At 60.6% G+C, this 46,113-nt stretch carries 40 protein-coding genes and 1 other RNA gene; 23 read left to right on the top strand and 18 right to left on the bottom strand.

The features are described from left to right. Nucleotides 1–268: 268 nt before the first annotated feature. Nucleotides 269–2,998 carry a LuxR C-terminal-related transcriptional regulator gene (locus ACQRBT_RS04550; RefSeq protein WP_060753927.1) on the top strand — a complete coding sequence of 910 codons (2,730 nt, stop codon included), beginning with the start codon at nt 269–271 and terminating at the stop codon, nt 2,996–2,998. Between the two features lie 33 nt (nt 2,999–3,031). Here ACQRBT_RS04550 and ACQRBT_RS04545 read toward each other — a convergent pair whose 3' ends face one another. From ACQRBT_RS04545 to ACQRBT_RS04530, 4 genes are all read right to left on the bottom strand, one after another. Next, a complete protein-coding gene (locus tag ACQRBT_RS04545) occupies nt 3,032–3,172 on the bottom strand; it encodes a DUF2256 domain-containing protein (protein WP_081086983.1) in 141 nt (46 codons plus the stop codon). Further along, entirely contained in the window at nt 3,169–4,707 is a 1,539-nt protein-coding gene (locus ACQRBT_RS04540; protein ID WP_060753926.1) for a cryptochrome/photolyase family protein, read from the bottom strand. Before ACQRBT_RS04540 ends, ACQRBT_RS04545 begins: the two co-directional genes overlap by 4 nt. Nucleotides 4,708–4,870: 163 nt before the next feature. Beyond that, nucleotides 4,871–5,998, bottom strand: coding sequence for a sensor histidine kinase (locus ACQRBT_RS04535; RefSeq protein ID WP_060753925.1), 1,128 nt, complete (start codon nt 5,996–5,998; stop codon nt 4,871–4,873). A gap of 202 nt (nt 5,999–6,200) precedes the next feature. Beyond that, entirely contained in the window at nt 6,201–6,440 is a 240-nt protein-coding gene (locus ACQRBT_RS04530) for a hypothetical protein (protein ID WP_060753924.1), read from the bottom strand. Nucleotides 6,441–6,776: 336 nt separating this feature from the next. On the opposite strand from ACQRBT_RS04530, the gene ACQRBT_RS04525 reads away from it, so the two are divergent. Both ACQRBT_RS04525 and ACQRBT_RS04520 read left to right on the top strand, forming a co-directional pair. Next, complete coding sequence (locus ACQRBT_RS04525; protein ID WP_060753923.1) at nt 6,777–7,253, top strand: hemerythrin domain-containing protein; 477 nt, start codon at nt 6,777–6,779, stop codon at nt 7,251–7,253. Between the two features lie 355 nt (nt 7,254–7,608). After that, the gene (locus ACQRBT_RS04520; RefSeq protein ID WP_060753922.1) at nt 7,609–8,382 is read left to right on the top strand and encodes an OmpA family protein; all 774 of its coding nucleotides are present in this window, start codon (nt 7,609–7,611) and stop codon (nt 8,380–8,382) included. A gap of 75 nt (nt 8,383–8,457) precedes the next feature. On the opposite strand, the gene ACQRBT_RS04515 is transcribed toward ACQRBT_RS04520, so the two are convergent. From ACQRBT_RS04515 to ACQRBT_RS04500, 4 genes are all read right to left on the bottom strand, one after another. Beyond that, nucleotides 8,458–9,039 carry a BON domain-containing protein gene (locus tag ACQRBT_RS04515; protein ID WP_060753921.1) on the bottom strand — a complete coding sequence of 194 codons (582 nt, stop codon included), beginning with the start codon at nt 9,037–9,039 and terminating at the stop codon, nt 8,458–8,460. Continuing rightward, entirely contained in the window at nt 9,036–9,629 is a 594-nt protein-coding gene (locus ACQRBT_RS04510; protein WP_007904374.1) for a phosphoheptose isomerase, read from the bottom strand. Before ACQRBT_RS04510 ends, ACQRBT_RS04515 begins: the two co-directional genes overlap by 4 nt. A 92-nt stretch (nt 9,630–9,721) precedes the next feature. Further along, nucleotides 9,722–10,093 carry a YraN family protein gene (locus tag ACQRBT_RS04505; RefSeq protein WP_060753920.1) on the bottom strand — a complete coding sequence of 124 codons (372 nt, stop codon included), beginning with the start codon at nt 10,091–10,093 and terminating at the stop codon, nt 9,722–9,724. After that, complete coding sequence (locus ACQRBT_RS04500; protein ID WP_060753919.1) at nt 10,093–11,904, bottom strand: penicillin-binding protein activator; 1,812 nt, start codon at nt 11,902–11,904, stop codon at nt 10,093–10,095. The genes ACQRBT_RS04505 and ACQRBT_RS04500 overlap by 1 nt, the downstream gene beginning before the upstream one ends. Nucleotides 11,905–12,113: 209 nt before the next feature. Here ACQRBT_RS04500 and rsmI point away from each other — a divergent pair, with 209 nt between their 5' ends. The 18 genes from rsmI (at nt 12,114) to lpxC (ending at nt 31,605) form a co-directional block, all read left to right on the top strand. Continuing rightward, the gene (gene rsmI, locus ACQRBT_RS04495) at nt 12,114–12,986 is read left to right on the top strand and encodes a 16S rRNA (cytidine(1402)-2'-O)-methyltransferase (RefSeq protein ID WP_412047582.1); all 873 of its coding nucleotides are present in this window, start codon (nt 12,114–12,116) and stop codon (nt 12,984–12,986) included. Between the two features lie 96 nt (nt 12,987–13,082). Then, nucleotides 13,083–13,436: RNase P RNA component class A (gene rnpB, locus ACQRBT_RS04490), an RNA gene on the top strand. Between the two features lie 355 nt (nt 13,437–13,791). Beyond that, the gene (gene mraZ, locus ACQRBT_RS04485) at nt 13,792–14,247 is read left to right on the top strand and encodes a division/cell wall cluster transcriptional repressor MraZ (protein WP_003171868.1); all 456 of its coding nucleotides are present in this window, start codon (nt 13,792–13,794) and stop codon (nt 14,245–14,247) included. Then, nucleotides 14,244–15,191 carry a 16S rRNA (cytosine(1402)-N(4))-methyltransferase RsmH gene (gene rsmH / locus ACQRBT_RS04480; RefSeq protein ID WP_060753917.1) on the top strand — a complete coding sequence of 316 codons (948 nt, stop codon included), beginning with the start codon at nt 14,244–14,246 and terminating at the stop codon, nt 15,189–15,191. Before mraZ ends, rsmH begins: the two co-directional genes overlap by 4 nt. Further along, nucleotides 15,188–15,481: a cell division protein FtsL gene (gene ftsL, locus ACQRBT_RS04475; protein WP_003171871.1), complete on the top strand. Its 294-nt coding sequence runs from the start codon at nt 15,188–15,190 to the stop codon at nt 15,479–15,481. The genes rsmH and ftsL overlap by 4 nt, the downstream gene beginning before the upstream one ends. Then, complete coding sequence (locus ACQRBT_RS04470; protein WP_162843543.1) at nt 15,481–17,223, top strand: peptidoglycan D,D-transpeptidase FtsI family protein; 1,743 nt, start codon at nt 15,481–15,483, stop codon at nt 17,221–17,223. The genes ftsL and ACQRBT_RS04470 overlap by 1 nt, the downstream gene beginning before the upstream one ends. Then, on the top strand, nt 17,223–18,686 hold the full coding sequence (locus ACQRBT_RS04465) for a UDP-N-acetylmuramoyl-L-alanyl-D-glutamate--2,6-diaminopimelate ligase (RefSeq protein ID WP_060753915.1): 1,464 nt from the start codon (nt 17,223–17,225) through the stop codon (nt 18,684–18,686). The genes ACQRBT_RS04470 and ACQRBT_RS04465 overlap by 1 nt, the downstream gene beginning before the upstream one ends. Next, the gene (locus ACQRBT_RS04460; RefSeq protein ID WP_060753914.1) at nt 18,679–20,049 is read left to right on the top strand and encodes a UDP-N-acetylmuramoyl-tripeptide--D-alanyl-D-alanine ligase; all 1,371 of its coding nucleotides are present in this window, start codon (nt 18,679–18,681) and stop codon (nt 20,047–20,049) included. Before ACQRBT_RS04465 ends, ACQRBT_RS04460 begins: the two co-directional genes overlap by 8 nt. Further along, entirely contained in the window at nt 20,049–21,131 is a 1,083-nt protein-coding gene (gene mraY / locus ACQRBT_RS04455; protein WP_060753913.1) for a phospho-N-acetylmuramoyl-pentapeptide-transferase, read from the top strand. The genes ACQRBT_RS04460 and mraY overlap by 1 nt, the downstream gene beginning before the upstream one ends. A gap of 6 nt (nt 21,132–21,137) precedes the next feature. Then, nucleotides 21,138–22,484 carry a UDP-N-acetylmuramoyl-L-alanine--D-glutamate ligase gene (murD, locus tag ACQRBT_RS04450; RefSeq protein ID WP_104995544.1) on the top strand — a complete coding sequence of 449 codons (1,347 nt, stop codon included), beginning with the start codon at nt 21,138–21,140 and terminating at the stop codon, nt 22,482–22,484. Continuing rightward, the gene (gene ftsW, locus ACQRBT_RS04445) at nt 22,481–23,704 is read left to right on the top strand and encodes a putative lipid II flippase FtsW (protein WP_060753911.1); all 1,224 of its coding nucleotides are present in this window, start codon (nt 22,481–22,483) and stop codon (nt 23,702–23,704) included. Before murD ends, ftsW begins: the two co-directional genes overlap by 4 nt. Beyond that, nucleotides 23,694–24,764 carry an undecaprenyldiphospho-muramoylpentapeptide beta-N-acetylglucosaminyltransferase gene (murG, locus tag ACQRBT_RS04440; protein ID WP_104995545.1) on the top strand — a complete coding sequence of 357 codons (1,071 nt, stop codon included), beginning with the start codon at nt 23,694–23,696 and terminating at the stop codon, nt 24,762–24,764. Before ftsW ends, murG begins: the two co-directional genes overlap by 11 nt. After that, nucleotides 24,757–26,205, top strand: a complete 1,449-nt coding sequence (gene murC / locus ACQRBT_RS04435; protein WP_060753909.1) for a UDP-N-acetylmuramate--L-alanine ligase — start codon at nt 24,757–24,759, stop codon at nt 26,203–26,205. Before murG ends, murC begins: the two co-directional genes overlap by 8 nt. After that, nucleotides 26,202–27,158: a D-alanine--D-alanine ligase gene (locus ACQRBT_RS04430; protein ID WP_060753908.1), complete on the top strand. Its 957-nt coding sequence runs from the start codon at nt 26,202–26,204 to the stop codon at nt 27,156–27,158. Before murC ends, ACQRBT_RS04430 begins: the two co-directional genes overlap by 4 nt. Before the next feature lie 4 nt (nt 27,159–27,162). Further along, nucleotides 27,163–28,032 (top strand): cell division protein FtsQ/DivIB, encoded by an 870-nt coding sequence (locus tag ACQRBT_RS04425; protein WP_060753907.1) that lies wholly within the window; start codon nt 27,163–27,165, stop codon nt 28,030–28,032. Nucleotides 28,033–28,047: 15 nt separating this feature from the next. Next, the gene (gene ftsA, locus ACQRBT_RS04420; RefSeq protein WP_060753906.1) at nt 28,048–29,310 is read left to right on the top strand and encodes a cell division protein FtsA; all 1,263 of its coding nucleotides are present in this window, start codon (nt 28,048–28,050) and stop codon (nt 29,308–29,310) included. 74 nt (nt 29,311–29,384) lie between these two features. Beyond that, nucleotides 29,385–30,581 (top strand): cell division protein FtsZ, encoded by a 1,197-nt coding sequence (gene ftsZ, locus ACQRBT_RS04415; RefSeq protein WP_161548245.1) that lies wholly within the window; start codon nt 29,385–29,387, stop codon nt 30,579–30,581. Between the two features lie 112 nt (nt 30,582–30,693). Next, nucleotides 30,694–31,605, top strand: coding sequence for a UDP-3-O-acyl-N-acetylglucosamine deacetylase (gene lpxC / locus ACQRBT_RS04410; RefSeq protein ID WP_003171886.1), 912 nt, complete (start codon nt 30,694–30,696; stop codon nt 31,603–31,605). Nucleotides 31,606–31,658: 53 nt separating this feature from the next. Here lpxC and ACQRBT_RS04405 read toward each other — a convergent pair whose 3' ends face one another. The 6 genes from ACQRBT_RS04405 to ACQRBT_RS04380 form a co-directional block, all read right to left on the bottom strand. Then, nucleotides 31,659–33,146 (bottom strand): GGDEF domain-containing protein, encoded by a 1,488-nt coding sequence (locus tag ACQRBT_RS04405; protein ID WP_060753904.1) that lies wholly within the window; start codon nt 33,144–33,146, stop codon nt 31,659–31,661. An 85-nt stretch (nt 33,147–33,231) separates the two neighbouring features. Further along, nucleotides 33,232–34,554, bottom strand: a complete 1,323-nt coding sequence (locus ACQRBT_RS04400) for an OprD family porin (protein ID WP_412047581.1) — start codon at nt 34,552–34,554, stop codon at nt 33,232–33,234. A gap of 303 nt (nt 34,555–34,857) precedes the next feature. Then, nucleotides 34,858–36,222: a heavy metal sensor histidine kinase gene (locus tag ACQRBT_RS04395; protein WP_060753902.1), complete on the bottom strand. Its 1,365-nt coding sequence runs from the start codon at nt 36,220–36,222 to the stop codon at nt 34,858–34,860. Then, nucleotides 36,212–36,904 (bottom strand): heavy metal response regulator transcription factor, encoded by a 693-nt coding sequence (locus ACQRBT_RS04390; protein WP_060753901.1) that lies wholly within the window; start codon nt 36,902–36,904, stop codon nt 36,212–36,214. Before ACQRBT_RS04390 ends, ACQRBT_RS04395 begins: the two co-directional genes overlap by 11 nt. A gap of 30 nt (nt 36,905–36,934) precedes the next feature. Further along, nucleotides 36,935–40,030 (bottom strand): multidrug efflux RND transporter permease subunit, encoded by a 3,096-nt coding sequence (locus ACQRBT_RS04385; protein WP_104995550.1) that lies wholly within the window; start codon nt 40,028–40,030, stop codon nt 36,935–36,937. Next, a complete protein-coding gene (locus ACQRBT_RS04380; protein ID WP_412047580.1) occupies nt 40,027–41,193 on the bottom strand; it encodes an efflux RND transporter periplasmic adaptor subunit in 1,167 nt (388 codons plus the stop codon). Before ACQRBT_RS04380 ends, ACQRBT_RS04385 begins: the two co-directional genes overlap by 4 nt. 214 nt (nt 41,194–41,407) lie before the next feature. Between ACQRBT_RS04380 and ACQRBT_RS04375 the strand changes: the two genes are divergently transcribed. Then, nucleotides 41,408–41,641, top strand: a complete 234-nt coding sequence (locus ACQRBT_RS04375; RefSeq protein WP_060753898.1) for a hypothetical protein — start codon at nt 41,408–41,410, stop codon at nt 41,639–41,641. Nucleotides 41,642–41,813: 172 nt separating this feature from the next. After that, nucleotides 41,814–42,602, top strand: coding sequence for a transporter substrate-binding domain-containing protein (locus ACQRBT_RS04370; protein WP_060753897.1), 789 nt, complete (start codon nt 41,814–41,816; stop codon nt 42,600–42,602). An 18-nt stretch (nt 42,603–42,620) separates the two neighbouring features. Here ACQRBT_RS04370 and ACQRBT_RS04365 read toward each other — a convergent pair whose 3' ends face one another. The 4 genes from ACQRBT_RS04365 to ACQRBT_RS04350 all read right to left on the bottom strand — a co-directional run bounded on the left by ACQRBT_RS04365 (nt 42,621) and on the right by ACQRBT_RS04350 (nt 45,949). Then, a complete protein-coding gene (locus tag ACQRBT_RS04365) occupies nt 42,621–43,364 on the bottom strand; it encodes a YkgJ family cysteine cluster protein (RefSeq protein WP_060753896.1) in 744 nt (247 codons plus the stop codon). 110 nt (nt 43,365–43,474) lie between these two features. Beyond that, the gene (locus tag ACQRBT_RS04360) at nt 43,475–43,957 is read right to left on the bottom strand and encodes a GNAT family N-acetyltransferase (protein ID WP_060753895.1); all 483 of its coding nucleotides are present in this window, start codon (nt 43,955–43,957) and stop codon (nt 43,475–43,477) included. 3 nt (nt 43,958–43,960) lie between these two features. Beyond that, nucleotides 43,961–44,863: a chemotaxis protein gene (locus ACQRBT_RS04355; RefSeq protein WP_060753894.1), complete on the bottom strand. Its 903-nt coding sequence runs from the start codon at nt 44,861–44,863 to the stop codon at nt 43,961–43,963. Nucleotides 44,864–44,974: 111 nt separating this feature from the next. Then, nucleotides 44,975–45,949 (bottom strand): 2-hydroxyacid dehydrogenase, encoded by a 975-nt coding sequence (locus ACQRBT_RS04350; RefSeq protein WP_244384292.1) that lies wholly within the window; start codon nt 45,947–45,949, stop codon nt 44,975–44,977. Nucleotides 45,950–46,113: the final 164 nt, after the last annotated feature.

Here is a 46,113-nt window from a genome sequence, read left to right as displayed (position 1 = left end):
CGCCCCAAACCCAGGCACCTCGGTCCTCCTGAAATACCGCGGCGTCTTTGTTGGGGCGGCTGCGCCACCCAGCGCGGGGCAAGCCCGCTCACTACAGATGATGTGTTCTACATCCCACCATTTAACTGACTGGCATCAGGCCCCTCCCACATTTTTTGTCGCAGTTCTTTTTCATGTAAATGTTGCAAAGATCTACAAACCCGCCGCTTTTACCGCTAGTCTGCGGTCATCTGCAATGCCGACAACAGCCTTCTACAAGAGCCCGGCGATGACTGATCTGTCCCGAATCCAAGGGCCTGCGAGCGCAGCGATTCCGACGCTGGAAGCGCGCTTCTACAGGCCGCCGCTGCCTGACGGCTACGTGCTGCGACCGCGCTTGTGCGAACGTTTGAGCGCCGGGTTGGAGGGGCGATTGCTGCTGGTCAGCGCGCCGGCCGGGTTCGGCAAAAGCTCGTTGGCGGTCGAGTTCTGCCAGGCCCTGCCGACGCAATGGCAAAGCCTGTGGCTGGGGTTGAGCCCACGGGACAGCGACCCTGGTCGATTTCTTGAGCGCCTGCTCGACGGTTTGCAGCAATACTTCCCGCAGCTCGGTGCCCAGTCCCTCGGCCTGCTGAAAATGCGCCAACGCCATCAGCCCTTTGCTTTCGAGGAGTGGCTGGATGGTTTGCTGGATGAGCTGACGGGCTACCTGTCCACGCAGATGCCTTTATTGCTGGTACTGGATGACTACCATTTGGCCCGGGGGCCGGTGCTGGATCGTTGCCTGCAATTCTTCCTCAATCATTTGCCTGACGGCCTGGTGGTATTGGTCACCAGTCGCCAGCGTCCGGATTGGCACCTGGCGCGATTGCGCTTGTCACGGCACCTGCTGGAATTGCATGAACAGGACCTGCGCCTGACTCATGACGAGTCCCTGGCGGTGCTTGACCGCCATAGCAGCTCATTGCGCGGTGAGGCCCTGGATAACCTGATTCGCCGCAGCGAAGGTTGGGTCGCCGGCCTGCGTTTCTGGCTGCTGGCGGCGTCCGAAGCCGGCAACGAAGGTGCGCTGCCGCAAAGCCTGCACGGCGGGGAAGGGCTGATCCGGGATTACCTGCTGGAGGAGGTCATCGACTGCCTGCCGGTGGAGGTGCAAGCATTTTTGTATGACACGGCGCCTCAGGATCGTTTTTGCAGCGAGCTATGCGATGCCGTACGCGAAGCCCATGACAGTGGTGAAATCCTGCGCTACCTGCTGGCTCATCAAGTCTTCCTGGTGCCTTTGGACGAGCAGGGGCATTGGTATCGCTACCACCATCTGTTTTCCGACCTGCTGCGTACGCGTCGCTCCAAGAGCGCCACGTTGCCCCTGCCTAGCCTTCACCTGCGCGCCTGCCGGTGGTTCAACGCCCAGGGCCTGATCGATGAGGCGGTCGAGCAGGCACTGAGGGCCGGCCATCTCGATGTGGCGGCGAACCTGGTGCAAAACCTGTCTGAAGAGCAACTGCTGGCCGAGCAGAACGTGGGCATGTTGCTGCGCTGGAAGATGGACTTGCCCGACAGCCTGTTGATCAGCACGCCACGCTTGATCGTGTTGTATAGCTGGGCCTTGGGCCTGGCCTGCCAACTGGACGCGGCCGAGGAATTGTCCAGCTACCTCAGCCGCTTCCTGCCGGCGCCGTCAGCGACCGCACAGAAATCCATGCTCGCCCAATGGTTGGCGCTGAGCGGCATCATTGCCCGTGGCCGCGGGGATCGCGAATCGACTCAGCGTTATTGCAGCGAGGCGTTGGAAAGCCTGCCGCACAAGCGCTACGGCCAGCGCCTTATGTGCCTGTCGACCCTCTCCAACCTGGCCATCGTCGATGCCGACCTATGGCGTGCCCGGGGCTTGAATCGAGAGTCCCTGGAGCTGGCGCAGCGCGTCGGCAACCCCCTGTTTGAAGCACTGGCCCATTACGACCGGGCGCGGGTACTGCAGGCGCGTGGCGAGATCCTGCGCTCGCTCGACGAAGTGCGCCAGGGCTTGCAGCGCCTGCATGACCTGGCGCCACAACGGTTGTATGCCGTGCGCGCGCGGCTGTCGTTGTATGAAGGTTACCTGCTGCTGGTGCGTTTCCAGCCCGAAGCCGGCCTCGCGCGGTTGCGTGCCGGGCTGGCGGAAGCCCGTGCCTGCCGGGATATCAGCGTATTGATTGGGCATTGCGTAATCGCCAACTTCGAAGGGCGGCGTGGGGATTTCCCCAAGGCGTTTGCCGAGCTGGCCGAGGCCGAGCGCCTGATGCATATCTGGGATGTTCCACCCATCTACTATCTGGCGATGATCACGCTGATCAAATGTGAGCTGTGGCTGATCCAGGGGCGCACTGACCTGGCCGATGCCTGGCTGACCCGCCTGGGGCAGACCTACAACGGCGAGCACGCGGCCGCAGCGCCGGAGTTTCATCCACACTTGCCGCAACATATCGAGCTGCAGCAGGCCGCGCTGGACGCAACGCGCCATCAATCCGAGGCTTCACTGCGACGGCTTGAAGCGTTGGCGCAGCAAGCTCATAACGATGGGCGCCAGATGATCGCGCTGATGGCGCTGACCCAGCAGGCGCACTTGTTACTGGAGTGCGGCCAGGAAGCCAAGGCCCGGTCCATCCTCGTCCAAGCCTTGGAAGCCGGAGCGGGCGGTGCGCTGCAACCGTTCCAGCGCTTGCTGGAAAACTACCCGGACTGGATGCGCGAACAACTTGGCAGGGACCCCCATGGCCTGTTGAACCAGAGTTTGCTGGCGCTGCTTCCCGTGGTGGTGCCGGCCGGAACTTCGCCTGCTCACGAAACCCTGAGCGCCCGAGAGCGGGCGGTCCTGCAATTGATCGCGCAGGGGTGTTCGAATCAGGAAATCAGCAATCAGCTGTTTATTTCACTGCACACCGTCAAGACCCACGCCAGCCACATCAACAGCAAACTGGGGGTCGAGCGGCGTACTCAGGCGGTGGCACGGGCGCAGGAGTTGGGGTTGATTGGTTAGCGCTTCGCCCCGTGTATGCAAGGATGCGCCGGTTCAGTTTTTCACCGGTTTGTTGCGCCGGCAGCGCTGCGAGCAGTAAAGCACTTCATTCCAGCAACGGGCCCACTTTTTTCGCCAGGTAAAGGAGAGGCCGCAAGACACGCAGGTTTTCACCGGCAGCTCGCTCTTTTTCAAAATGACTCACCTTCATCCAGCCGGGCCAGCAGACTCTGCCCCCGTTGCCAGAGCGCCTGCTGCTTGGCCTCCGTCAGGCGGTCGAGGTTTTTATACACCATGCCCATGCGGTGATTGCCGCGCAGAAGGTCAGCGTGACGCATGAGAAAGTGCCAATAGAGCGCATTGAAAGGGCAGGCGTCTTCTGTGGTGCTTTCACTGACCTTGTAGGCACAGGTACGACAGTAGTCAGACATGCGTTTGATGTACTGACCGCTCGCACAGTAAGGTTTGGAGCCCAGATACCCACCGTCGGCGTGCATCACCATGCCCAGGGTGTTTGGCAGCTCGACCCATTCGAATGCATCCATGTAGATCGCCAGGTACCACTCGCATATCTGGGGCGGAGCGATACCGGCCAAGAGGGCAAAATTGCCTGTCACCATCAACCGTTGAATGTGATGAGCGTAGGCGTGCTCCAGGCTTTGGTTGATGGCTTGGCGCATGCAGTTCATCCGGGTAGCGCCTGTCCAGTAGAACTCCGGCAGTGATCTTGTATTGCCGAACGCATTACCGTCGGCGTAGTCAGGCATCCTCAGCCAGTAGACGCCCCTGACATACTCCCGCCACCCGATCAGTTGGCGAATAAAGCCTTCTGCGGCATTCAGCGCGATGTTGCCCGACCAATAGGCGGCCTCGACATCGCTGCACAGTTGGCGAACATCCAGCAGGCCGATATTGAGCGCGGCACTGATACGGGCATGGAACAAAAAGGGCTCATCACTGGCCATTGCGTCCTGATAGTGACCGAAGGCCGCCAGCCCCCAATCGAGGAAGTAATCCCAGAGAGCCTGCGCATCTGCATGAGTGACCGGGTAGTCGAAGTTGGCCAGGGTGCCGTAGTGGCTGGAAAAGTGTTCAGCCACCAGCGCAAGGACTTCCTGGGTGAGGGTGTCTGGCGGGAAGCGGGCCGGCGCAGGCGGTCGTACTCCTTTGGGCAGGGGCTTGCGGTTGTCCGCATCAAAATTCCACGCACCGCCTACCGGGCTGCCGTCACCGTTGAGCAGTATCCTGTTTTTACGGCGCATTTCTCGATAGAAAAACTCCATGCGCAGCTGCTTTTTGTCTGCGGCCCAATCGGCGAATTCGGCACGGCTGCAGAGAAATCGACTATCGCGATGCCACTCAATCGCCAAGCCACACGTACGGATTGACTGTTCCAGGCGCCAATCGCCACATTCGGTGATGTGCAGTTCATCGGGCTGCAACAGTGACTGCCAGCGCCGTAGCTCACTCGGCACCGAGCCAGTGTTCTGTGGGGCATCGAGGGTAACGTAGTGGACCTGCGTTCCAGCTTGCCTCAATGCCTCGGCGAAGTGGCGCATGGCGCTGAAGACCAGGGCGATCTTCTGCGGGTGATGAGGGACGTGGCGGGCCTCTTCCATCACTTCGAAGAGCAGTACGCTATCGCGCTCTTTATCCAGGCCCTGCAGCGAGGCCAGGTCGAAAGACAATTGATCGCCCAGAACCAGGCATAGTCGGCGATGTGCAGTCATCGAGCAGTTTCCAGTGATGGAGAAACGTATAGGGTGCAGGCATGCCGGAGCCGTGGTGAGAGGGTGCGCGGATGCCTGGCTGCTCACTTATACTTGTACAATAAAAATAATTTGTACAATTTTTTCGACGGGACGTGCAGTGATTTTTCGCAGGGCGAACCGCTCACTCGCTGAGCGGAAGTTTTACGAGGAAAGTAGTGCCTTGCGTTGCGTCAGAAGTGACGTCGATTGAGCCCTTATGGGCGGTCACGATTTCTGACGCGATAAACAGGCCCAGGCCCAAGCCTTCGGTAGGTCCGTTTTCAGTGGTAGAGCGCTGAGAAAAACGCCCCATGGGGTTGAAGATAAACGGTAGGGCATCCTCAGGTATCGGTTGGCCGCTGTTATGGACGCTGAATACCGCGACGTCCTCCGTGACCGACAACTGCACGGTTATGGGATGCTGGATATTGCCGTGACTCACAGCGTTGCTGATGATGTTTGAAAAGACCTGCTCCAATCGCGGGCCGTCAAACCTGCCGGGAACCGCAGTGCGTGCGACAAACAGCACGTTGGCTTCAGGATGAAATGCCTGGATTTCTTCCACCACTCTGCGGCACAGCGGTAAAAGGTCCAGGTCTGTCTTGGTGACGGGAATACCGGGCCCCATGTGGCAGCGTGTCAGATCCAGCAAATCGCCAACAATACGGCTCGCCCGGGTAACGCTGGTATGTATCTGGGTCGCGACTTTGGCATCCCGCGCCCCGAGACCCTCGGAATGCTTGAGAATGTCGCTGCCCAGTAAAATCGCCCCGAGCGGGGTGCGCAAATCGTGGCCGAGAACGCCCAGGAAAATATTGCGCGACACATCAACGGCTCGGGAGTAACTGGCGATAGACTCCGCGAGAGCCTGGTCAATCGCTTCGTGGAAGCGGGTCATATCATCAATATTCAGTGACGTGCCATTTTTTACCTGGCTCATCCACTGTCTGAGCACGCTCGCCCTGAGGGCGCGATATTCAGAAACCATTTGATCGATGGTGAAGCCCGCCAGTAAGCGAGCCACTGCATGGGTTTCAGCGGCGGTTTCGTGCTCTTCCACCGGCCCCAGGCCATGCGACTTATCAATTTGCTCTTGTGCGGTCTGTGCGGTTCGCAGGTCGGCGACGATCGCCCGCAGCATTTGCTCTGCATGGTCGCGCAATGCACTGCGGTCGAGATCCGCGCCGGGTGTCTCGATCGTTCTCGCGAAATCTTCCCAGGCCTGCAAGATGGGCTCGAGGTTTTCTAGAATGAAATCCGGCAGGCGCATGTCGGTGTCCTGATCAGGTCCGTTATAGACGGACTGAAGCAAAATAGCGTAGGTGGGAGCAAGGTGGTGAGCCAGTTTAGGAGGTTCTCCAGTGGATTTCAAAGCGCGACCAAGCCGGCTTTACCCGATATAGGGCCCGATATAGGGAGCGAGCATCACGCGTTTTGACGCTTGCCCTGAGCCGTCGTGCTGAGAGGCTGTTCTATAGGCCCGCTGTCAACAATCTCAGCCTTTTCTCGACGGCGCTGTCGAAATGGTTGGACAGCAACTCACAACGCTCCGCCGGGAGGCCGGCACAGCAGGTTATTCCCAGGACGAACCCTTCGGCCTTCGCGCCGGTTTTTACTGCGAAAATCATCGAGCCTGCCCGCTCTATATCGTAAAAAAGCCTATCGGCCTGACGCTTGATGGCATCAGGCAAGTCATCTGTGTATGGGTTCATGACCTACTCCACATGCTTACTTCTGCAATCTGGTCCGACGCATGAGCGCTGCACCTCATGCAATAAATGACCGTGGGTCGATTGAGATGTTCGTAATTTCTGGCCTTGACGAGCGCTTGGGATCAAACGGCGTTTGAGCGTGTTGCTATCTGCAATAGACGGCAGGCCCATTCGGGCAAGGTGCATGAATTCAAATTGCCACTAATCTAAATAACCTATTGAAATATAATGGGTTTAAATTTTTTGTAAGGTGGCACGGCAAATGCGATAGCCCTAGGGAGATAGCCGCCAAAGAACGGCTGAACCCTTCCGTGATAGCCATAGTGAGATAGAAAAATGAATGCCATCGACCTTCTCAAAGCCGACCACGAAAAAGTCAAAGCCATCCTGACCCAACTGAGTGAATCGACTGAGCGTGGGGTGAAGAAACGCACTGAGCTGCTGGAAAAATTAGAGATGGAAGTGTCCATCCACACCCAGTTGGAAGAGCAGATTCTCTATCCCGCCTTCAAGGCCGCCGGTGGGAAAGACGAGGCCGAGATGTACTATGAGGCAAAAGAGGAGCACCGCACGGTTGACTCTCTGGTTCTTCCCGACCTGAAAGCAACTGATCCTACCTCCCCGGAATTCGCAGGGCGGGTGAAGGTGGTCAAGGAACTGCTCGAACATCACATCGAAGAAGAGGAAACAGAGATGTTTCCCAAGGCCAAGAAGCTTCTGGGCAAAGCCGAGCTTGACAAGCTGGGTGAACAGATGCTGGCCATGAAGTCATCGTTGAAAAAGAGTTACGTGTCTCAAAAAGTTGCAGCCTGACCCAATAGGCTTTAACTGCGCCTGTAGAGAGGTGAGCCCGACTCCATGTCGGGCTCATTTTTTTTGCCCCTCGGAATCGGCCTTTGAACGGTTGCGCTTGGGTTGACTCAGCCTCGCTTTCTAATTGCGGTGTGACTGTTCCTGGATACCCAGTGGCTACTTTCCGGCGACATTTGCAGAGAAATCGACAATCGCCGTTCAGCAATCGTCTGCTAGGGTTTGAGTGTGCTCGGCCGTTGTAGAGCACGGCGCCCGCCGGGCATGGAATTTTTACCGTTTGTCGTGTTCCAAGCTCGGCACAGGTCCATTGCCAATGTCCTCTGCATCACAGAATGCAAAAGTAGGAGCTTCCTTCATGTTTACTCCGCGTCGTCTGCTTGTTGTCGCTACCGCCGTAGCCTTGTTGTCCGGCTGCGCTTCACCTAATCCTTATGACGGCAGCAGCCAGGGACAGGCAGGTAATGAGTCCGGCGGTATGAGCAAGACCGCCAAGTACGGTGGCCTGGGTGCCCTGGCCGGCGCATTGGCAGGTGCGGCCATCGACCATAACAACCGTGGCAAGGGCGCACTGATCGGTGCGGCTGTTGCCGGTATTGGTGCTGCGGGTTATGGCTACTACGCCGATCAGCAGGAAAAGAAACTGCGTGAAAGCATGGCGAACACTGGGGTTGAAGTTCAGCGCCAGGGTGATCAGATCAAGCTGATCATGCCGGGTAACATCACTTTCGCCACCAACTCTGATGCCATCGCCAGCAGCTTCTACCAGCCGCTGAACAATCTGGCCAACTCCCTCAAGCAGTTCAACCAGAACACAATCCAGATTGTCGGCTACACCGACAGTACCGGCAGCCGCCAGTTGAACATGGACCTGTCCCAGCGTCGTGCGCAGAGCGTAGCGAACTACCTCACTTCCCAAGGCGTCAGCCCTGCCAACCTGAGCGCCCGCGGTGCCGGCCCGGATAATCCGATTGCCAGCAACGCCGACGTGAATGGCCGCGCCCAGAATCGTCGTGTAGAGGTCAACCTCGGTCCGATTCCTGGCCAGCAATACGGCCAGCCTGGTCAGCAGCAACAGGCACCACAACAGAACAACCAGTTCCAGGGTAACCCGTACCAGCAGTACCAATAAACACGGGCGACAAGCGACAAAAAAGGGCGCCGTGCAGTCAATGCACGGCGCCCTTTTTCATGGCTGTGGGTTACATCAATCGATGTATTCGAACACCTTCACGATCTTTTGCACACCCGACACGCCTTGCACGAGGTTGGCTGCACGCGCGGCTTCCGTCTGGGTCAGCAGGCCCATCAGGTAGACGATGCCGTTATCGGTGACGACCTTGATGCGCGAGCCGGGAATCGCGCTGTCGGTCAGCATCTGCGTCTTGATCTTGGTGGTCAGCAGGGCATCGTTGCTGATGGCCAGCAGGGTGATCGGGTCCATCACTTGCAGTTCGTTGTTAACCTTCTTGACGCGCTGGACACTCGAAGCGGCTTGTTCAGCCAGGGCCTTGAGGTCGGCACGCGGGGTTTGCCCGGCCAGCAATACCACGCCGTTGAAGCTGGTCACGACGATGCGCGAAGCACCGTTGCCCAGGTCCGGTGCGGCCTTGGCAATGTTGACCTCGACCTTGGTTTCGATCAGCGAGTCGTCGATCTTGCTGCCGAAGGTACGAGTGCCCTTATCGTCCTGAATGGGGGTGTCACGTGTTGCGGTGATTGCCGTGCTGCAGCCGCTGATGGCAAGGCACAGCGTAATGCCCAAAAGGCTGAGGCGTTTAACGGTCATTCTTCACTCCCGAACAGTTGGCTGTCGATCAGATCGCACAGGCAGTGGATCGCCAGCAGGTGGACTTCCTGAATGCGTGCAGTGACATTGGCCGGGACGCGGATCTCCACGTCCTCGGGCAGCAACAGCGAGGCCATGCCGCCGCCGTCGCGGCCGGTCAATGCTACGACAATCATTTCGCGATCATGTGCGGCCTGGATCGCTTGAATAATATTCGCCGAGTTGCCGCTGGTGGAAATCGCCAGCAGCACATCGCCCGGTTGGCCCAGGGCGCGGATCTGCTTGGAGAAGATCTCGTTGTAGCTGTAATCGTTGGCAATCGAGGTGATCGTCGACGAGTCGGTGGTCAGGGCGATAGCCGGCAAGCTCGGGCGCTCACGTTCGAAGCGGTTGAGCAGCTCGGAGGAGAAGTGTTGGGCGTCACCGGCCGAACCGCCGTTACCGCACGAAAGCATTTTGCCTTCGTTGAGCAAGGCGTTGACCATGACCTGACTGGCTTGCTCGATGTGCGGTGCAAGTACGTCCATCGCCTGTTGCTTGGTGTCGATGCTGGCCTGGAAAAGCTGGCGAATTCGGGATTGCATGTCCATCTGTGTGACCTTAAGTGGCGCGGCTGATCGGCACGAAAATGTGCAGCCCGCAATGCAAAGAGCAAAAGTGTGTGATGAAGGTGTCCGGTGAATCAGCTGTCGAAGGCATCTTTGAGCCAATTCAGATCAGCTGGGCCTAACGGTGTGCTTTCTATGGCAACCACATCGAAACGGCAGGGAGAGTCAGCCCAGCGATCCTCTGTTTGCAGGAAAAACTGCGCGGCGAGTATCAGCTTCTGACGCTTGCGCCCGTCGATACTGGCGAGCGCACCACCCCATTGTGCGTGTTTTCTGTAGCGGACTTCGACGAATACTACTGTATCGCCGTCAAGCATGACCAGATCAAGCTCGCCGCGTTTACACAACCAGTTTTGCGCCAGCAGGCGCAAACCTTGTCGTTGCAGATACTGGAGAGCTTGCAGTTCGGCATCCTTGCCGCTTTGCGCGCTGGACCGCTCGGGCATCAGCGCGGGGTGTCCGGCAGGCGCTGGATGTCGCCACCGACAAACTTCGCCCAAGGCATCTGACGGTCGACACGCTGGTTGGCGCTGACGCCCAGGCTGCCCGAAAGCCCGTCAACCCGAGTGTCGGGCAGCGCCTTGAGCTGGCCCAGGCGCGGTGCCAGACGGTAGGCATCGACACCCATTGCGTACAGGCGACCGAGGCTGCCATTGGCCTGTGGCCATTGTGCGGCGACCTGATTGCGCAGTGGGTCGGTGCTGTTGAGCAACCATGGGGTCTCGCAGAACATGACGTTGGTCATGTCCTGGTACTGGTTCTTGTCGCCGCTGGCACTGAACACGTGGGAGGTTGCGTAAACCGGCACATCACCGGCGTATTGGAAGTTCAGGGTGGGTTTGATCTGCTGGGCCAGCTGCGGGGTAACGGCCAGGAAGATGAACTCGATATCCTGGCGACGCGATGGCTGAGCGGCAACGTCGGTACCGACGGTGCTTTGCAGGCTCTTGGCGCGGCCTTCGCTTTTACGCAGCTGGAACAGGTCTGCGATCTGTTGGGCGAGGGCGACGGGCTGATCGACGTACTCAACACCGACGACGGTGCCGCCATTGGCTTCCCAATCCTGGCGGAAGGCCTTGTAGACGCGCTCGCCCCATTCGCCACGAGGGACCATGGCGGCGGCACGGTGCAGGCCATCGGCACGAGCACGGCGCGACACTTCGCGGGCTTCATCTTCAGCCGCCAGGCCAAACTGGAACAGTTGGGCCGGGTTGTGTTCAGCCTCGCTGTAGTTCAGCGCCAGGGTAGTGATCGGCAATTGCGGACGTGCGCTGAGTTGTTTGACCAGCGGCTTCTCCAGTGGGCCAACCACCAATTGCACGCCGGCGGCCTGGGCCTTGGCGTAGAAGTCGTCAAGCGAGGTCAGGCGCGAGCTGTCATAGAACTCGATCACCGGCGGCTTCTGCCCGGCCTGTTCGGCCTGGTAGTGCGCGGCCATGAAACCTTCACGCAGCGCTTTGCCGACTGAGGCCAGTTGGCCTTCCTGCGGCAACAGCAGGGCGATCTTGTTCAGGGGCTGGCTGGCCAGTTCCTTGAGCTTGGTCAGCGGCAACGGCAGTTGCACCGCCGCCGGATGCCCCGGGTTCTGCGCACGCCAGGTATCGATAGCGGCTTGCTGCTGCTCCAGTGTGCCGGCGCCCTTGACCGCCTGGGCCAGTGTGATCCAGCCGTCCAATACCGGGTTGCCGCTGGCTTGCAACTGATCGGCTGGCAGCGCGGCAATCAACGCCCAGATCGCTTCGTGGTTGCTCTTGGCGGCGTCGCCGCTGAGCAGCGGGGCCATGGCGACGCGTTCGCGAGCGGCAGCCAGGGTCTGGCCATCGGCTTCATAAGCGCGGGCATGTACGGTGCCGGTACGGATCTGCTGGTCTGTCGGCAGATCCTTCAGGCTTTGCAGACTCGGGTGGTTGAGCGCTGCCAATGCAGCCTTGGGCTGATTGCGGGCCATGGCCAACTCAGCGGCCAGGGTGCTGGCAAATACTTGTGCGGCCGGTTTCAGGACATCCAGCGGCACCTGCGCAAGAATCTGCGACGAGCGGCCAGGGTTGTTCTGGTGGAACGCCAGGTCAGCCGCACTCAGGCGCAGCAGCGCGGCCTTTTCTGGCGTCTTGGCGGTAGTTGCCTGTTCGAGCAGTTGCTCGATACTGGCATCCGGGGTCCGGGGCAGGTCGCCAAGGCTGGACGAGGGCGAGCTGGCACAAGCGGCCAGGAGGGCAGCGAGGCAGAGGGCGGAGAGCAGCCGCAGGCAAGCGATCATGTAAGTGTTCCTGATACCGATCAAATTAGCGTGGAATTGTACCCAAGCACTGGCTCAGGCGCGATGTTACTGGCGTGAAAGCGTCGATTTAGGTCGTGCAAATGTTGCAATCGCTCGTCGATGGCTGAAAAAGCATCCATCGTGATGGCGTATTTTCGAAGCGCCTACGCGCTACACTATGGCTTTTGCCAACCATCGAGGTGTGCGTTTTGACTGCTCCAGGTCCTTTGAATTCCACTGCTGGCTCGCTTTTTGTGGTGGCGACGCCGATTGGCAACCTGGACGACATCAGTGCCCGGGCGCTGAAGGTGTTGCGCGAAGTCAAGCTGATCGCGGCGGAAGACACGCGTCACTCCCAGCGGTTGATGCAGCATTTTGGTATCAGCACGCCATTAGCGGCGTGCCATGAACACAACGAGCGCGAAGAGGGCAGCCGCTTCATCACCCGTCTGCTGGCGGGGGACGACGTGGCACTGATCTCCGACGCGGGTACACCGCTGATTTCCGACCCGGGCTACCATCTGGTACGTCAGGCGCGTGCCGCAGGTATCAATGTAGTGCCTGTTCCGGGTGCGTGCGCGCTGATCGCCGCATTATCTGCCGCCGGCTTGCCGTCGGACCGTTTTATCTTTGAAGGCTTTTTGCCGGCCAAGGCGGTTGGGCGGCGTGCGCGCCTTCAAGCCTTGAAGGAAGAACCGCGTACCTTGATCTTCTATGAGGCTCCGCATCGCATCCTGGAATGCCTGGAAGATATGGAGTTGGTGTTTGGCGGTGAGCGCCTGGCGCTGCTGGCCCGTGAGCTGACCAAGACCTTCGAGACCCTCAAGGGGCTGCCGCTGGAGGCATTGCGTGCCTTTGTCGAGGGTGACAGCAACCAGCAGCGTGGCGAGTGCGTGGTGTTGGTGGCCGGCTGGACCGCGCCGGAAAACGAAGACGCGGTCGGCAGTGAGGCGATGCGCATCCTGGACTTACTGCTCAAGGAAATGCCCCTCAAGCGCGCCGCGGCCCTGGCGGCGGAAATTACCGGCTTGCGTAAGAATGTGTTGTATCAAGTCGCGCTGGAAAAACAGAAAGCCGAATAGTTCCGGGGTTTAACCTGTATTTCGTCTGAACGTGATGGCCATTCTGAACTTTTATTACTTGTCCTGAGGCCGTCGTGCCGTTAACCTGCGCGGCGGAGAGTCGATTGGACAGTCGCTGCCCTCTATGAAAATTAGGGGGGGGAGGAAAGTCCGGGCTCCATAGGGCGAAGTGCCAGGTAATGCCTGGGAGGCGTGAGCCTACGGAAAGTGCCACAGAAAATAACCGCCTAAGCACTTCGGTGCCGGTAAGGGTGAAAAGGTGCGGTAAGAGCGCACCGCACGACTGGCAACAGTTCGTGGCTAGGTAAACCCCACTTGGAGCAAGACCAAATAGGGTCCCAAGGCGTGGCCCGCGCTGGGACCGGGTAGGTTGCTAAAGATGTCCAGTGATGGCCATCGTAGACGAATGACTGTTCAAGACAGAACCCGGCTTATAGATCGACTCTCCACCTTTTTTCCTTCTGTCCGGATCTCGGGCAGAAAACCGGTAGTAACGCAAGACTCCCTCCCTGCCGAATCATTGGCAGATGCATCTTCGTAATACCAAAAAAATCTTACTCTTAATAAATCACTTTAACTTTAAGCCATAGCTCCATGAGCTATTTGCGGTTGTTGAGTCAAAAACATCGCCAAACTCTCGTTTCTCCTCCTTTTGCGCTCCTAAATCTCCGTTCTGTAAGGCTTTTCCTTGAATCCGCGCCTTGACGGTGTGGTGGGCGCATTCCTATAGTGTGCGCAAGTGGCGGAAAGTGGCACAAAGTGGGTTTTTTGAACGTAAAACGCTAAAATTTGGAGAAACGCAACTGTGTTTCGCGGAGCCAACGCTATCAGTCTCGATGCAAAAGGCCGTCTCGCCATGCCGAGCCGGTATCGTGACGAGCTCATTTCGCGAAGTTCAGGCCAGTTAATCATCACGATTGATGCTGTTGACCCTTGTTTATGTGTTTACCCCCTCGATGAGTGGGAGTTGATTGAAACCAAGTTGCGCGCTCTGCCTTCATTGCGTGAAGAAAACCGTCGCCTGCAGCGTTTGCTGATTGGTAATGCCGTCGACCTCGAACTGGATGGCAGCGGTCGTTTCCTGGTGCCTCCGCGTCTGCGCGAATACGCCAAGCTCGACAAGCGCGCAATGCTGGTGGGCCAACTGAACAAGTTCCAATTGTGGGACGAAGATGCCTGGGATGCTGTTTCTGCAGCTGACCTGGCGGCTATTCAACAACCGGGCGCCATGCCTGATGAACTGCGTGATTTGATCCTGTGACTATTGATAGCGGCTTTAACCACATCACCGTACTGCTTGACGAAGCCGTTGAGGCTCTCGCCGTACGCGCGGATGGCTGCTATGTGGATGGCACCTTCGGCAGGGGCGGGCATAGCCGTTTGATACTCAGCCAGCTCGGATCTGACGGCAAACTCCTCGGATTCGACAAAGACCCTCAAGCGATTGCCACCGGGCAAGCGCTAGCGGCCGAAGACGGCCGCTTTGTCGTTGTGCAGCGTAGCTTTGCCGAGCTGGGTGCCGAAGTGACCGAACGCGGCATGGCAGGCAAGGTGGCCGGGGTTTTGCTCGATCTGGGCGTGTCCTCGCCACAACTCGACGACCCGGAGCGCGGCTTCAGCTTCATGAACGACGGCCCCCTCGATATGCGCATGGATCCTACCCGGGGCGTCAGTGCTGCGCAGTTCATCGCCACGGCGCCGGTGGAAGAAATCGCCCGCGTGTTCAAGGAATATGGTGAAGAACGTTTCGCCGGCCGCATGGCTCGCGCCGTGGTCGAGCGCCGCGAGATCCAGCCGTTCGAACGTACCGCCGACCTGGCCGAAGTGCTGAAGGTTGCCAACCCTGCTTGGGAAAAAGGTAAAAATCCGGCCACCCGTGCGTTCCAGGGCCTGCGTATTCACGTCAATAACGAACTGGGTGACTTGGAAGCCGGCCTTGAAGCCGCGCTGGATGCCCTCGAAGTGGGGGGGCGCCTGGTGGTGATCAGCTTCCACTCCCTGGAAGACCGCATCGTCAAACTGTTCATGCGTCGCCTGGTCAAGGGCGAGACGGATAACCTGCCGCGCAACCTGCCGGTGCGTTTCGAAGCCTTTGTGCCGAAAATCAAGATCCATGGCAAAGCGCAGTTCGCTTCCGAAGCTGAACTCAAGGCCAACCCGCGTGCCCGTAGTGCCGTCATGCGTGTTGCGGAGAAGTTACGGTGAGCAAGCTTTTCGCCAAGCCCCTCCCGGGCGGTAGCTTCTTTATGTTGCTGCTGTTTATCGGCGTGCTGGTGTCCGCGATCGCGGTGTCCTACAGCGCCCACTGGAACCGCCAGTTGCTCAATACCCTGTACGGGGAATTGAGCGTGCGCGACAAGGCTCAGGCGGAGTGGGGTCGGTTGATTCTCGAGCAAAGCACCTGGACCGCCCACAGCCGTATCGAGGTGCTGGCCACCGAGCAGCTGAAAATGCACATTCCGGGCGCGGCCGAAGTCCGCATGGTGGCGCCATGATGAAGCTCGAAGGCGCACTCTACCCATGGCGCTTCCGCGTGGTGCTCGGCTTGCTGGCGCTGATGGTGGGCGCAATCGCCTGGCGCATCATCGACCTGCAGGTCGTCGACCGTGACTTCCTGATTGGTCAGGGCGATGCCCGTAGCCTGCGTCATATCCCGATCCCGGCGCACCGTGGCCTGATCACCGACCGCAACGGCGAGCCTCTGGCCGTCAGTACCCCGGTGACGACCCTGTGGGCCAACGCCAAGGAACTGCAGACCGCCAAGGAAAAATGGCCGGAACTCGCAGCCGCCCTGGGCCAGGATCCGAAAGCCCTGGCTGAGCGTCTGGAAGCCCAGGCCAATAAAGAATTCATCTACCTGGTTCGCGGGCTCACCCCTGAGCAGGGCCAGCAAGTGCTCGACCTTAAAGTCCCCGGTGTCTACGGCATCGAGGAGTTTCGTCGTTTCTACCCAGCCGGTGAAACCACCGCGCATATGGTCGGCTTCACCGATATCGACGACCACGGTCGCGAAGGTGTCGAGCTGGCCTACGATGAATGGCTGGCCGGGGTTCCCGGCAAGCGACAGGTCATCAAGGACCGGCGCGGCAGGCTGATCAAGGATGTCCAGGTCACCAAGAACGCCAAGGCTGGCAAGCCCTTGGCGTTGTCGATTGACCTGCGTCTGCAATACCTGGCCAACCGTGAACTGCGTAACGCGATCATAGAGAACGGCGCCAAGGCCGGTAGCCTGGTTATCATGGACGTGAAGACCGGCGAAATCCTCGCAATGGTCAACCAGCCGACCTACAACCCGAACAACCGTCGCAACCTGCAACCGGCGATGATGCGTAACCGCGCCATGATCGACGTGTTCGAGCCGGGTTCGACCATGAAAGCCATCTCCATGAGTGCCGCCCTCGAAACCGGGCGCTGGAAGCCGAGCGACAAAGTCGAGGTTTACCCAGGCACCTTGCAGTTGGGCAAATACACCATTCGTGACGTGTCCCGTACCGAAGGTCCGGTGCTGGATTTGACCGGTATTCTGATCAACTCCAGTAACGTGGGTATGAGTAAGGTCGCCTTCGATATCGGCGGCGAAACCATCTACCACCTGGCCCAGAAGATCGGCTTGGGCCAACCCACCGGCCTGGATTTCCCGGGCGAGCGCGTGGGCAACCTGCCGAACTACCGCGACTGGAAAAAAGCCGAGACCGCCACACTGTCCTATGGCTACGGCCTGTCGGTAACGGCGATCCAGCTGGCGCACGCTTTCTCGGTATTGGCCAATAACGGTCGCATGGTTCCTTTGAGCCTGATCCATGTCGACGAAGCGCCGAAAGCTACCCAGGTCATCCCGGAAAAAGTCGCCAAGACCATGCAAGGCATGCTGCAACAAGTGATCGAAGCCCCGCGTGGCGTATTCCGCGCCCAGGTGCCGGCCTATCACGTGGCAGGCAAGTCCGGTACGGCGCGTAAAACGTCGGTGGGTACCAAGGGCTATGCCGAAAACTCCTACCGCTCACTGTTCGCCGGCTTCGGCCCGATGAGTGATCCGCGCTACGCCATCGTCGTAGTGATTGATGAACCGAGTAAAGCCGGCTACTTCGGTGGCCTGGTATCGGCGCCGGTGTTCAGCAAAGTCATGTCCGGCACCCTGCGTCTGATGAACATCACGCCGGACAATCTGCCGCCGACCCAACAAGCGAATGCCGGAGCACCGGCCGCCGCTGCAAAAGCCAATGGAGGGCGCGGCTGATGTCTCTTAGCCTGAACAAGATTTTCGCCCACGCCGGTCACGACCTGTTGATTCGCGAGCTGAGCCTGGACAGCCGTAGCGTACGCGCCGGGGACCTGTTCCTGGCGGTGCCTGGTGGCAAATTCGATGGTCGCGAGCATATCGCCGATGCGCTGCAGCGCGGCGCTGCGGCCGTGGCTTATGAAGTGGAAGGCGCCACCGTGTTGCCGATCACCGATGTCCCGTTGATTCCGGTCAAGGGCTTGGCGGCGCAATTGTCCGATATCGCCGGGCGTTTCTATGGCGACCCGAGTCGCCAGCTGAACCTGGTGGGCGTGACCGGTACCAACGGCAAGACCAGCGTGACCCAGCTGGTCGCACAAGCGCTTGACCTGCTGGGCCAGCACTGCGGCATTGTCGGCACGCTGGGCACCGGTTTTTATGGCGCGCTGCAAAGCGGCCTGCACACAACGCCGAACCCGATCGCCGTGCAAGCCACCCTGGCCGACCTGAAAAAGGCCGGTGCCAAGGCGGTGGCCATGGAAGTGTCTTCCCATGGCCTGCACCAGGGCCGCGTTGCGGCGCTGGCCTTTGATGTGGCGGTGATGACCAACCTGTCCCGCGATCACCTGGACTACCACGGCACCATGGAGGCCTACGCTGCCGAAAAGGCCAAGCTGTTTGCCTGGAATGACTTGAAGTGCCGCGTGGTGAACCTGGATGACGCGTTCGGTCGTCAGTTGGCGGCCCAGGAGGGTGAGTCGCGCCTGATCAGCTACAGCCTGGAAGACGCCAGCGCGTACCTGTATTGCCGAGAAGCCCAGTTCAATGACGAAGGCGTGCTCGCCACACTGGTGACTCCACAAGGCGAGCACCACTTGCGCAGCAGCCTGTTGGGGCGTTTCAACCTGAGTAACGTCCTCGCCGCCATCGGCGCGTTGCTCGGCCTGGATTACGCCCTCGACGAAATCCTGAAAGTCCTGCCGAAGCTGGAAGGTCCGGTCGGCCGTATGCAGCGCCTGGGTGGCGGTTCGCAGCCGTTGGTGGTGGTCGATTATGCCCACACGCCGGACGCCCTCGAAAAAGTCCTGGTGGCCCTGCGCCCACACGCCAAGGGCAAATTGCTCTGCCTGTTCGGCTGCGGTGGTGACCGTGATCGGGGCAAGCGTCCGTTGATGGCCGAGATTGTCGAGCGCCTGGCCGACGGCATGCTCGTGACCGACGACAACCCGCGCAGCGAAAACCCGAGCCAGATTTTCGACGACATCCGTGCTGGTTTCAAAGACGCTTCCAAGGCCACGTTCGTTGCCGGTCGTGGTGCAGCCATTGCCCAGTTGATCGCCAGCGCCGGCGCTGACGACGTGGTGGTGCTGGCCGGTAAAGGCCATGAGGACTACCAGGAAATCAACGGCGAACGCCATGCCTTCTCCGATCTGGTCGAGGCCGATCATGCCTTGACCGCCTGGGAGGTTGCCCATGCTTAAGGCGATGAAGTTCAGCGAACTGGCCCAGACCCTTTCGGCCCGCGTGTTGTCGAGCGACTGCAGCTTCGACGGCGTCAGTATCGACAGCCGTAATATCAAGCCGGGCCAGCTGTTTGTGGCTTTGGCCGGCCCGCGCTTTGACGGGCACGATTACCTGAACGACGTTGCCGCCAAAGGTGCAGTCGGGGCTCTGGTGCAACGTGAAGTTGCGGACTGCGCCTTGCCGCAGTTGCTGGTCGCCGATACCCGCCTGGCCCTCGGTCAGCTGGGTGCGCTGAACCGCGTCGCCTTTGACAAGCCTGTCGCGGCCATCACCGGCTCCAGCGGCAAGACCACGGTCAAGGAGCTGCTTGCCGGTGTGTTGCGCACGCGTGGGCCGGTGCTCGCTACCCGTGGCAACCTGAACAATGATTTCGGCGCTCCGCTGACCCTGCTCGAACTGGCCCCGGAACACACGGCGGCAGTGATCGAACTGGGCGCTTCGCGCATCGGCGAAATCGCCTACACCGTGGCGCTGACCAAGCCTCACGTAGCGATCATCAGCAACGCCGGTACCGCCCACGTCGGTGAGTTCGGCGGCCCGCAGAAAATCGTCGAGGCCAAGGGTGAAATCCTTGAGGGTCTCGACGCATCCGGCACTGCGGTTTTGAATCTCGACGACAAGGCTTTCGAGACCTGGCGTGTACGCGCTGCCGGTCGCAAGGTGCTGACTTTTGCCGTACTGAATGCCGCCGCTGATTTCCACGCCTCCGATATCTCTGTCGACGCCCGTGGCTGCCCGTCGTTCACCCTGCATACCCCGCAGGGCAGTGCGCGGGTGCAACTGAATCTGCTCGGCAACCATAACGTCGCCAATGCCCTGGCCGCCGCCGCCGCTGCGTACGCCCTGGGTGTGTCGTTGTTCGGTATCGCGACCGGCCTGGGCGCCGTGCAGCCGGTCAAGGGGCGTACCGTGGCGCAGTTGGCAAGCAACGGTATGCGCGTCATTGATGACACTTACAACGCCAACCCATCCTCCATCAATGCCGCCGTGGATCTGCTCAAGGGCTTCGACGGGCGCAAGGTGCTGGTCTTGGGCGATATCGGCGAATTGGGCGACTGGGCTGAACAAGGCCACCGTGAAGTTGGCGCGTATGCCGCCGGCAAAGTCGATGCGCTTTACGCCGTCGGCTCGAACATGGCGCACGCCGTCAACGCCTTTGGCGCAGGCGCGCGGCACTTCGCGACCCAGGCCGAATTGATCCAGGCGCTGACAGCGGCTGAACAAGACAAACACACCACTATTTTGATCAAGGGATCGCGCAGCGCGGTGATGGAAAACGTCGTCGCGGCCTTGTGTGGCTCAAGTACGGAGAAACATTAATGCTGCTGCTGCTGGCTGAGTATCTGCAACAGTTCTACAAAGGCTTCGCGGTCTTTCAGTACCTGACCCTGCGCGGGATTCTGGGTGTGCTGACCGCGCTGTCTCTGTCGCTGTTCCTGGGGCCATGGATGATCCGTACCCTGCAGAACCTGCAAATTGGTCAATCGGTTCGCAATGACGGCCCGCAGTCGCACCTGTCCAAGTCCGGCACCCCGACCATGGGCGGTGCGTTGATCCTGTCGTCCATCGGTATCAGCACCTTGTTGTGGGCCGACCTGCACAACCGCTATGTGTGGGTGGTATTGCTGGTGACCCTGTTGTTCGGCGCCATCGGCTGGGTGGACGACTACCGCAAAGTGATCGAGAAAAACTCCAAGGGGCTGCCAAGCCGCTGGAAGTATTTCTGGCAATCGGTGTTCGGGCTCGCCGCTGCGATTTTCCTCTACACCACTGCGCCAAGCGCGGTCGAAACCACCCTGATCATCCCGATGCTCAAGGACGCCAGCATTCCCCTCGGCGTTGGTTTCGTGGTGCTGACCTACTTCGTGATCGTCGGCTCCAGCAACGCGGTGAACCTGACCGACGGCCTTGATGGCCTCGCGATCATGCCGACGGTGATGGTGGGCGGTGCGCTCGGCATCTTCTGCTACCTGTCGGGTAACGTGAAATTCGCTGAATACCTGCTGATTCCCTACGTACCGGGCGCTGGCGAGTTGATCGTGTTCTGCGGCGCACTGATCGGTGCCGGCCTGGGGTTCCTGTGGTTCAACACCTACCCGGCCCAAGTCTTCATGGGCGACGTCGGCGCACTCGCGCTGGGCGCGGCCCTGGGTACCATCGCGGTGATCGTTCGCCAGGAAATCGTGCTGTTCATCATGGGCGGTGTGTTCGTGATGGAAACCCTGTCGGTGGTCATCCAGGTGGCTTCCTTCAAATTGACCGGGCGTCGTGTGTTCCGCATGGCGCCGATTCACCACCACTTTGAACTCAAGGGCTGGCCCGAGCCACGCGTGATTGTCCGTTTCTGGATCATCACCGTGATTCTCGTGCTGATCGGCCTTGCCACCCTGAAACTGAGGTAGAAACGAGTGTCCCTGATCGCTTCAGACCACTTCCGCATCGTTGTCGGCCTCGGCAAGAGCGGCATGTCCCTGGTTCGCTTCCTGGCGAGCCGGGGCGTGGCGTTCGCCGTGGCCGACACGCGGGAAAATCCACCGGAGCTGGTCACGCTGCGCCGTGACTATCCGCACGTGGAAGTGCGTTGTGGCGAGCTGGATGTCGAGTTTCTGTGCCGCGCCGACGAGCTCTACGTGAGCCCCGGCCTGGCGCTGGCGACACCGGCCCTGCAAGCAGCAGCGGCGCGTGGCGTGAAGCTGTCGGGCGATATCGACCTGTTTGCGCGGCACGCGAAGGCGCCGATCGTGGCCATCAGCGGCTCCAATGCAAAAAGCACCGTGACTACCCTGGTCGGGGAGATGGCCGTAGCGGCCGGCAAGCGTGTGGCCGTGGGCGGCAACCTCGGCGTGCCGGCCCTGGATTTGCTCAGCGACGACGTCGAGCTGTACGTCATGGAGCTATCGAGCTTCCAGCTGGAAACCACCCACGACCTGGGCGCCGAAGTCGCCACCGTGCTGAACGTCAGCGAAGACCACATGGACCGCTACAGCGGCCTGCCGGCGTATCACCTGGCCAAACACCGGATCTTCCGCGGTGCCAGGCAGGTGGTGGTCAACCGTCAGGATGCCTTGAGCCGTCCGCTGATGGGCGAGGGCCTGCCGTGCTGGACCTTCGGTCTGGGCAAACCCGACTTCAAGGCCTTCGGTATCCGTGAAGAAAACGGCGAGAAATACCTGGCCTTCGAATTCCAGAACCTGATGCCGGTGCGCGAGCTGAAAATCCGCGGTGCGCATAACCAGTCCAACGCCCTGGCGGCACTGGCGCTCGGTCATGCCGTTGGCCTGCCGTTCGATGCCATGTTGTCGAGCCTGCGCACATTCGGTGGTCTTGAGCATCGCTGCCAGTGGGTTCGCGACCTGGATGGCGTCAGCTACTACAACGATTCCAAAGCGACCAACGTCGGTGCGGCGCTGGCGGCCATCGAAGGCCTCGGCGCCGATATCGAAGGCAAGTTGGTGTTGATTGCCGGCGGTGATGGCAAAGGCGCCGACTTCAAAGACCTCAAAGAGCCGGTCGCCGCACATTGCCGCGCCGTGGTGTTGATGGGCCGTGATTCGGACCTGATCGGTGCCGCCATTGGTGACGCCGTGCCGCAGGTTCGCGTGACGTCCCTGGACGACGCCATTGCGCAATGCAGGGCCCTGGCCCAGCCGGGCGATGCGGTGTTGCTGTCGCCGGCCTGTGCCAGTTTCGACATGTTCAAGAACTACGAAGAGCGCGGCCAGTTGTTTGCCCGCGGCGTGGAGGCCTTGGCATGAGCATCAATTTCAGAAACATCATCAAGCCGTACCCGTCGCCGATCATCACCGGGCGTGGTATCGACCTCGACTTCCCAATGCTCGCCGGCTGCCTCGCGCTGCTGGGCCTGGGCCTGGTGATGATCACTTCGGCATCCTCCGAAGTTGCCGCCGTGCAGTCGGGCAACACCCTCTACATGATGATCCGTCACCTGGTGTACCTGGTGATCGGCCTCGGGGCCGGCGTTGTCACCATGATGATCCCCATCGCCACCTGGCAGCGCCTGGGTTGGATGATGCTGATCGGTGCGTTCGGCTTGCTGGTCATGGTGATCCTGCCCGGCATCGGTCGCGAGGTGAACGGTTCGATGCGCTGGATCGGCTTCGGTGCGTTCAACGTGCAGCCGTCGGAAATCGCCAAGGTGTTCGTGGTGATCTACCTCGCCGGCTACCTGGTACGTCGACAGAAAGAAGTGCGCGAAAGCTGGATGGGCTTCTTCAAGCCGTTCATCGTGCTGCTGCCGATGGCCGGCCTGTTGCTGATGGAACCCGACTTCGGCGCAACCGTGGTGATGATGGGTGCGGCGGCGGCGATGTTGTTCCTGGGCGGCGTGGGCCTGTTCCGTTTCACCTTGATGGTGGTGCTGGCGGTTGCGGCGGTGACGATTCTGGTCCAGGCGCAACCCTATCGTATGGCGCGTCTGATTACCTTTACCGACCCCTGGTCCGACCAGTTCGGTTCCGGCTACCAGTTGACCCAGGCGCTGATCGCCTTCGGTCGCGGCGAGTGGCTGGGCGTGGGCCTGGGCAACAGTGTGCAGAAGCAGTTCTACCTGCCGGAAGCGCATACCGACTTCGTATTCTCGGTGCTCGCCGAAGAGCTGGGCGTGGTGGGTTCGCTGTGCACCGTCGCGTTGTTCCTGTTTGTGTGCGTACGCGGTATGTACATCGGCTTGTGGGCCGAGAAGGCCAAACAGTTTTTCGCCGCCTATGTGGCGTACGGCTTGTCGTTCCTGTGGATCGGCCAGTTCCTGATCAACATCGGGGTGAACGTCGGCCTGCTGCCGACCAAGGGCCTGACCTTGCCGTTCCTCAGTTATGGCGGCAGTTCGTTGGTGATCTGCTGCGTGTGCCTGGGCTTGTTGCTGCGCATCGAGTGGGAGAGTCGAACCCACCTGGGCAGCGAAGAGATGGAGTTCAGCGAAAGCGACTTCGCCGAGGAGCCGTCTCATGGGCGCTAACGTGCTGATCATGGCGGGCGGCACCGGGGGCCATGTGTTCCCGGCCCTGGCTTGCGCCCGTGAATTCCAGAGCCGTGGCTACACCGTGCACTGGCTGGGGACGCCACGTGGCATCGAGAACGACCTGGTACCGAATGCCGGCCTGCCGTTGCATTTGATCAACGTCACTGGCCTGCGTGGCAAAAGCAAACTGTCCCTGCTCAAGGCGCCGTTTGTGCTGCTCAAGGCGGTGTTCCAGGCACGCAGGATCATCCGCGAACTGAAGCCGGTCTGTGTGCTCGGTTTTGGTGGTTACGTCACCGGCCCTGGCGGTGTTGCCGCCAGGCTCGCGGGTGTGCCGGTGATCGTGCACGAGCAGAACGCCGTCGCCGGCACCGCCAACCGCCTGCTGGCGCCGTTGGCTGCGCGGGTGTGCGAGGCTTTCCCGAAGACCTTTGGTGTCTCGGACAAACTGCGTACCACCGGCAACCCGGTACGCACCGAACTGTTTATGGATATCGCGCGCCAGGCCCTGGTCGGGCGCAAGGCTCACCTGCTGATCCTGGGCGGAAGCCTGGGCTCCGAGCCGCTGAACAAGCTGCTGCCGGAAGCCGTGGCGCAACTCCCGGTGGAGCTGCGCCCGGAGATCTTCCATCAGGCCGGCAAGGATCATGGTGAAGTCACCGCCACGCGCTATCGCGAGGCAGGTGTAGAGGCGAACGTACAGCCCTTCATCAAAGACATGGCCCACGCCTATGGCTGGGCCGACCTGGTGGTCTGTCGCGCTGGTGCGCTGACCGTCAGTGAACTGGCCGCCGCCGGTCTGCCATCGTTGCTGGTGCCTTTGCCCCATGCCATCGACGATCACCAGACCCGCAACGCCGAATATTTGGCCGGGGAGGGCGCCGCCTTCCTGCTGCCGCAAAGAACGACTGGCGCCGCCGATTTGGCCGCACGCCTGACCGAGGTTTTGATGCAACCGGAACGACTCAGCAACATGGCGAGCACCGCAAGCCGCCTGGCCAAACCCGACGCTACCCGCACCGTGGTGGATATCTGCCTGGAGGTGGCCCATGGTTGAGAATCAGAAAGCCATGCCACAACCGGAGATGCGCCGCATCCGTCGTATCCACTTCGTCGGGATCGGCGGCGTGGGCATGTGCGGTATTGCCGAGGTCTTGCTGAACCTGGGTTACCAGGTGTCCGGTTCGGACTTGAAAGAGTCGCCGGTGACCGATCGCCTGAAGTCCTTCGGTGCACAGATCTTTATCGGCCATCGTGCCGAGAACGCCGCCGAGGCGGACGTGCTGGTGGTTTCCAGTGCCGTGAACACCTCCAACCCGGAAGTGGCCACCGCCCTTGAACGGCGTATTCCGGTGGTGCCACGCGCCGAGATGCTGGCCGAGCTGATGCGCTATCGCCATGGCATCGCCGTCGCCGGTACTCACGGCAAAACCACCACCACCAGCCTGATCGCCTCGGTATTCGCCGCCGGTGGCCTGGACCCGACGTTCGTGATTGGTGGCCGCCTGAATGCAGCCGGCACCAATGCACAGCTCGGCACCAGCCGCTACCTGATCGCCGAAGCCGACGAAAGTGATGCCAGCTTCCTGCACCTGCAACCGTTGGTGGCGGTGGTGACCAACATCGACGCGGACCACATGGCGACCTACGACGGCGACTTCAACAAGTTGAAGAAAACCTTCGTCGAGTTCCTGCACAACCTGCCGTTCTACGGGTTGGCCGTGGTGTGCCTGGACGATCCGGTCGTGCGTGAAATCCTGCCGCTGGTCAAGCGCCCGACCGTGACCTACGGCTTCAGCGAAGACGCGGACGTGCGCGCAATCAATGTGCGCCAGGAAGGCATGCAAACTTTCTTCACCGTGCTGCGTCCTGATCGTGAGCCGCTGGATGTCTCGGTCAACATGCCGGGCAACCACAACGTGCTCAACTCCCTGGCGACCATCTGCATCGCCACCGACGAGGGCGTCAGCGATGAAGCCATTGTCGAAGGCTTGTCGCGCTTTGCCGGTGTGGGCCGCCGCTTCCAGGTCTACGGCCAGTTGCCGGTAGACGGTGGCGACGTGATGCTGGTGGACGACTACGGCCACCACCCGACTGAAGTCGCGGCGGTGATCAAGGCCGTGCGCGGTGGTTGGCCGGAGCGCCGCCTGGTGATGGTCTACCAGCCGCACCGCTACAGCCGCACCCGCGACCTGTATGACGATTTCGTCAATGTATTGGCCGATGCCAACGTGCTGCTGTTGATGGAAGTCTACCCGGCCGGTGAAGAACCGATTCCGGGCGCCGACAGCCGCAAGTTGTGCAACAGCATCCGCCAGCGTGGCCAGTTGGACCCTATCTATATCGAGCGCGGCGTGGATCTGGCGCCGCTCGTCAAGCCGCTGTTGCGTGCCGGCGATATCCTGCTGTGCCAGGGCGCCGGCGACATCGGTGGCCTTGCCCCTAAATTGCTGGCGAGCCCGCTTTTCGCCGCTGCCGAAAAGGGGAAGTCGAAATGACCACTGACTACGGCTCCCTGTTTTCCAGAATCACCCCGGCCGACTTCGGCCGTGTAGCGGTGCTGTTCGGCGGTAAAAGCGCCGAGCGCGAAGTGTCGCTCAAATCCGGCAACGCCGTGCTCGAAGCCTTGCAAAGCGCCGGTGTGAATGCCTTCGGTATCGACGTGGGCGATGATTTCCTCGCCCGCCTGCAGGCCGAGAAGATCGACCGCGCCTTCATCATTCTCCACGGCCGTGGCGGTGAAGACGGCAGCATGCAGGGGCTGTTGGAGTGCGCGGGCATCCCTTACACCGGCAGCGGCATCCTCGCTTCTGCCTTGGCCATGGACAAGTTGCGCACCAAGCAGGTGTGGCACAGCCTGGGGATTCCAACCCCGCGTCACAGCGTTCTGTGCAGCGAAGACGATTGTATTTCTGCGGCCAAGGAACTGGGTCTGCCTTTGATCGTCAAACCTGCCCATGAAGGCTCCAGTATCGGCATGGCCAAAGTGAACTCGGCCGCCGAATTGATCGACGCATGGAAAGCGGCAAGTACCTACGATTCGCAAGTGTTGGTGGAACAGTGGATCCAAGGTCCCGAGTACACCATCGCCACCCTGCGTGGCCAGGTATTGCCGCCTATCGCATTGGGTACGCCCCACACCTTTTATGACTACGACGCCAAGTACCTGGCCTCCGATACCCAGTACCGGATTCCATGTGGCCTCGATTCAACCAAGGAACAGCAATTGATGGACCTCACGGCGAAAGCCTGTGAGGCACTGGGTATCGCCGGTTGGGCGCGGGCAGACGTGATGCAGGATGAGCAAGGGAATTTCTGGTTCCTGGAAGTCAACACCGCTCCCGGCATGACCGATCACAGCCTGGTACCTATGGCCGCCCGTGCCGCCGGTCTGGATTTCCAGCAGCTGGTGCTGGCGATCCTGGCCGCAAGCGTTGAGTCAAGAGGCTAAGAACATGAACGGCGCATCGCTTCGTCATCAGCCCCCACCCGTACCGAGCCGCAAGCCGGTGCCGCGGGGTGCCAGCCGAATGGTGGCTAAAGAGCCGATGTCGGTGCGCTTGCCCAAGGCCAACTTTGGCTTCCTCAAGGCGCTGTTCTGGCCGGTGTTGCTGGTGGCGTTGGGTTTCGGCACCTACGAGGGCGCCCAGCGTCTGCTGCCGTATGCCGACCGACCGATTACCAAGGTCAGTGTGCAGGGCGACTTGAGCTACATCAGCCAGCAGGCGGTGCAGCAGCGCATCGGCCCGTACCTGGCGGCGAGCTTCTTCACCATCGACCTGGCCGGTATGCGCTCGGAGCTGGAACAGATGCCGTGGATCGCCCACGCCGAAGTCCGCCGTGTATGGCCGGACCAGGTGACGATCCGCCTGGAAGAGCAACTGCCCGTGGCCCGTTGGGGCGATGGCGCGTTGCTGAACAACCAGGGGCAGGCGTTTGCGCCTCGTGAAGTGGCCAACTATGAGCACCTGCCGCAGCTGTTCGGGCCGCAGCGGGCGCAACAGCAAGTGATGCAGCAGTACCAGGCGTTGAGCCAGATGCTGCGGCCGCTGGGCTTCTCCATTGCACGCCTGGAATTGCGTGAGCGGGGCAGCTGGTTTTTGACGACCGGGGCAGGCAGTTCCGGCCCGGGCATCGAGTTGTTGCTGGGACGCGACCGCTTGGTGGAGAAGATGCGCCGCTTTATTGCCATCTATGACAAAACCTTGAAAGAACAGATTACGAACATTGCGAGCGTCGACCTGCGTTACGCCAACGGCCTGGCCGTCGGCTGGCGTACACCGGCTGCGCCCACGGCAGCACAACCCGCTGTCGCGAAGAATTAAGAAGAGGCAGGACCCATGGCAAACGTGCAAAGCGGCAAAATGATCGTCGGTCTCGATATCGGCACCTCCAAGGTGGTGGCGCTGGTGGGCGAGGTCGGGGAAGACGGCACGATCGAAATCGTCGGTATTGGCACGCATCCGTCCCGGGGCCTCAAGAAGGGCGTGGTGGTCAACATCGAGTCCACCGTGCAATCGATCCAGCGCGCCATCGAAGAAGCGCAGCTGATGGCCGGTTGCCGGATTCACTCGGCGTTCGTCGGCGTTGCCGGTAACCACATCCGCAGCTTGAACTCCCACGGCATCGTGGCGATCCGCGACCGCGAAGTCAGTTCGGCCGACCTCGAGCGCGTCCTCGACGCCGCCCAGGCCGTGGCCATCCCGGCTGACCAGCGCGTCCTGCACACCCTGCCGCAGGACTATGTGATCGACAACCAGGAAGGTGTTCGCGAGCCCCTGGGCATGTCGGGCGTACGTCTGGAGGCCAAGGTCCACGTGGTGACCTGCGCCGTCAACGCCGCGCAGAACATTGAAAAATGCGTGCGCCGCTGCGGCCTGGAAATCGACGACATCATTCTCGAGCAACTGGCTTCGGCCTACTCGGTACTGACCGACGACGAAAAAGAACTGGGCGTGTGCCTGGTGGACATCGGTGGCGGCACCACCGACATCGCGATCTTCACCGAAGGCGCGATCCGTCACACCGCCGTGATCCCGATTGCGGGCGACCAGGTGACCAACGACATCGCCATGGCGTTGCGGACACCGACCCAGTACGCCGAAGAAATCAAGATTCGCTACGCCTGTGCCCTGGCCAAGCTGGCCGGTGCCGGTGAAACCATCAAGGTTCCAAGCGTAGGCGACCGCCCACCGCGCGAACTGTCGCGCCAGGCCCTGGCCGAAGTGGTCGAGCCACGCTACGACGAACTGTTCACCCTGATCCAGGCGGAACTGCGCCGCAGTGGCTACGAAGATCTGATCCCGGCCGGCATCGTGCTGACCGGTGGTACCTCGAAAATGGAAGGCGCGGTCGAACTGGCCGAGGAAATCTTCCACATGCCGGTGCGCCTGGGCGTGCCCCATGGCGTGAAGGGCCTGGGCGACGTGGTGCGCAACCCGATTTATTCCACTGGCGTGGGCTTGCTGTTGTACGGGCTGCAAAAGCAGACCGACGGCATTTCCCTGTCGGGCCCGAGCATTCGTGACAGCTACCGCAGCGACGACGATGAGAAAGCGCCGTTGCTGGACCGGATCAAAAGCTGGGTGCAAGGCAACTTCTAACGATTTACCGCAACACCGCAACACCGTTCCAAGCAGTAGGCGAAAAAACTAGAGAAAATGAGAGGAGAGGGAACATGTTCGAACTCGTAGACAACATCCCCGCTAGCCCGGTCATCAAAGTGATCGGTGTCGGCGGTGGCGGCGGCAACGCTGTCAACCATATGGTCAAGAGCAACATTGAAGGCGTTGAGTTCATTTGCGCCAACACTGATGCCCAAGCGCTGAAAAGTATCGGTGCGCGGACCATCCTGCAATTGGGCACAGCCGTGACCAAGGGCCTCGGCGCTGGCGCCAACCCGGAAGTCGGCCGTCAAGCCGCTCTGGAAGACCGCGAGCGTATTGCCGAAGTACTGCAAGGCACCAACATGGTGTTCATCACCACTGGCATGGGCGGCGGTACCGGTACCGGTGCTGCGCCGATCATTGCCGAAGTGGCCAAGGAAATGGGCATTCTGACCGTCGCTGTGGTGACCCGTCCGTTCCCGTTCGAAGGCCGCAAGCGCATGCAGATCGCCGACGAAGGTATCCGTCTGCTGTCTGAAAGCGTCGACTCGTTGATCACCATTCCCAACGAGAAGCTGCTGACTATCCTGGGTAAAGACGCCAGCCTGCTGTCGGCTTTCGCCAAGGCTGACGATGTACTGGCCGGTGCCGTCCGCGGTATCTCCGACATCATCAAGCGCCCAGGCATGATCAACGTCGACTTTGCCGACGTGCGTACCGTGATGAGCGAAATGGGCATGGCGATGATGGGCACTGGCTGCGCCAGCGGTCCGAACCGTGCACGTGAAGCCACTGAAGCGGCCATCCGCAACCCGTTGCTGGAAGACGTGAACCTGCAAGGCGCGCGCGGCATTCTGGTGAACATCACCGCAGGTCCTGACCTGTCCCTGGGCGAATACTCCGACGTGGGTAGCATCATCGAAGCCTTCGCTTCCGAGCACGCCATGGTCAAGGTCGGCACCGTTATCGATCCGGACATGCGTGATGAGCTGCACGTGACCGTGGTTGCTACCGGCCTGGGTGCAAAAATCGAGAAGCCTGTGAAGGTCATCGACAACACCCTGCACAACAGCCAGGCGAGCCAGCCAGCTGCGGCTCCAGCGCCCGCGCGTCAGGAGCAGCCGTCGGTGAACTACCGTGATCTGGACCGTCCGACCGTGATGCGCAACCAGGCCCAGGCCGGTGCTGCGGCGTCCCGTAGCCTGAATCCGCAAGATGATCTGGACTACCTGGACATCCCGGCATTCTTGCGTCGTCAGGCCGATTAATGGAATGTATCAGGGCTATGAAGGTGATTGGTGTTCAGCAAAGGTCTGGTCTGGTATTATCGCCAGCCTTTGTTGATACCAGTTCGCAATTTGCGCTGAAGCGGTCCAATCCATGATTAAACAACGCACCCTGAAGAATATTATCCGTGCAACAGGTGTAGGTCTGCACTCCGGGGAGAAGGTATACCTGACCCTCAAACCTGCACCTGTCGACACCGGCATCGTGTTTGTTCGTGCCGACCTGGACCCTGTGGTGCAGATTCCTGCTCGCGCGGAAAACGTTGGCGAAACCACTATGTCGACCACATTGGTCAACGGTGACGTCAAAGTGGATACGGTGGAGCACTTGCTCTCGGCCATGGCTGGCCTGGGCATCGATAACGCCTACGTCGAGCTCTCCGCGTCCGAAGTCCCGATCATGGATGGCAGCGCTGGACCCTTCGTATTCTTGATTCAATCTGCCGGCCTGGAAGAACAGGACGCAGCCAAGAAGTTCATTCGTATTCTGCGGGAAGTGACAGTAGAAGACGGCGACAAGCGCGCCACCTTCGTCCCGTTCGAAGGCTTTAAAGTGAGCTTTGAGATCGATTTCGATCACCCCGTATTCCGTGACCGCACCCAAAGTGCAAGCGTGGATTTTTCCAGTACTTCGTTCGTAAAAGAAGTCAGCCGCGCGCGTACCTTTGGTTTCATGAGTGACATCGAGTACCTGCGCAAGCACAACCTCGCACTCGGCGGTAGCGTTGAAAACGCCATTGTGGTCGACGCGGATGGTGTACTGAACGAAGACGGCCTTCGCTATGAAGACGAATTCGTGAAGCACAAGATCCTCGATGCAATCGGTGACCTCTACCTGCTGGGCAACAGCCTGATAGGTGAGTTCAAAGGCTTCAAGTCGGGCCACGCCCTTAACAACCAGCTGCTGCGCAAGTTGATTGAGCAGACAGACGCTTGGGAAGTCGTGACCTTCGAAGATGCCAGCACCGCACCGATCTCTTACATGCGTCCCGTTGCGGCGGTGTAAGTAACAACTCTCTTTCTTTAGTTTTGAAAGGCCACCTTCGGGTGGCCTTTTTTTTATTCGCTCATTGCTATCCGGTTACGGCCCGAGTACTTGGCCTCATACAACGCCTGATCCGCACTGAGCAATAACGTCTCCAGGGACATGTGGCTGTGTTTGTCCCAGGTGCTCATGCCGATGCTCACGGTAATCGGCTGCTCGGCGCCGGGCACCAGTGGCAAGTGTTCGACACTGCTGCGGATATGTTCGGCGATCACCCAGGCGCCTTTGACGTCGGTGTGCGGCAGCACCACCGCAAACTCTTCTCCACCGTAGCGCGCGGCCAGGTCTGCCGGGCGCCGGATGTTGTCGCTGATTACCTGGGCAACCGTGCGCAGTGCCTCGTCGCCACCGTGATGGCCGTGGCGGTCGTTGAATGCCTTGAAGTGATCGACATCGATCATCAGCAGCGTCAGCGGCTCGGTCGAGCGTTGTGCGCGGTCCCATTCCAGTTGCAGGCGTTGGTCGAGCACACGGCGGTTGGCCAGGCCGGTCAGGGCGTCGGTGGCGGCCAACTCCGACAGCACTTGTTCGGCTCGATAGCGGCGGCGCAGTTCGCGACGCAGCATCCAGGTCAGCCATAACAAACCGATGCACAGTACACCGGTGGCACCACTGGTCAGCAACGCGGCACGTTTCCAGGGGGCGAACACATCCTCGCTGGACAGGGCCACCACCACGATCAGCGGCAGGTCGCCCACGTTGGTGAATGTATATAGGCGCTCTATCCCGGTGAGGGTAGAGACTGCCTGGAAGCTGCCTTCGCCTTCGCGCAGCATGCGCTTGAAGTTGGGGCGATCACTCAGGTCTTTGTCGATCATGTCGCGTTCCAGCAACGGCTGCTGGGCCAGGAGAATGCCGCGGCTGCTCAGCAGATTCACGGAGCTGCCACTGCCGATGGCGAGGCGATTGAACAATTGATCGAAATACGCCAGGCGCATGGTCGCCACCGCCACCCCGGCAAATTCGCCATTGGGCCCGGATACGCGGCGGCTGAATGCGATACGCCACACTTGCTCGCAGTCGCAGTGGATCTTGAACGGGCGGCTGATAAACAGCCCGGCGTCGGGGTTCTGTTGCTGCACCAGGAAGTAGTCGCGATCAGCAAAGTTGCGCCGTGTCGGATGCAGGGTCGAGGAGTCGGCAATCACCGCACCATTGGCATCCAGTAGCAGTACTTCGCCTTTGAAGGGCGCCGCGTTGGATTGATCAAACTGCACCAGGTGCCGGATGTCCGCAGGCACCGACGTCAAGTCCTTGTACGAGGTGGCCGCGATCAGACCCTGCAATGCCAGATCGTAGAGTTCGACGTTGCGCAGCACATCGGCGTTGATCAGCTGGGCGATGTTGGTGGTCATGCGCTTGGCCGCCTGCAGGGTGCTGGCGTGTTCACGGCTCAGCAGCGCCGTGACGATCACCACGATCAGGATTACGGTCAGGCTGCTGCCCAAAAGCAGCAACAGTTCCGAACGAACGGGCAGTTTACGAGTGCGGGGTTGGCTCATCGCGCAGACTTCAACAGGAAGATACTGGCAGTTTAGTTCTGCACGATGAAAATTAAATCATTGGTTAATAAGAAAAGTTTTTTGATCAGAACACGTTGATCGGGTAGTCCACGATCACGCGGTATTCATCCACATCCCGGTCTACCGCCGAGTAGCCATTGCCCCCGCGGTTGGTCGCCCATTGCAGGCGCACGGCCAGGTTCTTGGCCTTGCCGCCCTGCACCACGTATTTGAGGTCGATGTCGCGTTCCCAGTGCTTGGCGTCCTTACCGTCGGCGCTATACCAGGCGCTGTAGCCACGGCTGTTGGGGTCGACCTTGGTCAGGTCGGTCTTGCCGCTGATGTACGAGACGGCTGAGGTCAGGCCAGGCAGGCCGAGGCCGGCAAAATCATAAGCGTACTTGAGCTTCCACGAGCGCTCGCCAGGTCCGTTGAAGTCCGAGTATTGCTGGGAGTTATCCAGGTAAATGCTGTCGCCTTGGGTGATGTAGTCGAATGGCGTGTTGCCGTTGACCCGTTGGTAGGCGGCGGTGACGCTGTGATGGCCGATGCCTACGGTCAGGTGCAGGCTGTAGGTGTTGTTGTCGATGCTGCCGAGCAACGATTGCCCGGTGTCCTGGGTGTGATAGTAGTGCAGGCCAGGGTTGAGACTGACCAGGTCGTTCAGCGTGTAGGTGTAGTCCAGGTCGTAGTAGTACTGATGCCAGATGTCCTTGAGTTCGGAGGCGTATAGATTGCTGGTCAGGCCCGCAACACCGCTGAACGATACGCCGGCCCAGTTCAGGTGCCGGCTGTCGGTGTGGTCCGGCAGGGTGCCGTAGCTGGTGCCGATACGGCGGTGGCCGCTCTGGTTGTAGAGCTTGGTGAAACTGGCCTGGCCGCCTTCGATCATCCAACCGTCGAAACTGTGGTTGGCCAGGCTCACGCCGCGGAAGGTCTGCGGCAACATGCGGGTCATGCCGCCAGCGATTACCGGGTTGTTGAGCAACAGGTCACCGGCTTTCAGCTCGGTATCGAAAGCGCGCATTTTCAAGGTGCCGCCGGCGGTGGAAAACGAGCCGGGGGCTTTGCCGTTGCCGCTGCCATAAGGAAGGATGCTGGAACCGTCGGTGCCACCACCACCGTCAAGCTTGAGGCCGAGCATGGCATTGAGGTCCAGGCCGAATCCGACTGTGCCTTGGGTGTAACCGGACTCGAAGGTGCCGATAAAACCCTGGCCCCACTCCTTGCTGTCATCGGTGTGAATGTCGCGACGGTCGCGGTTCATGTAGTAGTTGCGGGTGTTGATGTTGAGGTGCGAGCCTTCGACGAAACCGTCGGCGGAGGTCGGGTCGGCGGCGTGGGCGAGAGAGGTGATCGTTGCTGCAATAGCGACAAATAACGGGGTGAATGTCAGCGAGGTTTTCACCAGTGAAGCTCCTTTGGTCAATCATTGACGGCCAATGTCGTAGGGGATGCCTGGCCTTTTTTTACGGCAAAAAAAAGCCGCTGAAGTCAGCGGCTTTAAGACGAATTCCCAGTGTAGAGCCCTGGAAATAAGTCGAGGGAAATTCGGGTGAGCGGGAAGCTGTCTTTGCCATCGCGCTCATCGATGCGTCAAAATAACGCAGGTGAGCGGTGCGATACAGAGTGTAACAAGATAATGACTGTTGCCAAAATCGCAACAGTTTGGAATGGATGGTGCGTTTTGTTTCAAGTGTGGGAGGGGGATTCAGATTGGCAGGGTGATGCCAAAGGTGTTGCCGCCACCCTCACTGCGTACAAACACATCCCCTCCATGCATCAGCGCAATCGCCTTGACGATGGCCAGCCCCAATCCGTGGTTCGCTCCGCTGTTGCTGCGCGACGCATCCACCCGATAGAAACGTTCGAACAAGCGGGGCAAATGCTCGCCGGCAATCTCGTCGCCAGGGTTGGTCACGCCGATCGTCACCTGATGCGCCTGCTGTTCAATGATCACGTCGATGACCTGCCCCGGCGCGGTGTGCTGCACGGCATTGCTCAGCAGGTTGATCAGCGCACGGCGCAGGTGGGCCTTTTCGATATGGACCAAGGCGTCGCCACGTACCTGCACTTTGACCTGGGCATCTTCGAGGATGAAGTCCAGGTAATCGAGGGTGGTGGCCACCTCATCGGCCAGTGAGCTTTCAATCAGCTTGGTCGCCTTGCTGCCCTGATCGGCGCTGGCCAGGAACAGCATGTCATTGATGATTGAACGCAGGCGTTCCAGCTCTTCAAGGTTCGATTGCAGTACCTCGAAGTAATGCTCCGCCGAGCGCCCCCGTGTCAGCGCGACCTGGGTCTGGCCGATCAGGTTGGTCAGCGGCGAACGCAGCTCGTGCGCCACGTCGGCGTTGAACGATTCCAGGCGTGAGTAGGCTTGTTCCACCCGGTCCAGGGTGGAGTTGAACGAGTTGACGAACTGGCTCAGTTCCGGCGGCAGCGGCGACAACTGCAGCCGCCCGGAGAGTTTGGGTGGCGCAAGCTTCTGCGCTTCGTCCGAGAGCTTGCCCAAGGGCTTGAGCCCGATGCGCGAGACCCAGAATCCCAGCAGAGCCGCCAGCACTACACCGACAAAGGCCAGGCCGATCAGGGCCATCAACAGTTGGTGCTGGGTGGCGCGGAAGTTCTCGGTATCGATGGCAATCAGGAAGCGCAAGGGCGGGCGTTGTTCTTTGGCCGGAAACTGGCTCACCAGCACTTTGAACGGATATTCATGCCCCGGCAGACGCAGGTCGCGCTTGCCGGTGGGGCCGGCGGCGAAGGCGCGAATCCGTGCATCCGGCTCACCGTATTCATACTGAGAGTCGCTGCTGACCACCCAAAATCGGATGCGTTTGTCTTCCTCACCCAGCAGCTTGAGTTTGGCGGTGATCTTCGCCCAGTGCTCCGGCGTACCGAAGCGTGTCACCGAAGACTCCAGCACGCTGTAGCGGGCATCCAGCTCGGCGCCGGGCAGCAAGCCCAGGCCACGGTCCACTTGCTGGTACAGCGCGCCGCCGATCAGCACGAAGATCAGCAGCGCGACCAGGGTGAACATGCCGCTCAGGCGCAGGGCGATCGAGTTAGCGGCCACTTGGGTTCTCCAGCACACGGCTTTCCAGTACATAACCCATGCCGCGAATGGTGTGCAGCAGTTTCTCCTCGAACGGCCCGTCGAGCTTGGCGCGCAGGCGCTTGATGGCGACCTCCACCACATTGGCGTCACTGTCGAAGTTGATATCCCAGACCATTTCAGCAATAGCGGTCTTGGAGAGGATTTCCCCCTGGCGTCGCGCCAATACACTGAGCAGCGAGAACTCTTTCGCCGTCAGGTCCAGGCGCACGCCATTACGGCTGGCCTTGCGGCTGATCAGGTCGATCCACAGGTCGGCGACGGTGACCTGCACCGGCTCATGCCCGCCACTGCGGCGGGTCAACGCTTGCAGGCGCGCCACCAGTTCCAGGAACGAAAACGGTTTGCCCAAATAGTCATCGGCGCCTTCGCGCAGGCCACGAATACGGTCCTCCACGCGCTCGCGGGCGGTGAGCATGATCACCGGCGTCTGCTTGCGCGCGCGCAATGCGCGCAACACGCCGAAGCCGTCGAGGCCGGGCAGCATCACATCGAGCACGATCACTGCGTAGTCATTTTCCAGCGCCAGGTGCAAACCCTCGACACCTTCGCGTGCCACATCGACGGTGTAGCCTTGCTCGGTCAAGCCACGGTGCAGATAGTCCGCGGTTTTCTCTTCATCTTCAACAATCAGAACGCGCATGAGCCGTTTGCTCCAGGACGGGCCTCAGCCTCAATGTGGGGTCGCCAGCTCAAGCGCTGGCTTGGGCCGGTGGAAGATCTTCTCAAGGTACAAGTATATGACCGGCGTGGTGAACAGCGTCAGCGCCTGGCTCACCAGCAGGCCACCCACCACGGCAATGCCCAGCGGTTGGCGCAGCTCCGCACCCGGGCCGGAACCCAGCATCAACGGCACCGCGCCGAGCAATGCGGCCAGGGTCGTCATGATGATCGGCCGGAACCGCGTGACGCACGCTTCATAAATCGCCTCTTGCGGTGCCAGCCCGCGCACGCGCTGGGCTTCCAGGGCGAAGTCGATCATCAGGATGCCGTTTTTCTTGACGATACCGATCAGCAACACCAGGCCGATCAACGCCATGATCGAAAAATCCTGGCCCAGCAGCCACAGCATGATCAGCGCGCCCAGGCCCGCCGAGGGCAAGGTGGAGATGATCGTCAACGGGTGCACGAAGCTCTCATACAGCACCCCCAGGATAATGTAGACCGCCACCAGCGCCGCGAGGATCAGCCAGGGTTGGCTGGCCAGCGAACTCTGGAACGCCTGGGCCGCGCCCTGGAACGTCCCGATCAAGGTTGCGGGCATGCCGATTTCATTCTTGGCCTGGTTGAGCATGATCACCGCATCCCCCAGTGCGACGCCGGGCGCCAGGTTGAACGACAGGTTGGCGGCCGGGAACATGCCGTCATGGCTGATGGACAATGGCCCGACGCTGGGTGGGTCGACCTTGGCCAGGGCCGACAGAGGCACCATCTCGTTGGTCAGCGGCGAGCGCAGGTAAAAGTAGTTCAGGCTTTCAGCCTTGCCGCGCTGCTGGCTGTCCAGTTCCAGTACCACCTGGTATTGATTGATCTCGGTCTGGAATTCGTTGATCTGGCGCTGGCCGAAGGCGTCGTACAGCGCCTGGTCGACATCGGTGGCGGTCAGGCCGAAGCGGGCGGCGGCCTGGCGGTCGATGCTGATGTGGGTGATGCTGCCGCCCAGTTGCAGGTCGTTGGACAGGTCGCGGAACGCCGGGTTGGCGCGCAGTTTTTCGGTGAGGCGCTGGGTCCAGGTGTTGAGCGTCGGGCCGTCGTTGCTCTTGAGGACATATTGATACTGGGCGCGGCTGGGGCCAGAGCTGAGGTTGATGTCCTGACCGGCGCGCAGGTACAGCACGATGCCCGGCACTTTCGCCAACTGGGGGCGCAGGCGATCGATGAACTGGCTGGCGGACACATCGCGATCACCGCGGTCTTTCAAGGCGATCCAGAAGCGACCGTTGGCGATGGTCTGGTTGCTGCCGGTCACGCCTACCGAATGGGAAAACGCTTCCACGGCGGGGTCAGCCTTGATGATCTCGGCCAGGGCCTTGTGTTTGGCGATCATGTCCGGGTAAGACACGTCGGCTGCGGCTTCGCTGGTCCCCAGTACAAAACCGGTGTCCTGCACCGGGAAGAAGCCCTTGGGGATAAACACATAACCGACCACGGCCAGGGCCAGGGTCACCAGGAAGATCGCTGCCATGCTGCGTTGATGGGCCAGCGCGCGGCGCAGGTTGCGCGCATAGCCGGCCAGCAGGCGTTCGCTGAAGCCGGGTTTATCGGAGGCGTGGTGGGTCGGCGCACGCATGAACAGCGCGGCCAGGGTGGGCGCCAGTGTCAGCGAAACCACCACCGAAATCAGAATGGTCGAGGTGGCCGTCAGCGCAAACTCCTTGAACAGCCGTCCGACCACGCCGCCCATGAACAGCAGCGGGATAAACGCCGCCACCAGCGAGAAGCTGATCGACACGACGGTAAAGCCAATCTCGCCGGAACCCTTGATCGCCGCTTCACGTTTATCGAGGCCCGCTTCCAGATGGCGGTGGATGTTCTCCACCACCACGATAGCGTCGTCCACGACGAAACCGACGGCGATCACGATCGCCACCAGGGTGAGGTTGTTGAGGCTGAAGCCCAGCACATACATCAGCGCGAAACTGGCGATCAGCGACACGCCAAGCACGCTGGACACAATCAGCGTCGCCGACAACTGGCGCAGAAACAGCGCCATCACCGCCACCACCAGCAGGATGGCGATCAACAGCGTCACTTCGACTTCATGCAGGGACGCGCGGATGGTCTTGGTGCGGTCGCTCAACACACTGACGTTGACCGAGGCCGGCAGCATGCCTTCCAGGCGCGGCAGTTCGGCTTGGATGCGGTCCACGGTCTCGACGATGTTGGCGCCCGGCTGGCGTGAAATCACCAGGTTGACGCCGGGCGTATCGCCTGACCAGGCCTGCACGTAGGCGTTTTCCGAACCGTTGATGACTTTGGCGATGTCACGCAGTTGAACCGGTGCACCGTTCTTGTAGGAAACGATCAGTTGGCCGTATTCGTACGGGTGAAACAGCTGGTCGTTGGTCGACAGTGTCGACACGCTGTTCTCCCCGTAGATCGCGCCCTTGGCCAGGTTCAGGCTCGACTGCTGGATGGCCAGGCGCACGTCCGCGAGGGTCAGGCCGATGGCCGCGAGTTTGTCCGGCGAGGCCTGCACGCGAATCGCCGGGCGCTGCTGGCCGGTGATGTTGATCTGGCCGACGCCGTCGATCTGGCTGATCTGGCGGGCCAGGAGGGTTTCCACGTAGTCGCTCAGTTCGGTGCTGGGCATGCTGTCGGCGCTGACGCTGAGGATCAGTACCGGGCTGTCTGCCGGGTTGACCTTTTTCCAGGTCGGCAGGCTCGGCATGTCCCTGGGCAGTTTGCCGGACGCGGTGTTGATCGCCGCCTGGACTTCCTGTGCCGCGGTGTCGATGCTTTTGTTCAGGGTGAATTGCAGGGTCAGCAGGCTTGAGCCCAAGGCGCTGCTGGAGGTCATCTGGGTCACGCCGGGAATGGCGCTGAATTGCACCTCCAAGGGCGTTGCGACCGACGAGGCCATGGTGTCCGGGCTGGCTCCGGGCAGGGTAGCGGTGACCTGGATCGTCGGAAACTCCGCTTCCGGCAGTGGGGCGACGGCCAGGCGTGGGAAGGCAATCAGCCCCAGCAACACCAGGGCGAAGGTCAGCAGCAGGGTGGCAACCGGATGGTCGACGCACCACGCGGAAGGCGAACGGCTGCCGCTCATGGTTGCACCTGAGGGGCAACGGTCTGGATCACTTGGGGCGGTTCCTTGAGCACCTCCACCCGCGCCCCGGCCTTGAGCCGCGACTGACCATCGCTGACCAGCACGTCCCCGGCCTGTACCCCCTTGATGATGTTGAGGTCGCTGTTCTGGTAGACCACTTGCACCGGCACCACTTCAACCTTGTCACCGCTGACCCGGTACACGAAGTGCGAGTCCAGGCCGCGTTGCACCACGGTCGGCGGTACCACCAAGGCATTGTTGTCCACGGCGGTCTGGATCTTCAGGGTCACCAGCTGCCCCGGCCACAGGCGCTGGACGGCGTTGTTGAATTCGGCTTTGGCGCGCAGGGTGCCGGTGGTGGAGTTGATCTGGTTGTCGATCAAGCTCAAATGGCCTTCGGCGAGCAGGTCGCCGGTCTGGCCGTCGGTGTCGGCGCCCATGTAGACATCGACGTTGGCCTGGGTCGGCGCGGCGATCAAGCCTTGCAGGGTCGGCAGCATTTGCTGTGGCAGGGAAAATTCGACGGCAATCGGGTCGATCTGCGTGACGGAGAACAGACCCTGGGTATCACTCATACGCAGGAAGTTACCCTCATCCACGGTGCGAATACCGACGCGGCCGCTGACTGGCGAGCGTATCTGCGTATAGGAAAGTTGCACCTGAGCCGAGTCGATAGCGGCCTGGTTCCCCTGGACCGTGGCCTTGAGCTGATTGACCAAGGCTTGTTGCTGGTCGTAGGTCTGCTTGGATACGCCGTCGTCAACGCTCAACGCCTTGTAGCGCTTGAGGTTGACCAACGCCACCTGCAACTGGGCCTGGCTTTCTCCCAACTGTGCCCTGGCCTGGTCGAGGCTGGCGCGGATCGAGCGGTCGTCGATTGTCGCCAGCAGGTCGCCGGCCTTGACCCACTGGCCTTCCTTGACCAGCAGTCTGGTCAGGATGCCGTCGATTTGCGGGCGAATCACCACACTGTGCAGCGACAGCACCGAACCGATACCACTGACGAAACGCGGGACATCCTGTTGTGCAACGCTCACCACACGCACCGGAATGGCAGCCGGTGCAGCCAGTTTGGTCTTGGCGGGGCGGGTCAATGCCCAGGCTGCAACCGCCAGCACCAAAAGGACGCCCACCAGCAGGGCCGTGTTTCGTTTTATTTGCATAGGTGAGGCGCCAGGGCAAAGGATCGTAAGAATGAATGAACCTTTATAGCTCGCCGACCCGGTCAGCAAAGTGACCGCTGTCTGACGGCGCTGTCAGTTAAGGTCCGACCATTCGTACGACAATAGATAAAGATACGAGGGCCGCAGGTATACTGCGCGCCAGTGTGGCCTGCAAGCCGGTCCCTCTCCATTTTTCGCCCGCTCCGGAGCTTTCATGACTTCCCCGACCCAACCCGCTGTTGAAGCGACCGACCTCGTTGATACGGCCAATGCCGACGGCGTTGAAAAAGCCGAGATCCCGGCTTTCAAGTTCCCTTTCAAGCCGGGTGAACTGGCCGGGGCCAAGAATGCCGGCCAGCCTTGGTACAAGGGCGGTGTCAAGAACGGTCATACCAAGACGCCAGGTATGGCGCCACCCGGTACTCGCCGTTCCATGGGTAAACGTTAAGAGTAAAAATTCGCGGGCAATACCGATCATTGCCTACGGCAATAGCTGAAATTTCGTATTGTCGGCCCGCGGACCTTTCTTGAAAGCTTGCACGGTATCCGCTTCGCTCCGGTTGTTTTTGCCGGAGCGAAGGTGAGATGAGGCTGGCTTTTCCGGAAAGGATATCCCCCTGATGCTGAAACAGCTCTGTGTTGCGTTTGCCGTATTACTGCTGCTCGTCATGTTCAGCACTGCCACTGCCAGTGATCCACCCAGACACGAAATCCGTTTTGCCGTCGCCGCGCATTTTCCCCCGTTTCAAAGCCGCAATCAGCAAGGCCAACTGGTGGGGCTGAATATCGAATTGGGCAACGCCCTGTGCGTGCAGCTCAATGTGCGTTGTACCTGGGTCGACCAGGTGGTTGTGGAAAACTTCCCAGCCCTTGAAGCCCGGCAATTCGATGCGATCATGGGCATGGCGCCGACATCGGCCCGGCGCCAGTGGGTGAACTTCACGGATGATCTCTACCCGATCACCACCCGCCTGGTGGCCCGTAGATCATCGGGTCTGACCCCGGATCGGCGATCGCTCAAGGGCAAGCGTGTCGGCGTCCTGGTGAAAAGTAACCGTGAAGCCTTTGCCCTCTCGCAGTGGGCGCCGGCAGGGGTGACCATCAAGAGTTTCTGGCTCAATGACCAGCTGGTTCGCAGCCTGGTCGCGGGCGATATCGATGCGACGTTGCAAGGTACCGTCGAAATCCGTGAAGCGCTGCTCGACACACCCGACGGCCTGGGCTTCGACTTCCTCGGCCCCGTCGTCTCGTCGCAACTATTGGGTAACAGCGTGGCGATTGCGGTGCGTAAGCCCGATACGGCGTTACGCAGTGAACTCAACCGTGCGCTCGAACAACTGATGCAGAACGGCGAGTACCGACGCATCCTGCACTCTTACCCTGTTAACGGGCTGCATGCCTGTCCATGATCGCCCGTTTCCCCATGGTCAGGCGGCGCGCAAGGAGATGAATGCATAGTTGGCAGGCACTTCGGTAACGATTTGTGCCCCGGCATCCAGCACCTGTTCGGCGATATCCATCCCGGACACATGAAACACCCACTCATGGGCCGCATACGGCTGATCAACCGCCAGCTCGATCGCCTGGGTAAAGGCGTGCATGTCCGGTAAGTAGGCCGTAAAACCGTCACCCTTCAGCGCTGTGGTGCGGATGCCGAGTAAGGCGCACACCGCCTCTTTGGTCTGTACATCATCACGGTCAGCCTGGCGTGAGCGACGAATCAGCTCCGCCAACGCAGGGTCCGTCAGCTCACCCCCGACGATCAGGGCCGGCCCTTGTTCCCAGGATTCCGGTGGGCAATCCTTGGCCGCCGGGTTCAGCGGAATATGCGGGTTGATTTCCATCGGGTAGATCCGACACACCAGCGGGCGCCGCTCGTAGATGCCGCAGCGGTTGTCTTCGTCAAGATTCCGGCAGCGCCCGGCGTTGTAGGCGGCAAAGGTGATTGCCACGAAGGCCTCGGTATTGCCGCTGGGCACGCTCACCGAACGGCGCTCGGCGTGTTCGCGCTGCTGCTGCGGCACCCCCAGGCCGCTGGCCAGGAAACCTTCTACAAGAACGATCACATTACCGCCATCCGCCGCCCATTGCCGGGCTTCGTCGAGGGTCAGGGGGACGTGGTGGTCGGTGCAGCACTTGCCGCAACCTACGCAGGAAAAATGAGTGTTCATGGGCAAGTTCTGTCACCAGGCAAGGTCAGAGGGCACGCAGGAACGGTGACGGGTTTTTACCTCTATCCACCATTCGGGCTCTCTTGAAGCAAGTTACACGCCAGTGCCTGTCAGTCCTCTATCACTACATCGCGTAGGACAAATCTCATGCCTGCGCTTTCATAGAGCTGCCGCGCGCGCAGGTTGCTCTCCAGCACCTTGAGGTCCACATAGGGTTCGCCGCGCTGCTTGAACATTGCAAAGGCCTGCAGCAACAACGCACGCCCCAGCCCCTGACCTTGGGCGCAGGGGTGAATCGAGAGGTTCTTGATAAAGGCGCTGGTCCAGCATTGAGCCACGCCGAGCACGCCGTCAGCGTTACTGGCCACCAGGCACAGCGTCGGGTCGAACTCGGCATCCGTGATGAATTGATGTTGCCATTGCTCCAGGCTGGCCACGCGACCGCCTCCCTGTGCCTGGGTCAGGCGCAAGACTGAATGAATGGCTGGGGCCAGTTCGGCGCGGTAATGATCCAGCTCAATACCCGCCGGCCACTGTGGCGCGGGCAGGCTGCCCGTCAGGTCACGGCGCAGCAGCTGGAAGTATTCCCGCATGCCTCACAGACCTTTTTGCGCCACGCTCTGGGCGGCGACCACCAGGCATTTGGTCAGGTCTGGCGAGGAGAACTTGGTCAGCACCGCGTTGGCCCCGGCCAAGCGCGCTTTCTCGCTGTTCATCGCGCTGTCCAGGGAGGTGTGCAGCAGCACATAAAGGTCCTGGAAGTCCGGAGTTTCGCGCAAGGTGCGGGTGAGGGCGTAACCGTCCATTTCAGACATCTCGATGTCCGACACCAGCACGTTGATCTGCGCGTCAGTGCCTTGCAGCTCCAGCAGCACATCAATCGCTTCCTTGGCGCTGCGGGCGGTGTGGCAGGTCAAGCCGAGGTTGCGCAGGGTATGTACCGACTGTTGCAAGGCGACCTGGCTGTCATCCACCACCAGGATGCGGGCATGGCCTAGGACTTCGGCTTCTTCCATGGTCAGGTCGGTCGGCGCCGCTTCAATCGGGGCCGGGGCGATGCCGTGGATGACTTTCTCGATATCCAGCACTTGCACCAACCCGCCTTCCACCTGGGTAACCCCGGTGATAAAGGCACGGTTGCCACCGGAGCCATAGGGCGGTGGGCGGATATCGGTGGTCAGGCAGTGCACGATCTTGCTCACCGCCTGCACATGCAGGCCCTGCTTGGAGCGGCTGACATCGGTGACGATCAGGCAGCCGCCGTCGGGGTCTTGCAGGGGCATTTCCCCCAGGGCGCGGCTCAGGTCGATCACCGACAGCGAAGCGCCGCGCAAGGTGGCGATGCCTTTGACGTGGGGGTGCGACTCCGGCAGCCGGGTCAACGGCGGGCAGGGGATGATTTCACTGACTTTCAGCAGGTTGATCGCCATCAGCTTGCCGCTGCGCAAGGTAAAGAGCAGAAGCGAGAGTGAGTCTGCGCGGGCTTTGGTGGTGGACATAAAAACCTTCTGTGGATCAGGGAGTGTGATCTGTAGCAGGTTATCGACTTGGGGGAGCCAGGCTTTAACCGGATTTTGTTGCGGGCCGGCTCCCCCCACCTTGGATCTGTATCAGCCCTTCCACACTTGTGGGTTCACCAAATCCTGCGGACGCTGCCCCAGCAAGGCGCTGCGCAGGTTATCCAAGGCACGGTTGGCCATGGCTTCGCGGGTTTCATGGGTCGCCGAGCCGATGTGCGGCAGCGTCACGGCATTGCTCAGTTGGAACAACGGCGACTCGGCCAATGGCTCCTGTTCATACACATCCAGACCGGCACCGCGAATTTGCCGGTTTTGCAGGGCCTCGATCAGCGCCGGTTCATCGACGACAGGCCCACGGGAAATATTGATCAGGATCGCGCTGGACTTCATCAGCCCCAGCTCGCGGGTGCTGATCAGGTGGCGGGTCTTTTCGCTCAACGGCACCACCAGGCACACGAAGTCGGCTTCGGCCAGCAATTGGTCCAGGCTACGGAACTGCGCGCCCAGCTCCTGCTCCAGCGCCGTCTTGCGACTATTGCCGCTGTACAGGATCGGCATATTGAAACCCAGGCGACCCCGTCGGGCCACCGCTGCGCCAATATTACCCATGCCCACGATACCGAGGGTCTTGCCGTGCACATCGCAGCCGAACAACGGTGCGCCGACGCTGGCTTTCCACTGGCCGGCCTTGGTCCAGGCATCCAGCTCGGCCACGCGGCGCGCGCTGCTCATCAGCAGGGCGAAGGCCAGGTCGGCGGTGCTTTCGGTGAGTACATCGGGGGTATTGGTGAGCATGATCCCGCGCTCGTTGAAGTAGGGCAGGTCATAGTTGTCGTAACCCACCGAGACACTGGATACCACTTCCAGCTTGCTCGCCGCTTCGAGTTGCGCACGGCCCAGCTTGCGGCCCACGCCAATCAGGCCGTGGGCATGGGGCAGGGCGTCATTGAATTGAGCGTTGATGTCGCCGCGCTTGGGGTCGGGCACGATCACCTCGAACTCCTGTTGCAGGCGTTCGATCATGGGCGGGGTGATACGGCTGAAGGCAAGGACAGTCTTTTTCATTGCAGACGGGCTCATCGACTACGGAAGAATGCCAAGCACGCTAACATTTATCCCCCCAACGCAACACCACTGTAGTGAGCGGGCTTGCCCCGCGCTGGGTGGCAACGCCGCCCCAACAAAGACGCCGCGGTATTTCAGAAGGACCGAGGCGCCTGGGTTTGGGG

It is taken from the genome of Pseudomonas sp. R19M, assembly GCF_050312585.1.
GTDB classification, from domain to species: Bacteria; Pseudomonadota; Gammaproteobacteria; order Pseudomonadales; family Pseudomonadaceae; genus Aquipseudomonas; species Aquipseudomonas palleroniana.
Note: the sequence above shows the minus strand (reverse complement) of the source record. Positions and strands in the feature narration are given on the sequence as shown.

What these genes read in the sequence shown, in the direction of transcription:
- ACQRBT_RS04550 (WP_060753927.1), top strand. Translation starts at nt 269, where the DNA reads ATGACTGATCTGTCCCGAATCCAAGGGCCTGCGAGCGCAGCGATTCCG.
- ACQRBT_RS04540 (WP_060753926.1), bottom strand. Translation starts at nt 4,707, where the DNA reads ATGACTGCACATCGCCGACTATGCCTGGTTCTGGGCGATCAATTGTCT.
- ACQRBT_RS04535 (WP_060753925.1), bottom strand. Translation starts at nt 5,998, where the DNA reads ATGCGCCTGCCGGATTTCATTCTAGAAAACCTCGAGCCCATCTTGCAG.
- ACQRBT_RS04530 (WP_060753924.1), bottom strand. Translation starts at nt 6,440, where the DNA reads ATGAACCCATACACAGATGACTTGCCTGATGCCATCAAGCGTCAGGCC.
- ACQRBT_RS04525 (WP_060753923.1), top strand. Translation starts at nt 6,777, where the DNA reads ATGAATGCCATCGACCTTCTCAAAGCCGACCACGAAAAAGTCAAAGCC.
- ACQRBT_RS04520 (WP_060753922.1), top strand. Translation starts at nt 7,609, where the DNA reads ATGTTTACTCCGCGTCGTCTGCTTGTTGTCGCTACCGCCGTAGCCTTG.
- ACQRBT_RS04515 (WP_060753921.1), bottom strand. Translation starts at nt 9,039, where the DNA reads ATGACCGTTAAACGCCTCAGCCTTTTGGGCATTACGCTGTGCCTTGCC.
- ACQRBT_RS04510 (WP_007904374.1), bottom strand. Translation starts at nt 9,629, where the DNA reads ATGGACATGCAATCCCGAATTCGCCAGCTTTTCCAGGCCAGCATCGAC.
- ACQRBT_RS04505 (WP_060753920.1), bottom strand. Translation starts at nt 10,093, where the DNA reads ATGCCCGAGCGGTCCAGCGCGCAAAGCGGCAAGGATGCCGAACTGCAA.
- ACQRBT_RS04500 (WP_060753919.1), bottom strand. Translation starts at nt 11,904, where the DNA reads ATGATCGCTTGCCTGCGGCTGCTCTCCGCCCTCTGCCTCGCTGCCCTC.
- ACQRBT_RS04470 (WP_162843543.1), top strand. Translation starts at nt 15,481, where the DNA reads ATGAAGCTCGAAGGCGCACTCTACCCATGGCGCTTCCGCGTGGTGCTC.
- ACQRBT_RS04465 (WP_060753915.1), top strand. Translation starts at nt 17,223, where the DNA reads ATGTCTCTTAGCCTGAACAAGATTTTCGCCCACGCCGGTCACGACCTG.
- ACQRBT_RS04460 (WP_060753914.1), top strand. Translation starts at nt 18,679, where the DNA reads ATGCTTAAGGCGATGAAGTTCAGCGAACTGGCCCAGACCCTTTCGGCC.
- mraY (WP_060753913.1), top strand. Translation starts at nt 20,049, where the DNA reads ATGCTGCTGCTGCTGGCTGAGTATCTGCAACAGTTCTACAAAGGCTTC.
- ftsW (WP_060753911.1), top strand. Translation starts at nt 22,481, where the DNA reads ATGAGCATCAATTTCAGAAACATCATCAAGCCGTACCCGTCGCCGATC.
- murG (WP_104995545.1), top strand. Translation starts at nt 23,694, where the DNA reads ATGGGCGCTAACGTGCTGATCATGGCGGGCGGCACCGGGGGCCATGTG.
- murC (WP_060753909.1), top strand. Translation starts at nt 24,757, where the DNA reads ATGGTTGAGAATCAGAAAGCCATGCCACAACCGGAGATGCGCCGCATC.
- ACQRBT_RS04430 (WP_060753908.1), top strand. Translation starts at nt 26,202, where the DNA reads ATGACCACTGACTACGGCTCCCTGTTTTCCAGAATCACCCCGGCCGAC.
- ACQRBT_RS04425 (WP_060753907.1), top strand. Translation starts at nt 27,163, where the DNA reads ATGAACGGCGCATCGCTTCGTCATCAGCCCCCACCCGTACCGAGCCGC.
- ftsA (WP_060753906.1), top strand. Translation starts at nt 28,048, where the DNA reads ATGGCAAACGTGCAAAGCGGCAAAATGATCGTCGGTCTCGATATCGGC.
- ftsZ (WP_161548245.1), top strand. Translation starts at nt 29,385, where the DNA reads ATGTTCGAACTCGTAGACAACATCCCCGCTAGCCCGGTCATCAAAGTG.
- lpxC (WP_003171886.1), top strand. Translation starts at nt 30,694, where the DNA reads ATGATTAAACAACGCACCCTGAAGAATATTATCCGTGCAACAGGTGTA.
- ACQRBT_RS04405 (WP_060753904.1), bottom strand. Translation starts at nt 33,146, where the DNA reads ATGAGCCAACCCCGCACTCGTAAACTGCCCGTTCGTTCGGAACTGTTG.
- ACQRBT_RS04390 (WP_060753901.1), bottom strand. Translation starts at nt 36,904, where the DNA reads ATGCGCGTTCTGATTGTTGAAGATGAAGAGAAAACCGCGGACTATCTG.
- ACQRBT_RS04385 (WP_104995550.1), bottom strand. Translation starts at nt 40,030, where the DNA reads ATGAGCGGCAGCCGTTCGCCTTCCGCGTGGTGCGTCGACCATCCGGTT.
- ACQRBT_RS04380 (WP_412047580.1), bottom strand. Translation starts at nt 41,193, where the DNA reads ATGCAAATAAAACGAAACACGGCCCTGCTGGTGGGCGTCCTTTTGGTG.
- ACQRBT_RS04375 (WP_060753898.1), top strand. Translation starts at nt 41,408, where the DNA reads ATGACTTCCCCGACCCAACCCGCTGTTGAAGCGACCGACCTCGTTGAT.
- ACQRBT_RS04370 (WP_060753897.1), top strand. Translation starts at nt 41,814, where the DNA reads ATGCTGAAACAGCTCTGTGTTGCGTTTGCCGTATTACTGCTGCTCGTC.
- ACQRBT_RS04365 (WP_060753896.1), bottom strand. Translation starts at nt 43,364, where the DNA reads ATGAACACTCATTTTTCCTGCGTAGGTTGCGGCAAGTGCTGCACCGAC.
- ACQRBT_RS04360 (WP_060753895.1), bottom strand. Translation starts at nt 43,957, where the DNA reads ATGCGGGAATACTTCCAGCTGCTGCGCCGTGACCTGACGGGCAGCCTG.
- ACQRBT_RS04355 (WP_060753894.1), bottom strand. Translation starts at nt 44,863, where the DNA reads ATGTCCACCACCAAAGCCCGCGCAGACTCACTCTCGCTTCTGCTCTTT.
- ACQRBT_RS04350 (WP_244384292.1), bottom strand. Translation starts at nt 45,949, where the DNA reads ATGAAAAAGACTGTCCTTGCCTTCAGCCGTATCACCCCGCCCATGATC.